Source organism: Treponema sp. OMZ 798, assembly GCF_024181385.1.
Classification (GTDB): domain Bacteria; phylum Spirochaetota; class Spirochaetia; order Treponematales; family Treponemataceae; genus Treponema_B.
Window position 1 is genome coordinate 1,095,761 of the sequence record NZ_CP051305.1, and the last position, 57,671, is coordinate 1,153,431.

General features: G+C 37.2%; 51 protein-coding genes, 1 tRNA gene and 3 pseudogenes (2 of these 55 running past the window's edge). 34 read left to right on the plus strand and 21 right to left on the minus strand.

The window, feature by feature from the left end:
* From dnaB to E4O07_RS05200, 6 genes and pseudogenes are all read right to left on the minus strand, one after another.
* Nucleotides 1-324 carry the 5' end (the start) of a replicative DNA helicase gene (dnaB, locus tag E4O07_RS05175; protein ID WP_253687736.1) on the minus strand. 1,014 nt of this gene lie to the left of the window's left edge, so only the first 324 of its 1,338 coding nucleotides appear in the window; it begins with the start codon at nucleotides 322-324; the stop codon falls past the left edge of the window.
* Nucleotides 325-388: 64 nt separating this feature from the next.
* Nucleotides 389-817, minus strand: a complete 429-nt coding sequence (locus E4O07_RS05180; protein ID WP_253687737.1) for a DUF2141 domain-containing protein — start codon at nucleotides 815-817, stop codon at nucleotides 389-391.
* 77 nt (nucleotides 818-894) lie between these two features.
* Nucleotides 895-1,281, minus strand: a pseudogene (locus E4O07_RS05185) (hypothetical protein); the annotation flags it as partial.
* A 310-nt stretch (nucleotides 1,282-1,591) separates the two neighbouring features.
* The gene (locus E4O07_RS05190) at nucleotides 1,592-1,999 is read right to left on the minus strand and encodes a DDE-type integrase/transposase/recombinase (protein WP_253687738.1); all 408 of its coding nucleotides are present in this window, start codon (nucleotides 1,997-1,999) and stop codon (nucleotides 1,592-1,594) included.
* A 213-nt stretch (nucleotides 2,000-2,212) separates the two neighbouring features.
* Nucleotides 2,213-2,497, minus strand: a complete 285-nt coding sequence (locus E4O07_RS05195; protein WP_253687739.1) for a transposase — start codon at nucleotides 2,495-2,497, stop codon at nucleotides 2,213-2,215.
* Nucleotides 2,498-2,557: 60 nt separating this feature from the next.
* Nucleotides 2,558-2,965: pseudogene (locus E4O07_RS05200) on the minus strand (Rpn family recombination-promoting nuclease/putative transposase); the annotation flags it as partial.
* Nucleotides 2,966-3,336: 371 nt separating this feature from the next.
* On the opposite strand from E4O07_RS05200, the gene E4O07_RS05205 reads away from it, so the two are divergent.
* From E4O07_RS05205 to E4O07_RS05220, 4 genes are all read left to right on the plus strand, one after another.
* Nucleotides 3,337-5,145, plus strand: a complete 1,809-nt coding sequence (locus E4O07_RS05205) for an alanine--tRNA ligase (RefSeq protein WP_253687740.1) — start codon at nucleotides 3,337-3,339, stop codon at nucleotides 5,143-5,145.
* Between the two features lie 92 nt (nucleotides 5,146-5,237).
* Nucleotides 5,238-6,317 carry an MOSP complex formation periplasmic protein, TDE1658 family gene (locus tag E4O07_RS05210; protein WP_253687741.1) on the plus strand — a complete coding sequence of 360 codons (1,080 nt, stop codon included), beginning with the start codon at nucleotides 5,238-5,240 and terminating at the stop codon, nucleotides 6,315-6,317.
* Between the two features lie 14 nt (nucleotides 6,318-6,331).
* Complete coding sequence (nusB, locus tag E4O07_RS05215; protein ID WP_253687742.1) at nucleotides 6,332-6,742, plus strand: transcription antitermination factor NusB; 411 nt, start codon at nucleotides 6,332-6,334, stop codon at nucleotides 6,740-6,742.
* Between the two features lie 9 nt (nucleotides 6,743-6,751).
* Nucleotides 6,752-8,416 carry a tetratricopeptide repeat protein gene (locus E4O07_RS05220; protein ID WP_253687743.1) on the plus strand — a complete coding sequence of 555 codons (1,665 nt, stop codon included), beginning with the start codon at nucleotides 6,752-6,754 and terminating at the stop codon, nucleotides 8,414-8,416.
* Here the strand turns inward: E4O07_RS05220 and E4O07_RS05225 are convergent.
* The 3 genes from E4O07_RS05225 to E4O07_RS05235 all read right to left on the minus strand — a co-directional run bounded on the left by E4O07_RS05225 (nucleotide 8,413) and on the right by E4O07_RS05235 (nucleotide 13,196).
* Nucleotides 8,413-8,940, minus strand: a complete 528-nt coding sequence (locus E4O07_RS05225) for a putative signal transducing protein (protein ID WP_253687744.1) — start codon at nucleotides 8,938-8,940, stop codon at nucleotides 8,413-8,415. The genes E4O07_RS05220 and E4O07_RS05225 overlap by 4 nt on opposite strands.
* Before the next feature lie 9 nt (nucleotides 8,941-8,949).
* On the minus strand, nucleotides 8,950-11,487 hold the full coding sequence (locus tag E4O07_RS05230; protein WP_253687745.1) for a helicase-related protein: 2,538 nt from the start codon (nucleotides 11,485-11,487) through the stop codon (nucleotides 8,950-8,952).
* Nucleotides 11,488-11,570: 83 nt separating this feature from the next.
* The gene (locus E4O07_RS05235) at nucleotides 11,571-13,196 is read right to left on the minus strand and encodes an ATP-binding protein (RefSeq protein ID WP_253687746.1); all 1,626 of its coding nucleotides are present in this window, start codon (nucleotides 13,194-13,196) and stop codon (nucleotides 11,571-11,573) included.
* A gap of 282 nt (nucleotides 13,197-13,478) precedes the next feature.
* Between E4O07_RS05235 and E4O07_RS05240 the strand changes: the two genes are divergently transcribed.
* The 11 genes from E4O07_RS05240 to E4O07_RS05290 all read left to right on the plus strand — a co-directional run bounded on the left by E4O07_RS05240 (nucleotide 13,479) and on the right by E4O07_RS05290 (nucleotide 22,902).
* A complete protein-coding gene (locus E4O07_RS05240; RefSeq protein WP_371921964.1) occupies nucleotides 13,479-15,185 on the plus strand; it encodes an ABC transporter ATP-binding protein in 1,707 nt (568 codons plus the stop codon).
* On the plus strand, nucleotides 15,172-16,839 hold the full coding sequence (locus E4O07_RS05245; RefSeq protein WP_253687748.1) for an ATP-binding cassette domain-containing protein: 1,668 nt from the start codon (nucleotides 15,172-15,174) through the stop codon (nucleotides 16,837-16,839). The genes E4O07_RS05240 and E4O07_RS05245 overlap by 14 nt, the downstream gene beginning before the upstream one ends.
* Nucleotides 16,840-16,964: 125 nt before the next feature.
* A complete protein-coding gene (locus tag E4O07_RS05250) occupies nucleotides 16,965-17,588 on the plus strand; it encodes a biotin transporter BioY (RefSeq protein WP_253687749.1) in 624 nt (207 codons plus the stop codon).
* Nucleotides 17,589-17,608: 20 nt separating this feature from the next.
* Nucleotides 17,609-18,349 carry an ABC transporter ATP-binding protein gene (locus E4O07_RS05255; RefSeq protein WP_253687750.1) on the plus strand — a complete coding sequence of 247 codons (741 nt, stop codon included), beginning with the start codon at nucleotides 17,609-17,611 and terminating at the stop codon, nucleotides 18,347-18,349.
* Nucleotides 18,340-18,933, plus strand: a complete 594-nt coding sequence (locus E4O07_RS05260; protein WP_253687751.1) for a CbiQ family ECF transporter T component — start codon at nucleotides 18,340-18,342, stop codon at nucleotides 18,931-18,933. The genes E4O07_RS05255 and E4O07_RS05260 overlap by 10 nt, the downstream gene beginning before the upstream one ends.
* A 51-nt stretch (nucleotides 18,934-18,984) precedes the next feature.
* Nucleotides 18,985-19,239: a type II toxin-antitoxin system RelE family toxin gene (locus E4O07_RS05265; RefSeq protein ID WP_253687752.1), complete on the plus strand. Its 255-nt coding sequence runs from the start codon at nucleotides 18,985-18,987 to the stop codon at nucleotides 19,237-19,239.
* Nucleotides 19,223-19,570, plus strand: a complete 348-nt coding sequence (locus tag E4O07_RS05270; protein WP_253687753.1) for a helix-turn-helix domain-containing protein — start codon at nucleotides 19,223-19,225, stop codon at nucleotides 19,568-19,570. Before E4O07_RS05265 ends, E4O07_RS05270 begins: the two co-directional genes overlap by 17 nt.
* Nucleotides 19,571-19,628: 58 nt before the next feature.
* On the plus strand, nucleotides 19,629-20,138 hold the full coding sequence (gene def / locus E4O07_RS05275; protein WP_253687754.1) for a peptide deformylase: 510 nt from the start codon (nucleotides 19,629-19,631) through the stop codon (nucleotides 20,136-20,138).
* Complete coding sequence (gene fmt, locus E4O07_RS05280; protein ID WP_253687755.1) at nucleotides 20,135-21,103, plus strand: methionyl-tRNA formyltransferase; 969 nt, start codon at nucleotides 20,135-20,137, stop codon at nucleotides 21,101-21,103. Before def ends, fmt begins: the two co-directional genes overlap by 4 nt.
* Nucleotides 21,104-21,130: 27 nt before the next feature.
* On the plus strand, nucleotides 21,131-22,123 hold the full coding sequence (locus E4O07_RS05285; RefSeq protein ID WP_253687756.1) for a PASTA domain-containing protein: 993 nt from the start codon (nucleotides 21,131-21,133) through the stop codon (nucleotides 22,121-22,123).
* A 74-nt stretch (nucleotides 22,124-22,197) separates the two neighbouring features.
* Entirely contained in the window at nucleotides 22,198-22,902 is a 705-nt protein-coding gene (locus E4O07_RS05290; RefSeq protein ID WP_253687757.1) for a hypothetical protein, read from the plus strand.
* 119 nt (nucleotides 22,903-23,021) lie between these two features.
* Here the strand turns inward: E4O07_RS05290 and rpiA are convergent, their stop codons facing one another.
* The 5 genes from rpiA to polA are packed head-to-tail and all read right to left on the minus strand — an operon-like array spanning nucleotide 23,022 to nucleotide 29,440.
* The gene (gene rpiA / locus E4O07_RS05295) at nucleotides 23,022-23,741 is read right to left on the minus strand and encodes a ribose-5-phosphate isomerase RpiA (RefSeq protein WP_253687758.1); all 720 of its coding nucleotides are present in this window, start codon (nucleotides 23,739-23,741) and stop codon (nucleotides 23,022-23,024) included.
* Nucleotides 23,741-25,222 (minus strand): type I 3-dehydroquinate dehydratase, encoded by a 1,482-nt coding sequence (locus E4O07_RS05300; RefSeq protein ID WP_253687759.1) that lies wholly within the window; start codon nucleotides 25,220-25,222, stop codon nucleotides 23,741-23,743. The genes rpiA and E4O07_RS05300 overlap by 1 nt, the downstream gene beginning before the upstream one ends.
* 1 nt (nucleotide 25,223) lies before the next feature.
* Nucleotides 25,224-26,054 (minus strand): SPOR domain-containing protein, encoded by an 831-nt coding sequence (locus E4O07_RS05305; protein ID WP_253687760.1) that lies wholly within the window; start codon nucleotides 26,052-26,054, stop codon nucleotides 25,224-25,226.
* Nucleotides 26,055-26,063: 9 nt separating this feature from the next.
* On the minus strand, nucleotides 26,064-26,693 hold the full coding sequence (gene coaE / locus E4O07_RS05310) for a dephospho-CoA kinase (RefSeq protein ID WP_253687761.1): 630 nt from the start codon (nucleotides 26,691-26,693) through the stop codon (nucleotides 26,064-26,066).
* A complete protein-coding gene (polA, locus tag E4O07_RS05315; RefSeq protein WP_253687762.1) occupies nucleotides 26,693-29,440 on the minus strand; it encodes a DNA polymerase I in 2,748 nt (915 codons plus the stop codon). The genes coaE and polA overlap by 1 nt, the downstream gene beginning before the upstream one ends.
* Before the next feature lie 136 nt (nucleotides 29,441-29,576).
* Here polA and citD point away from each other — a divergent pair, with 136 nt between their 5' ends.
* The 14 genes from citD to E4O07_RS05385 all read left to right on the plus strand — a co-directional run bounded on the left by citD (nucleotide 29,577) and on the right by E4O07_RS05385 (nucleotide 44,112).
* Nucleotides 29,577-29,840 (plus strand): citrate lyase acyl carrier protein, encoded by a 264-nt coding sequence (citD, locus tag E4O07_RS05320; RefSeq protein ID WP_002669237.1) that lies wholly within the window; start codon nucleotides 29,577-29,579, stop codon nucleotides 29,838-29,840.
* A complete protein-coding gene (locus tag E4O07_RS05325; protein WP_253687763.1) occupies nucleotides 29,830-30,699 on the plus strand; it encodes an HpcH/HpaI aldolase/citrate lyase family protein in 870 nt (289 codons plus the stop codon). The genes citD and E4O07_RS05325 overlap by 11 nt, the downstream gene beginning before the upstream one ends.
* Before the next feature lie 13 nt (nucleotides 30,700-30,712).
* The gene (citF, locus tag E4O07_RS05330) at nucleotides 30,713-32,209 is read left to right on the plus strand and encodes a citrate lyase subunit alpha (RefSeq protein ID WP_253687764.1); all 1,497 of its coding nucleotides are present in this window, start codon (nucleotides 30,713-30,715) and stop codon (nucleotides 32,207-32,209) included.
* Nucleotides 32,210-32,276: 67 nt separating this feature from the next.
* A tRNA-Thr gene (locus E4O07_RS05335) sits at nucleotides 32,277-32,349 on the plus strand.
* A 252-nt stretch (nucleotides 32,350-32,601) separates the two neighbouring features.
* Nucleotides 32,602-33,654, plus strand: a complete 1,053-nt coding sequence (locus E4O07_RS05340; RefSeq protein WP_253687765.1) for a hypothetical protein — start codon at nucleotides 32,602-32,604, stop codon at nucleotides 33,652-33,654.
* Nucleotides 33,655-33,781: 127 nt separating this feature from the next.
* Nucleotides 33,782-35,143 carry a dihydrolipoyl dehydrogenase gene (lpdA, locus tag E4O07_RS05345; protein ID WP_253687766.1) on the plus strand — a complete coding sequence of 454 codons (1,362 nt, stop codon included), beginning with the start codon at nucleotides 33,782-33,784 and terminating at the stop codon, nucleotides 35,141-35,143.
* A 198-nt stretch (nucleotides 35,144-35,341) separates the two neighbouring features.
* The gene (gcvT, locus tag E4O07_RS05350) at nucleotides 35,342-36,415 is read left to right on the plus strand and encodes a glycine cleavage system aminomethyltransferase GcvT (protein ID WP_253687767.1); all 1,074 of its coding nucleotides are present in this window, start codon (nucleotides 35,342-35,344) and stop codon (nucleotides 36,413-36,415) included.
* Nucleotides 36,416-36,473: 58 nt separating this feature from the next.
* Nucleotides 36,474-36,842 (plus strand): glycine cleavage system protein GcvH, encoded by a 369-nt coding sequence (gene gcvH / locus E4O07_RS05355; protein ID WP_253687768.1) that lies wholly within the window; start codon nucleotides 36,474-36,476, stop codon nucleotides 36,840-36,842.
* Nucleotides 36,843-36,930: 88 nt separating this feature from the next.
* Nucleotides 36,931-38,235, plus strand: a complete 1,305-nt coding sequence (gene gcvPA / locus E4O07_RS05360; RefSeq protein WP_253687769.1) for an aminomethyl-transferring glycine dehydrogenase subunit GcvPA — start codon at nucleotides 36,931-36,933, stop codon at nucleotides 38,233-38,235.
* Complete coding sequence (gene gcvPB, locus E4O07_RS05365; RefSeq protein WP_253687770.1) at nucleotides 38,235-39,686, plus strand: aminomethyl-transferring glycine dehydrogenase subunit GcvPB; 1,452 nt, start codon at nucleotides 38,235-38,237, stop codon at nucleotides 39,684-39,686. The genes gcvPA and gcvPB overlap by 1 nt, the downstream gene beginning before the upstream one ends.
* A 121-nt stretch (nucleotides 39,687-39,807) precedes the next feature.
* Entirely contained in the window at nucleotides 39,808-40,746 is a 939-nt protein-coding gene (locus E4O07_RS05370) for a COG2958 family protein (protein ID WP_253687771.1), read from the plus strand.
* 100 nt (nucleotides 40,747-40,846) lie between these two features.
* Nucleotides 40,847-41,380 (plus strand): transposase, encoded by a 534-nt coding sequence (locus tag E4O07_RS05375; protein WP_253687772.1) that lies wholly within the window; start codon nucleotides 40,847-40,849, stop codon nucleotides 41,378-41,380.
* Entirely contained in the window at nucleotides 41,325-41,864 is a 540-nt protein-coding gene (locus tag E4O07_RS05380) for an IS5 family transposase (protein ID WP_253687773.1), read from the plus strand. The genes E4O07_RS05375 and E4O07_RS05380 overlap by 56 nt, the downstream gene beginning before the upstream one ends.
* A gap of 571 nt (nucleotides 41,865-42,435) precedes the next feature.
* Nucleotides 42,436-44,112, plus strand: a complete 1,677-nt coding sequence (locus E4O07_RS05385) for an ATP-dependent nuclease (RefSeq protein WP_253687774.1) — start codon at nucleotides 42,436-42,438, stop codon at nucleotides 44,110-44,112.
* A 225-nt stretch (nucleotides 44,113-44,337) separates the two neighbouring features.
* Here E4O07_RS05385 and E4O07_RS05390 read toward each other — a convergent pair.
* Nucleotides 44,338-44,556 (minus strand): annotated as a pseudogene (locus E4O07_RS05390) (hypothetical protein); the annotation flags it as partial.
* A gap of 207 nt (nucleotides 44,557-44,763) precedes the next feature.
* Here E4O07_RS05390 and E4O07_RS05395 point away from each other — a divergent pair.
* The 3 genes from E4O07_RS05395 (at nucleotide 44,764) to E4O07_RS05405 (ending at nucleotide 47,151) form a co-directional block, all read left to right on the plus strand.
* On the plus strand, nucleotides 44,764-45,732 hold the full coding sequence (locus E4O07_RS05395) for a D-2-hydroxyacid dehydrogenase (protein ID WP_253687775.1): 969 nt from the start codon (nucleotides 44,764-44,766) through the stop codon (nucleotides 45,730-45,732).
* Between the two features lie 76 nt (nucleotides 45,733-45,808).
* Nucleotides 45,809-46,162, plus strand: a complete 354-nt coding sequence (locus E4O07_RS05400) for a hypothetical protein (RefSeq protein ID WP_253687776.1) — start codon at nucleotides 45,809-45,811, stop codon at nucleotides 46,160-46,162.
* Nucleotides 46,163-46,176: 14 nt separating this feature from the next.
* A complete protein-coding gene (locus E4O07_RS05405; protein ID WP_253687777.1) occupies nucleotides 46,177-47,151 on the plus strand; it encodes an SPOR domain-containing protein in 975 nt (324 codons plus the stop codon).
* Here E4O07_RS05405 and E4O07_RS05410 read toward each other — a convergent pair.
* The 6 genes from E4O07_RS05410 to E4O07_RS05435 all read right to left on the minus strand — a co-directional run bounded on the left by E4O07_RS05410 (nucleotide 47,124) and on the right by E4O07_RS05435 (nucleotide 54,291).
* A complete protein-coding gene (locus tag E4O07_RS05410; RefSeq protein WP_253687778.1) occupies nucleotides 47,124-47,762 on the minus strand; it encodes a tetratricopeptide repeat protein in 639 nt (212 codons plus the stop codon). The genes E4O07_RS05405 and E4O07_RS05410 overlap by 28 nt on opposite strands.
* Before the next feature lie 14 nt (nucleotides 47,763-47,776).
* Nucleotides 47,777-48,838 carry a uracil phosphoribosyltransferase gene (locus tag E4O07_RS05415; protein ID WP_253687779.1) on the minus strand — a complete coding sequence of 354 codons (1,062 nt, stop codon included), beginning with the start codon at nucleotides 48,836-48,838 and terminating at the stop codon, nucleotides 47,777-47,779.
* Nucleotides 48,839-49,140: 302 nt separating this feature from the next.
* Complete coding sequence (locus E4O07_RS05420) at nucleotides 49,141-49,812, minus strand: uracil-DNA glycosylase family protein (protein WP_253687780.1); 672 nt, start codon at nucleotides 49,810-49,812, stop codon at nucleotides 49,141-49,143.
* Nucleotides 49,813-50,013: 201 nt separating this feature from the next.
* Nucleotides 50,014-52,278: a DUF4959 domain-containing protein gene (locus E4O07_RS05425; RefSeq protein ID WP_253687781.1), complete on the minus strand. Its 2,265-nt coding sequence runs from the start codon at nucleotides 52,276-52,278 to the stop codon at nucleotides 50,014-50,016.
* 435 nt (nucleotides 52,279-52,713) lie between these two features.
* On the minus strand, nucleotides 52,714-53,535 hold the full coding sequence (locus tag E4O07_RS05430; protein WP_253687782.1) for a glycoside hydrolase family 191 protein: 822 nt from the start codon (nucleotides 53,533-53,535) through the stop codon (nucleotides 52,714-52,716).
* A gap of 36 nt (nucleotides 53,536-53,571) precedes the next feature.
* Nucleotides 53,572-54,291: a class I SAM-dependent methyltransferase gene (locus E4O07_RS05435; RefSeq protein WP_253687783.1), complete on the minus strand. Its 720-nt coding sequence runs from the start codon at nucleotides 54,289-54,291 to the stop codon at nucleotides 53,572-53,574.
* Nucleotides 54,292-54,458: 167 nt separating this feature from the next.
* On the opposite strand from E4O07_RS05435, the gene E4O07_RS05440 reads away from it, so the two are divergent.
* Together E4O07_RS05440 and E4O07_RS05445 are read left to right on the plus strand one after the other, a co-directional pair.
* On the plus strand, nucleotides 54,459-55,112 hold the full coding sequence (locus E4O07_RS05440; RefSeq protein WP_371921965.1) for a TetR/AcrR family transcriptional regulator: 654 nt from the start codon (nucleotides 54,459-54,461) through the stop codon (nucleotides 55,110-55,112).
* Nucleotides 55,113-55,250: 138 nt separating this feature from the next.
* A protein-coding gene (locus E4O07_RS05445; RefSeq protein ID WP_253687786.1) for a DEAD/DEAH box helicase crosses the window boundary here: on the plus strand, nucleotides 55,251-57,671 show its 5' portion. The gene runs 417 nt beyond the window's last position; 2,421 of the gene's 2,838 nt are visible here — the first part of the coding sequence; the start codon lies at nucleotides 55,251-55,253; the stop codon falls past the right edge of the window.

A 57,671-nucleotide genomic window follows, 5' to 3' on the forward strand; every position in this document is an offset into this window, starting at 1 on the left:
TGCATAAAATTCGTAGTTTGCAGAGCTGGGAACCTCATCCGTAAGAGATGCTATGTAACTTGCTCCTCCGACCGAGTCCAGCTCATTTGTAGAACGAAGATAGTCCGTCAATATTAAAATATCGGCTTTTTGGGAGCGGGTGTCTAATTCCGAAATAGCCTTATATATCTTTTGGTGTTGAGGAGAATAAAAAGCCCCTGCATCTAAGATAGGTCTTACAAAGGTAAAAACATCAGGATCTATTAAAACAGCTCCTAAAACAGCCTTTTCTGCCTCCATATTGTGGGGCGGAAGCTTGTTTTTTAAATTTTTTGTACTATCCATAAAAATTGCTCTCAAGACAGGTATTTTAACAGATAGTAAGATTAAAATCTAGCCTAAAAAACTATTAAATTTTAAAAACTTTAATATCTACGCTTTTATTTTCTTTGATTTCGACTTTTAACTTGTCAAATCCCTTTGGTTTTCCGCCATTATGGTTGCTGTATCCTACCGGTTCCTTAGGCATACCTAAAAAGTTTCTATCCAGCTTATCGTTTTCATTGAGATCTTGATAGACAAAAAAAACATATTCTCCTTCCGGAAGTTTTTCGGTTATTGTCATATCCTTACCTTCTACTTTAATGCTTACCGTCTTTAAAGGCTCTTTTTTCTTAAAAGACTTTGCATCTTGATAGATAGCCAAAAAAAGCTTTCCTTCGATAGTCTCAATATTCGTAATATTAAGAGTAACTTCAAACTCAGGTTTTGTTTCTTCTGCATTTAAGCTTGTAAAAACCGTAAAAAGAATTGCACAAATAAAAATCAATTTTTTCATCTTAAATTTTCTCCCTTATTTAGTTTTATTCGGCATTCGCCCGAAAAATATTTATCTAACTATGACAAACATATAAATTAAAGCTTTTCGATTTCTGCTTCGGTAAGGCCGGTCATTAGCAAAATTTCAGAAATTGGGTAATCTCGCTTTTTCATAAGTGTAGCTGTTTCTATTGATTTTTGCTTTAAACCTTCAGAAAAGCCTTTATACCTAGCATCCATCTCAAAGGTAGACATTAATCTATATTCTTGCCTTGCTTGTTCGTTTTCTTTTATTGCTTGTATCATTTCCTCAATTCTCCTTGTAAATTCGCTTTTTGTCTTGCCGGTTTTAAGATATTCTAAAAAATATTTTAAGTCTTTGTCTTTAGTGTCATTAAAGGCCTCTGCATTTATTATAACCTTTTTTGTTCCATCTTGTAAAAATATGCTTTTATCTTCAAGACAGATTGGAAAAGTCAATACGAGTACAGTCCCTAAAGCCCCTAAATTTATAATCAAGCAGCTTTTATTGAAGCTGCTTTTTGCCTATATACAGAAGGAGGATATCCTCCTTCATTAAAAGTATTGATTCTTAACCTGTTGTAGTAGACCATGATGTAACGCCATATAATCGTTTTTACTCATTTCAATCGTCAGCTTTTTCGTGTCTATTCGATAAAGTTTTTCCTTCTTCAATGTCGCAAAAAAACTTTCCATACGGGCATTATCATAACAGGTTCCAACTCCACCCATACTCTGCACACCGTGTAAAGATGCAATCGTGCGTTTGTATTCATGGCTCGTATATTGGCTGCCCGGATCGCTTGAGCACAATAAAGCCGGGTTCCGGCCATTCTTTCTCATGCGCTTGTTGAATAGCACGTATGCACAATTCTTTTTTCATATTATCATCCATTGCGAGTGAAATAACTTCTCCTGCAAAGCAATCTAATACCGGTGCTATATAAAGAATTCCGTCTTTGCAGGCAATTTGTGTAATGTCGGTAAGCCATTTTTCATTAGGTTTTGAAGCGCTAAAGTCTTGCTTAACTAAATCTTCACACTTTTGAGCCTTTTTATCGGCTTTTGTAAGACCGTCAGGGCTTTTTCTGCTCTTATGAAGCAGATTTCCTCTTCTCATTATCCTTAATACTGTGGAACGGGAACATTTAATTCCCTTTTGCTCAAGTGCTATTTTCATTCTTGTTACTCCATAGTTATCATTATCCTCATGTTCTTCAAGGATAGTATGCATTTCGGGTGAGAACAAGCTGCCATTTTTTCACTTTATGGCGATTTCGTTTCCACTTGTAATAGCCTGATTCCGTGACATGCAGAGCTTTACACAGGCTTACTGCCGACAGTTGTAGTGTCTGACAGCTATTACAAATATAGTTAAAAATCAGTTTCTTTGTTACTTGTTCTGACCTTTGACGAAAAAACGTAGAGCATCATGTAATATCCGTACCGTCTCTTTAAGTTCCCTATTCTCTTTTTCAAGAGCTCTTTTCTGTTCGCTTTCCAAAATATTGGCGGCTTTATGATTCTCTTTTTCCTGTTTTGGATAACGGTTTTTGCTTTTTCTCCAATCAGTAAGAGTTCCATACGAAATGCCTAAATCTTCAGACGCCTTTCTTACTCCGATTTCATCAGACAGTTGCAACGCCTGCTCTTTAAATTCTTTGCTATACTTATTCATATCTTCCCCCATTATAGCACATAGGGAACTTTTATACTGTACTTTTATTATAACTGTTCAGATGTTTTCAAAGGTATAAACAGGCATATTTTTACCTATGGCATCAAAAACGCAGATGAAAATTATAAAGCTGTCATTTAAATTATTATAGAAATTACCTTTATTCAAAAAAGAAATATCGATAGCAGTTTGGTAGAACCTCATTCGTTTTGGTATATTTCTTTCATTGCTGACCTGCATTTCTACATCGTAAAATTTACCTTGTTTTGTCTGTACCAGAACATCAAATCTTACCGATTTTGCCTGTTCATAGTTTCTAAGATTATGCTGTACCGAAATATATGCAATTTTACCTATTGTATCAAGTAATATCATTTCGATAAGTCTTTTGCAAAGATTCTGATCTTGCATGACCTTATAAAACATAAAATCATCCTGTAATGTTAAATCTTCAAATCTCTTTACCACGTGTTTTCTCCTATTATTTTTTTTAATATTTTCTTCCCATTATATTCCTATGATTTATTTGAAAAAAAGAGTAAATTTTCATCAAAATTGATATTTTTTGTAATATCTTTTACACTTTATGTAAGGATGTACATTAGCTATCGGTCATGGATGTCCGTGGTTTTATTCTTGCGAGTTTTTTGCGAAGCAAAAATACTATAAGATCAAAAATGTACAAGGATTTACATTCTTTAACCGGCACGGATGCCGGTTGTTTCATTCTTACGAGTTTTTTGCGAAGCAAAAATACTCGAAGATTAAAAATGTACACGGATGTACATTTTTAATCGACGTATTGACAATTTCTTTTTTATTCCTTAAAATATCTTCCTATGAATAAAAATATTACGGTTGATGAATTACGTTCAAAATATATAGAATTTTTTAAAACTAAAAATCATGTAGAGATATCGGGACGCTCTCTTATACCTGAAAATGACCCTACGGTCTTGTTTACGACAGCGGGAATGCATCCTCTTGTCCCTTACTTGATGGGCGAGCCTCATCCGGCAGGAAGCCGTCTAACGGACGTACAAAAATGTGTCCGTACAGGCGATATAGACGATGTAGGAGATGCTTCACACTTGACATTTTTTGAAATGTTAGGTAACTGGTCCTTGGGAGACTATTTTAAAAAAGAATCCATCGCCTATAGCTTTGAATTTTTAACCGATGAAAAATACTTAGGCATTCCTGTCGATAAACTCTCCTTTACGGTTTTTGAAGGAAATGAAGACGCTCCACGCGATGAAGAGTCTGCTTCTATTTGGGAAGGCTTGGGAGTTTCAAAAGATAAGATTTTCTTTTTACCTAAAGAAGATAACTGGTGGGGCCCTGCCGGAGAGACCGGCCCCTGCGGACCTGACACCGAAATTTTTATAGATACAGGAAAGAATGCTTGCAGTTCTAATTGCCGCCCCGGCTGTAGCTGCGGTAAATATGTAGAAATATGGAACAATGTTTTTATGCAATATCATAAAAACAAGGACGGCTCCTATTCCCCGCTGACAAGAAAATGTGTAGATACCGGGATGGGTGTTGAGCGTACCGTTGCTATGCTTCAAGGAAAGCCCTCAGTTTATAATACCGAGGCTTTTACATCGATTATTAAGTCCATCGAGGATTTGAGCGGCGTAAAATATGGTGATAACGAAAAGACCGATACCTCAATACGCATTATAGCAGACCATATCCGGACTGCCTGCTTTATCTTAGGCGATCCTAAAACTACGCTTCCTTCAAATATAGGGGCGGGCTATGTTTTAAGAAGAATTATAAGGCGTGCTGTAAGACACGGTAAAAAACTCGGCATAGACGGAAACTTTTTATCGGTTCCGGCTTCTGCCGTTATCGCTCAAAATTCAAAATTTTACACTGAGCTGAAAGACAACGAAACCTTAATTTTAACCGAGCTTAAAGCCGAAGAGGATAAATTCCTTGAAACCTTAAAAAAAGGCGAGGCCGAATTCGAAAAAATGCTCCCCAATCTTTTAAAAAATCCTAAAAAAATAATTCCGGGAAGGATGGCTTTTAAGCTTTATGATACCTACGGCTTTCCGATTGAATTAACCGAAGAACTAGCTTCAGAATCGGGCCTGACCGTAAACAGGGAAGAATTTGATGAAGCCTTTAAAAAACATCAGGAGCTTTCAAGGGCAGGAAGTGAACAGGTATTTAAGGGCGGTCTTGCCGACCATTCCGAACAGACGACAGCCTATCACACAGCTACCCATCTTTTGCACAAGGCCCTAAGAATGGTATTAGGCGATCATGTTCAGCAAAAAGGTTCAAATATAACGGCAGAAAGGCTTAGGTTTGACTTTTCTCATCCTGAACCAATGACAGAAGCCGAAAAGAAAGAAGTAGAAAAGCTTGTAAATGAGGCTATCAAGGCAGACTTGCCTGTGACTATGGAAGTCATGCCATTGGAGGAAGCAAAAAAAATAGGAGCAATGGCTCTTTTCGGAGAAAAATATGAGGATGTGGTTAAGGTTTACAAAATAGGAGATTTTTCTACCGAAGTTTGCGGAGGCCCACACGTCGAAAAAACAGGAAGTTTAGGTAAGTTTGTGATAAAAAAAGAACAGTCTTCTTCATCAGGAGTAAGGCGTATTAGGGCAGTTCTTGAACATTCGATGTAACTTATTTGCTCTACAATTTGTTAATAGGGCGAAGTTCGGCTTTGCCTTCTTTAAATATATCATCCCCATACGGGATAATGGATGAGGATAAAATGAAAAAGAAAGTTTTTATTGCAATTATGTTGGTTGGCTTTTTGGGTGTTTTAACGGCCCAAAATGATTTGCAGGTTATTGCACAGGTAAACCTGTCAAAAAAGGAACCTATCACTCTGGGTCAGCTTAAAAAGCTTGTTAAGTTTGCCGAGTCTCAAGGCGGAGTAAGTATAGCCGCGAATTCCGAGAAAAAGCTTGTTTTGGAAAGTTTGATGAGAACTAAGCTTTTAGTTCAAGCTGCTGAAAAAGAAAATATAAAGATTTCTAATTCCCAAGTAGATGCTGCTTTTAACGATGCTCTTTCAGCAATAGTAAATTCCCCTATAACAGAAAGCGAATTCGCTAAATTGATAAAACAAAAAGAAAATATATCGCTTGACGAGTTTATGAAAAAACAAACAGGTAATACTGTTGAAGAAATCAAAAAGATTATCAAAGATAACCTGATCATTCAAAGCTTTATAGCTTCAAAAAACCAAGCAGAAATTGTAAGAATGGCAACACCTACCGATGCTCAGATACGTTCATACTATGAAATAAAAAAAGGTGAGTTAGTTCGTCCCGATATGGTCAAGATGCTTTTTGTTGCCGTAAAAAAAGAAGGTAAAGACAAGGAAGAAATCGATAGAATTAATGAACTGCATAAAAAGGTTAAAAAGAATATAAAAGAGATTGCCAACATCAAGAAAAATGCAGAAGCCGGTAATTATGTTGCACAAGAAGGTTATATACCTAAAACGGCAGAAGGAGCTCAGTTGTTAAATACCACTCCTGAAGTTTTAATGGAAATTTTTTCCAAAGATGTAAATCACATATTCGATATTCAAGATAGGGTTGACAGCAGACAGTTTTTTGTTATAACCGAAAAACTTGATGCCAAAATTTTGACTTTAAGTGATATTCCTGATCCCTCATCAGCAATTACTCTTTATGATCAGATAAAAGCCCTTCTTTCTCAGGGACTTGCTGTAAATGCTGTTCAATCTATTATTCAAAATACATATGAAAGTTTACGCACCAATGATAATTGTAAAATATTAAAAACCGATGCGGAACTTGATAAACTTCTTACATGGTAATCGATAGATTTTAAATGAGTGTAGGCAGACGCAGAGGACGGATTCTCGCTTTCCAAGCCCTTGTTGCTTGGGATATGGGAGGAGCCGTCCTTGACGATTTATTGAATTTCTCTTGGCAAAATGAAGACTCGACAAATGATCCGAATAGGTATCTTTTCCCTAGGATGATGGTTTTAGGAACAATCGAAAATATAACCGAAATCGATAAAGCAATTCAGGCTAATCTGGATAATTGGGTTATCGAGCGTCTTAATTCCGTAGATAAGGCTATTTTAAGATTGAGCGTATATTCTCTTCTCTATCAAAAAGATACGCCTCCGCCCATTGTAATAGATGAGGCTATAAATTTGGCCAGGGATTTCGGCACCGATGATTCTTATAAATTTGTAAATGCGGTACTTGACAGTATTAAAAATAAGTCTTAGAATTTCAGAATGAAGCTTCAAAAGATAGTTTTAAAAATTGTTTTTTTAGTTTTTTTACTTTTTTCTTGTTCTTTCAAAAGCGATGAGCAAGCTTTTTTGGAAGAACTTTCTAATATTGATACACATATATCGGAAGGCCGTTCGTCTAAGGCTTTGAAGAGTTTAAAACGCCTTCAAAAAAAGGCCGTAAATTCTACAAATTATGTCAGCATTGTTAAAAGGCAGTTAAAACTGGGGGCAGAGCCTGATGCCTTAATCTGCCTGCAAAAAGGTATAAAAAATCATCCCGAGTCGGCAGAGCTTCCGGCCCTATTAACTTCTATCCTTATCGATTCCGGAAAATCAGAAGATGCCCTGCCTTATTGTGAAAGGTTAAAAGGTTCCCCATATGCTTCCTTGGGAGCTGAGGCTTCTATTTTGGCGGATATTGCCTTGAATTCTTTTAATTCCGATTTTAGTCTTTTAAAAGCAGCCTATGATAAAACCAAAAATCAAATTTTTTTGAAAAATGCTGCTCTTGTCTTGGCTTCACAAGGCCGTTTAAGAGAGGCTTCTCATTTACGATATGATATTCCGCAAGATACAGCTCCCGATCATCCTTTTTTTTGGAGCTGTATTGTTTATGATCTGGGTGTTTTTGACTCCATTTTCGGCGATTTATATTTTTCTCTTGTTTATGCAGATAAGGACGGCGGTGAAGGTAAGACAGCTGAAAATGCCCGTCTTCACCTTATGCTTGCAGCCGATGCGGCTTTCGGTCAGGGAGATAGTGAAAGGGCGAGGGCCTTTTGGCAGGCAGCTGCCGATAGAAGCCCCGAAGCATCTCCTATAGTGTTTTATGATTTAGCTTTGACCGCTCCTGATGAAAGAGAGCGCGTAGATCTTTTGATAGAATGTATAGATTTATATCCGGGCTTTTATCCGGTTATAGCCCGCTATGTTCGTGAAGATCTTTCCTTGCGTGAATTAAATACCCAAGATGAGCTTACTGCTTATCTCGAATCTAAGGGGTTTTATTCAATAAAAATGGAAGAAACTTATTTTACTTCTCCCAAGATGACCTATGCCTCTGAAGAGCTTTTAAAAAGAGCAATGGAAGCTCCCGATTTTGATCCAAGATTTATTTTGGAAGAATTTAGATACAAACAAATAAGGGATAAGACCTATGCTTCTAAGGTTAGGGTCAAGGCCGATATGTGGAAGATTCTTGAAAAATACGGAAAAGAACCTATTATCAGGGAATATGCAAAATGGTATTTTGCTCAATCCGGAGATTTTAATGCCTGTCTAAGTGTCGGTGAAATAGGAAAAAGATATGAAGATTCTTTTTATGCAGGGATAAATTCGGCTTTGAGCGGAGATTTTGAAAATGCTGTTTCTTCTTTTGCAGCATCAGCTCAAGTTCCTGCCTATGCTTATGCAGCTACAGTAAATTCCGCTTATATGTATTATATGTCGGGAAAAACCTCGGAGGCTGTGGATACTTATAGCCTTGCAGCAACTATGACAAAGGATAAACAAAGACAGAGTATGCTGCACTATGAGATTGCCCTAATTTTTTATGAAAGAAAGGCTTATGACAGGGCTAGGAGTGTTTTAGGTTATGCCTTGGAGTTAAATCCTAAAAACTATCAGGCGGCATCCCTTTTAAAAAAATTAAAAGAGCTTAATTAATCGTTTTCAAGTTTAAATATGACGATACCCGATGTTTCCGTTTTTTTAGGGATAAAATTCGCTGCAGATATAAAGTCGATGAATTTTGTCATACAGCCGGTTGAGTCCTTATCAGAAGTTTCAAGTTGCTTATTTTCGGCATATTCTTTTACTATTTTTAAGGCATCCTCATAGTCTTCTCTTAAAATATAAAAGGCAGTATAATTTGTTCCGGCTACTCCTGAACCTACCAGTATTGAAGAAAGGTGCTCGTTTTCCATGCGGTATGGAATGCCTTCGCTTTGAAAAAGAGATTTTATTATCATTATATCTTCTTGATAAAAAAGATACATGAATTTGATTGATTTTTTTCCTGTGCGTACAGCTTCAAAAAAAGCGTCTTCCATTTCGACTATGTTCTCTAAGGCTTCATCTTCTGCAGCAGTGCCGTCATTTAATCTGACTCCTTGAGAATTTTCTTTCCAAGATTTTTTTAAAAATAAAAACAAAAAAATACCGGCTAAAACGGCAACTAACCACCACATAAGTACTCCTTAGATCATCTTATTCATTTTTCCGTAGATATTGCGGACAATTGTTTTTTGATCCTCGCTAAAATTTTCTCCTGCAAGGTCAATCAGGTTTTGAAGGGAAACAAGGCATTCGTGCAAGGCTGTATGAAAGCCTCTTGATGTTTTAAACCAAAAGTGCCCTGTACCGTCGCAAAAGAGGGTTATAAAGCCAAGCTGCTTTGTAGTTTTCTTTGCGATTGTAGTTCTAAATAAGAGGCTTAAAGAATTTATAAGCTCTTCTAAGTCCTCTTCGATAAAATAATTTTTAGTTTTATCAAAGCGTTTTTCGTCTTCTGTTTTTTTGATAGGCTCGATATTAAAATTATTTACCGCATTTAAAATCAAATCCATCTTTTCACCCGATAAAAGCTCGCTTTTACCGATTTCTATTTTTCCCCTCAAACCTTTTAACTGCTCCAAGGCTCCGTTTTGGTTTTCCTCGGTATATTTTTGTCTTATAGCCTCGGCAGTGAGTTTAAATTCCTTCCAAGGCAGGATGAGATGCTTTTTGCCCTTTATCTTTTTGATGAGATAGCGAGTTCCTTCGATGAGAACGCTTTCTTCTTCGCTCTTTTTCTTTTCTTCCTTTGTCTCGGCCCTATGTTCGTCTTTTTCTTTTTTTGACCTCTTATCCTTTTTTTCCAAAAGGGCAGGGGCTACCTCTTCAATTATCTTTTTTGAAAGAGGGGAGACAGACATGGCGTACATGCGTGAGGTTCTCACTATTTCGCCTGCAACTATAAACTGTTCTTTTTCCTTGTACATGCAGGAGCCGGGGTGAATAAAAATCTTTTCGGTGGTGAGGGAGCGGTAAGAATCCCTTCCTTGAGCCGAGCATACAAACTGAATCATTCCCTTGGCTACAGCCGTAAGGTAGTGCTCCATTTTTCCGCCCGAAAGAATCGGCACTCCCATATCGGAAACGATGAGTTCGAGTTGCTCTTTTATGTTGGCTATTTCGGCCATTACTCTGTCATCAAGATAATGAATCTTGCAAAACCTCTCCTTATCGAGGGCTTGAGAGTACATCCTAAAAACCTTTAAGAATGAAGCAAAGTCTCCCAAGGGCTCATCGAAGAGGGCATGAGCTTTTCGGGCTTCAATTTCTTCACCCTCGGGGAAGATGACCGGGCTTCTTGCCGATAAAAAGGCTGCGGCGATTAAAACCTCTTCTACAAGGTCGGGGTATCTTGTGATAGCTTCGACTATAATTCTTGACTGCCTTGGAGCCAAGGGGAAAAGACACATCATCTTTCCTATGCTGCTTAAAGAGCGGTCGCTTTCGAGGGCATCGAGCATGTTAAGGGTGTCTATGGCCCCTATTATGCCTTTTTTACCGGGAGGCGAAATAAAGTCGAAATTTTCAAAGTCGAGGATGCCGAGTTCTGCCATGCGCATAACAACCTCTGATAGGTCTGTACGGTAGATTTCTTCGAGGGTATAAAGCTGCCTCGTTTCAAAGTCCTTACGGGTATAAAGGCGGTAGCATACGCCTTCCTGAGTTCTTCCGGCTCGTCCTCGTCTTTGGTTACAAGAGGCCTTAGATATGAGGGTTTCATCCAAGCTTGAAGTAAAGGTAAAGGGATTATAAAAGTTAAGCTTTGCAAGCCCTGAATCTATAACGGCTGCAATGTCGTTTATGGTAATTGAAGTTTCTGCTATGTTTGTCGAGATAACAATCTTTTTTTTGCCGAAGGGGGGAGACTTAAAAACTCTCTCTTGTTCTTCCTTGCTTAAGCGGCCGTAAAGGGGAAGGATAAAAAGTTTTCTGTACCACGGTTCTTTTGAAAGCCTTTCGATGCAGTCCTTGATTGCCCTTTCCCCGGGAAGAAAAACAAGGATGGCTCCGCTCCGCCCCTCGCTTAAGATGCGCCCTACAATCGAGGCTATCTTGTCCATAAGGGCCGTTTCCGCCTCCTGCGTTTCGGTAGAGGCCTTGATCGCCGGAGGGTCAAAGATAAGGGTAACGGGGTAGGTGATGGCATCTATTTTGATTACCGGGCATCCGTCAAAATACATCGAAAATAGATCGGTGTTTATGGTAGCCGACGAAATAATTACCTTAAAGTCCTTGCGTTCAGCTATTATCCGCTTTAAAAGCCCCAAGATAAAGTCTATGTTTAAACTGCGTTCATGGGCCTCATCGACCAAGATTACGGAATACTTACTGAGCCAAGGATCGAGCTTCAGTTCCTGTAAAAGAATGCCGTCGGTCATTATTTTTATCTTAGTATCGCTTGAGGTCTTGTCCTCAAACCTCATCTTATATCCTACAAAGCCGGGCATGGGTTCTTTAAGCTGTTTTGAAATAAATTCGCTTACCGAAAGGGCCGCAATACGGCGCGGCTGAGTAACTCCTATCATACCTGAACGGCTGTAACCTGCTTCATGTAAAATAACCGGTAGCTGTGTAGTCTTGCCTGAGCCTGTAGGGCTTTCTACAACGATTACCTGATTGTGCTCAAGCATTTCCAATATTCTGTCTTTTTGTTCGTATACCGGTAGATTTTTATATTTCATATAGTGAGCATTATAGCCTATTTTTGAGGAGGCTTCAAGTACGGGGATTTTAGGGCAAATTAGTCAAATTCCTGCATTGAGGTTTACGATAAATCGCAAGATTCCCAAGTATCGGCTGTTTCCTCGTTGATGCCATCGGCAAAAACAGCACCGATGAGAACTATCTTTTTTCCGCTCATCTTGTAGGGCTCTGCATAGCCCTTTTCTTTTATCTGCCGGATGGCTTCTTTAGGTGTGCCGGATCCCATCAGCTTAAACTCAAAGATGTAGATAGTATCATCGGTGTGAACCACGCAATCGGCTCTTCCTTTTGAGCTTACCACCTCGGTTTCAACAAACTGCCCCATAAGTGTAAAAATAATATAAAAGGCTATTTGGTAATCCCTTTCCCTCATCTTTACATTTTCCTTTGAAGCAAGGCTGTAAGGAAGGCCTGCACAGGAAGTGTACATTCTTTTCATAAAGGATTCGGTGTTTCCTTTTTCGATATCCCTGATAAAATTACCGATAAATAAACCGCTTGCATCCTTTGCAATTGAAGTGTAAGAGGGAATAAGGTTATCCAAAAAACCGTACTTTACCTCGTCGTTCGGAAAGCCTAGTTTATATAAGCCAAGCCTTTCATCATAATCTTTTATGGTTAAGTAACCTGATTGGAAGAGGATAGGAACAGGATTATTTATATCGGGCCTGTAGTCCTGCAATGAGTTTTCATCCATTTCCGCATTTTCTAAAATATCGCGGATGCAAATTTCTTTTTGATTTTGCAAGGTTCTGACCAAAAAGGTAGGGGTTCCTGTTGCAAACCAATAAGAGCCGATTTCTTTTTTTGTAAAGGCATTGAGCAAACTAAACGGATTATAAACACTTTCTCCTTGAGGATGAAAAAGGTAGCCGTCATAACGCTTTTTTAACAAAGCAAGGGTTTCTTCATAGTTTAGTTTACGCTCTTCTGCCAAGGCTTCAATTTCGGGCTTAAACACTTCCTTCAATTCTTTTGCAGTAATACCGCAGATTCCCGAATAATTTTTTTCGAGAGAGATGTCCCTCAAATTGTTTAAATCGCTGAATATACTGACCTTGCTGAATTTGGTAACTCCGGTTAAAAAAGCAAAACGGATATACTCATCGCAAGACTTAATTACCCCGTAAAAACCTTTTAAGATACGCCTATATTCTTCGTTTAAGGGCTCATTTATAATCATGGTTTCAAGGAGGGGCTTATCGTATTCATCGACAAGGATGACCGTCTGCTTGCCTGTTGTTTCGTAAATCTGCTTTATAAGATTTCTAAAGCGTCCGTCAGGAGCATCTTCCGTTTTTTCTATTTTAAACTCTTCTTCCCATTCGCGTAAATGGGCATTAAGGATATCATTCAAGGCCTTAACATCGGCATAGTTTTTTGCTGTAAAATCCAAGTGGAGAACGGGATAATTGACCCAAGCGTCGCGGTTTTCAACCTTTGCCCGTTTTTGTTCGGCAGCTTCGATATAGAGCCCTTTAAAAAGCTCTTTTTTACCTAAAAAGTAAGCCTTTAAGGTAGAAAGAAAAAGACTTTTTCCAAACCTGCGCGGCCTGCTTAAAAAAAACACCTTATTGGCCGAAACCAATTTACTCACATATTCGGTCTTATCTATGTAAATAAAATTTTTTAACTTTAAATCTGCAAAACTTTGAAGGCCTATAGGCAGCTTGCGGATATCTGACATTTTCTACCCCCTGTAAATTAATTCTTAATTAAGAATTATGAATTAATTATAGCATATTTTTTTAACTTTTATAATGGGTAGAGGAGGAATATCATGGAAGTTATAAATTGTAAGAGGTATTGCCCCAAAAATACCATTTTTTATGAAATCATCAACGAAAAGCTCTCCATTAATTCCTAATTAATTGTAGTATCCGTATTTACCAATTAAAAATCTAACCGCAGCAATGCTTAAACTTGACAATATATTTTTAATGCGGTAGACTGCTTACGGAGGAATTGTATAATTATGACACCACATAAATCGTTTATTTTGTATTTTAAAAAATTTTTATTTAATAATAAAATACTTTTTGCGAGTTTATGCTTATTCTTTTTTTCTCATATTGGGCTTACTTTGTACATACCTCAGCTTTTTCAAAAGTTTATAGACGGAGTTTCAGGCGGACTTGGGACAAAAAGCATTTTAGTAATTGCTCTTTTTTACTTGGCATTTGTTTTTTTTGTAGAGGTATTAAATACTTTCCGCAATTTTTTTATGCAAAAGCTTTCTTGGAGTTTAACTAAAGCGCTGCGTTCCGATATGCTAAAAAATCTTTTGCAATTGGATATGGGGTTTTATCATAATAATCCTATCGGCGAATTAGTAGAATGTGTTGAAGGCGATATATTAATTCTTTCAAATAATATTTCTACTTTTGTGCTTGATGTAATTTCGAATATTATTATTCTTTTGGGAATTTTAATAATTGTTTTTTTAAATTCCGTTCTATTAGGATGTATTTTTGTTATTTGTTCCGTTATCAGTATTATTATGATGTTGCGTCAATCTAAAAAAGATACTAGTTCTCTTGAAACTGTGCGGAAAAACATGGCAGAAGTTAATGCCCTTGTTACGGAAAGTATTACAGGACGAGAAGAGCTTCACAGCTTAAACGCAAAAGATAAAATCCTTGCAAACTCAGACGGCTTACACGATACATCTTTCAAAAATGAAAAAAAGTTTTATAGACTTTTTACTCTTACGATGATGTTAAGCCAAGCTATAACATTTATTGAAAAATCCTGTTTGGTTGTGCTCTTGTTTTATTTACTAAAAGATGCGAAGCTAAGCCTCGGTCAAACTTTTATGTTATATAATTATTTTGTGCTTTTAGAATGGCCGCTTGAAATGCTCGCTCAAAATGCAACTACATTTCAAGGGCTTGGTGCAAGGATAAATAGAGTCTTTAAATTATACATTGAAAAGCCCCATATTTCTTTCGGGAATAAAACTCTCGATGATAAAACATACAGTGTCGAGTTTAAAAATGTTTCCTTTGCTTATGATGAGCGGGATTTGATTTTAGATAATTTAAGTTTTAAAATAAATGCAGGAGATCATTGTGCTTTACAGGGAAGAACGGGAAGCGGAAAATCAACTCTTGTAAAGCTTTTGTTAAAGCTTTACGAACCTCAGTCCGGAGAAATTTTATTAAACGGTGTTCCGGTAAATGAGTTCAGTCAAAAATCGCTTGCTGAAAATATCGGATATGTTAGTCAGAGTATTGTTCTTTTTTATGCAAGTATTCGGGATAATATCCGCATGTTTGACGAAAGCATTTCCGATGAGCAAATAAAAGAAGCTTTAAAGAAAAGCGGAATGTATGAAAAGATTATGGCTCTGCCGGGAGGCTTAGATTATATTTGTGAAGACGGAGCGGCAAATTTTTCCGGTGGAGAAACTCAGCTTTTAGCTTGTGCGAGATTATTCTTAAAACAAAGTAAAATTATTATTTTGGATGAGTCCACTGCAAAACTTGATAACACTGAACAGGAAAAAATTCAGCTTGCATTTAATGAGCTTATAGAAAACAAAACGGCAATTATAATTGCCCACAGAACTGAAACTTTAGAAAAAACAAATGTAAAATTTTTATTGGAGAATGGAAAATTATCTCAAGGAGAAAAAGCCGAACTCTCCGAAGGAGGAGCAAATGAAACAAATTAAACCGGAATCCTTATTATCGGTTAACTTAAAAGTTATAAAGAGGCATCCGTTTTTTTTCTTGGCGGCAATGGTCTCGGCTTTTTTGCTTCAGTTTACTGCCGGATTGTTTCCTGCATTTATCGAAAAGCAAATGTTTTCTTTTTTTGAAAATAAAATTGATTTGCCATTGGGTGTTTGGTTTATTATTATTTTGATGGCGACCGGATTTTTGTTTACAGCTTTTGCATATATAACTATGAATATAGGCTGGCTTTTTAGAACAAAAATAAAAAAACTTTTTGTAAGTAAAATGCTTCGGGCAATTATATTACAGCCGAAAGAGTTTGATACTTCGGAAGCAATCGGAGAAACCGCTTATAAATTCCGTGAAGATATAGATCAACTTTCTTCTTTACTCACAGGAACTTTTCCGCATTTTTCTACATCTCTGGTTATTGCTATCGTAACGGTTGTGTTAATGTTTTCCGTTAATGTAACTTTTACATTTATTGCTCTCTTTTTAATTGCTTTGAATATTGGGATTATTACCTTGCTGCTTCCAAAGGTAGAACGCCGGCGTGAAAACAGCCTCAAAGCTGCCGCGGCAACTTCAGGTTTTTTAACGGCCGCATTACAATCCACCCAAGAAATAAAAACCGATTATAAAAATCAAAACTTTATAGATGCTTATTTTAATATAAATCAAAAAGCTGCGAAAGCCGCTCTTCAGGAAAATATCGGCAGCTCTTTAATTAAATCACTTTTTAGATTGGGGCATCAGCTGATTACTTCGGCAATGTTGATTTTTATTGCTTTAAACATCGAAACTATTAGTTTTTCTGTGGGCGATCTTGCGTTTTTTATCAGCTTATCTGTTTCACTTTCAAACTTTGCATCTTCTGTTTCGGATTTTTTTGTCAGCGTAAAACAAACAAAAATTTCTCTGGAGCGTGTTCAAGATATTTATACAAAAGCTGAAAACGAGGACGAGCAGCTTGATATGAAAAATCCGCAAGAATATAATATCGAGTCTATTGTTGTCAAAAATCTTTGTATAGAGTATCCCGAAAGCAATTTTAAAATAGAAAAATCGTTCGAATTTCACGGCGGGGAGTATTATTTTATCTTTGGTGCTGTTGCTTCGGGAAAAAGTTCTGTGATAAAGTCCATGCTGGGAATTACTAAAAAAGCCGGCGGTGAGATAATCTTAAATGGAAAAATAATAGAAAATCCCGAGTCGATTTTTGTTTCGCCCCTTGCCGTTTATGTTCCGCCGACCCCGCAAATTTTTAACGCAAGTCTGCGTGAAAATATTTTACTCGGTGTCAGCTCTGAAATTGAAGTAAACATTACCGAAGCAGAAATCCAAAAAGTTTTAAAAATTACCCGCTTAGACAAAGATCTGGAAACTATGCCCAAAGGCTTGGAGACAAAAATCGGTAACTTAACAGGAGGCGTTTCCGGCGGACAAACCCAACGTATTGGAATTGCAAGGGCTCTTTTATGTAAGAGTAAACTTGTAGTTTTAGACGATTGCTTTACTGCTGTTGATTCCGGTCTCGCAGGCGAAATTCGCAAAGACATCGCCGCTCTCGATGATTTAACGGTAATCGAAATAAGCAACCGCAAACCAAATCTTGAAATGATTCCGCAGATAAAACAGCTTGAGTTTTAGATTGACAAAATATTTTGAGGCGAATCGGTTGGATTTAACTTGAAGCAATGCGAGGCCTTGACATAAGGCACTTAAATTGTTACCCTGTTACAGTTTTATGGTTATCAATTTAGTTTGGAGAAAATATGAGTGCAAATTTTCAGCCCTCGATCGTGACTGTCTTTGTTCCGCTTTTTGCGGCCCTTATTGCCGTAAGCGGTTTTATTGCCTTTCCTCTTCCCGGAACTCCGGTTCCCATAGTGCTTCAAAACATGATGCCTGTTTTGGCATCGGGGCTTTTGGGAGGCCTTTACGGAACGGCTTCAACTGCAATTTTTTTGGCGGCAGGCTTGCTCGGCCTTCCCGTCTTTTCGGGAGGAAGAGGCGGTTTAGCCCATCTTTTAGGGCCGACGGGAGGTTTTTTAATAGGCTACCTTGCAGCAGCCGCTTTTTTAATTCTTTTTTTTCGAAAGCCGGGTGCCAAGGACTTAGGTTTTTCAGGTAAGAATACCGGTAAAAATACCGGCACTTTTATCGATTTTAAGTTTATAAACTACTTAAAAATACTTGCAGCTTCTTTTTCGGGCTTTGCCCTTATCTATGTTTTTGGGATAGCAAGATTTATGCAGCTTACCCGGAGGGGGCTTTTTGAGGCTTTGAGTCTTGCCTGTCTTCCTTATTTACCGGGGGATTTTATCAAGATGATCTTGGTTTCCTTTTTGATTTACAAGCTAAGACCAGTTTCTGCAAGGTATTTTTCAAACACCTAATCTTAAACTTAGATAAAATTATGAGTGAAGAAATTATAAGCTTAAAGAATATAACAAAGACCTTTATTCAAAATTCCTTTGACGGGGTGTTTAATTTTAAGGCCTTGGACGATGTTTCTTTAAGCGTTTTTAAGGGGGAACTCCTTCTTATTTCGGGTGCAAACGGTTCGGGAAAGACCCTCCTCATGTCGATTATTGCAGGATTTGTAAGACCTTCATCGGGTCTTGTCGAGGTAAAAGAAAGATGCGGCATAGTTTTTCAAGATTCCGATTTGCAGATTCTTGGCGAAACCCCTGAAGAGGATATTCTATTCGGGTTAAAAAATATAACACTTCCGGCAGAGGAAAGAAATAAAAGGCTGGAGGAGGCTTTAAAAAAAACAGGCCTAACAGATAAGAGGTATTATTCTTCCCGCTCCTTGTCGGGAGGAGAAAAAAGGCGGCTTTGCGTTGCAGGAATTTTGGCGATGAAGTTTCCCGTTATAATCTTTGATGAGCCCTATGCGAATTTGGATTATGAGGGGGTAGTGCAGGTCAATGCTCTTATTAAAGAATTAAGGGCTGAAAATTATACGATTCTTCTTTTAAGCCATGAGCTTGAAAAATGCTATGCCCTTGCAGACAGGTTTTTGGTTCTTCATCGGGGGAGAAAAGTTTTTGACGGAACACCTGATGGGGGCTTAAATCAAAACTTAAAAGAGTGGAGCATAAGACCTCCTCTTTTTTCATACACAAAGAGGGAGGATTTGGTTTGGATATAAGACCCCTATTTTCTTATAGGAGGGGAACAAGTTTTTTACATAGGATGCCGCCCCTTTTAAAATTGCTTTTTCTTTTCGGGTTTACAGCCCTCATTTTTTTCTTTCCTAATTATGTGCATTTTTATTCGGTCTTTTTTATTTTACTTGCCCGTTTTATAGGTTTTTCGTTTTTGGATCAATTAAGGGATTTAAAACCCATCCTTCCTTATTGTCTGCTTCTTTTAAGCCTTCATATTTTTTCTTTTTTTATAAAAACGGAAAGCAATATAAAAGACTTGCTCTTGCTTGTTTTAAAACTCGTCGGTCTTATGCAGATAAGCTCTCTTTTTTTTAATACCACAAGCTCCCTCCAATTAAAAGAAACACCGGAAAAAATTCTACCCTTTAAGGCTGCTGCTTTGTTTTCTCTTTTTTTGTTTTTTATTCCTCTTTTGTTTTCTGTTTGGACAAAGCTGGATTATGCATGGAAGGCAAGGGGGGGAAAAAAAGGCTTTTTTAAATTTTTTAAACTCCTCCCGATTTTTATCTCCGAAGCCATGTACAAAGGAAAAAAGTTGATGTATGGATTGAAAAATAGAACATAATCGAATACAAAAATGATTGACAGAAACTTATAATTATCTTATAATAAAACAATGATACCGATTAGATGGAGCCGTAAAGCTTCAAAACAACTTGATAAAATACAAAAAGCCGATAAGAAACAGATTCTTGAAGCTGTTGATACTTTATCCGGTTTTCCTTATGTTTTAAATGTAAAAGCATTAAGTAATCACAAATATGATTATCGGTTGCGTGTCGGTAGATATAGGATTCTTTTTAATCATATTGAGAAAATACATATATTATCAATCGAGGAGGTAAAAAAAAGAGATGACAACACCTATTGACGTTCAATTTATAGCGGGAAAAGACGGAAAACCGGAGTATGCGGTTATCCCTTTTAAGGCTTTTCAAGCATTATGTAATCATAAGGTAAGAGAATTTAACGAAAAAGAAACAATCCCGCATGAAGTAATAAAAAAAATACATTTGGAAGATATGAGTTCTATTCAGGCATGGCGTGAATACTTAAACTTTACACAAACTGAAATTGCCGAAAAAATGGGAATAAGCCAGGCTGCATATAGTCAAATGGAAACCTCCAAAAAGAATCGAAAAGCAACACTGGAAAAAATAGCAAAAGCGATGAATATTGACTATTTGCAATTACAAATATGATTTTCATATTTTCCCCTGTAGTTGACGGCTTAGAGCTTATTTTGTATAATTATATTCTATGAAAGTATTGCATTTAGGCGAGGAGACTTTGAGGAAGGTTTCTAAGCAGGTTGAAAAAATAGATGAAAATATTAGAAGCTTAATCGATGAAATGTTTGTTACCGTCAAAAAAGAAAACGGTATAGGCTTGGCCGCTCCGCAGGTAGGAGAAAACATAAGGCTTTTTATAGTATTTATAGATGATCAAAAATATGTTTTTATAAATCCCGAAATTATCGAAACTTCTCAGGAAATGTGTGTGATGGAAGAGGGCTGTTTGAGTATACCAAAGGTCTATGATGATGTTATGCGCCCGTCTTCGGTAAAGGTTCAATTTTTAAACATTGACGGCAAAATAAAAACCATAGAGGCCTCAGGCCTTCTTGCAAGAGTAATTCAGCATGAAAACGACCACTTAAACGGGGTTCTTTTTATTGACCGTCTAAGCGAAGAAAAAAAAGCCGAAGCTATCGAAAGATTTGAGCACAAAAAAGCTCTTTTTTCAAAAAAGAGGATCCGCCTGAGATGAGAATCCTTTTTGCAGGAACTCCATCCTGTGCCGTGCCGGCCTTAAATCTGATAGCTCGCGAATTTGACCTTTGCGGGGTCTTGACTAATCCTCCGGCCCCGGCAGGGCGGAATAAAAAGATGCAGGATTCCGATGCTGCTCTTGCAGTAAAAGAGCTTATAAAAGAGGGTGTTCTGCCTGAAGATTTTCCTGTTTTGATGCCTCAAAAACTTGATGATAATTTTAGAAGAGAACTCGCAGCTCTAAAACCGGATCTTTTAGTGTGTTTTGCATATGGTAAAATATTCGGACCTAAGACAATGGCTCTTTTTCCTCTGGGCGGAATAAATATTCATCCCTCTCTTTTACCCCGATGGAGGGGCTGTGCTCCCGTTCCTGCCGCCATATTGGCAGGGGATAGACTTACGGGAATTACAATTCAAACGATTTCGCCTCAGACTGACTGCGGTAATATTCTTGCACAGATTGAAGTTCCTTTAAATAATTCTGAAACTACGGAAAGCCTTTTAGCCGATTGTTCCGATAGGTGCTGTCCTCTTTTGAAGGAAGTCCTTTCGGATTTTGAAAATAAATTAAAAGAGGCGGCACCTCAAGATGATTCAAAGGCTAGTTACTGTTCCATGCTTAAAAAAGATGACGGTCTTATAGATTGGTCAAAGCCGGCTGAGGAAATAGAAAGAAAAATAAGGGCCTTTACCCCATGGCCGGGCTGTTTTACTTTTAAAAATAGCGAAAAAATAAATATAATTGAAGCTCATTTATATGATAATGAGTCAAATGAAATGACAAAAGATAAAAAATTTGGTACAATACCGGGTATCGATAAAAAACATGGTATTTTAGTTCAAACAGGAAGGGGAATCCTTGCTGTTTCGGTATTGCAAAAACAAGCTAAAAAAAAGCTTGAATGGAAAGATTTTTTAAACGGCTCTCCCGATTTTTTGGAAGGCAGTTTTGAAACATAAATTTTTAAAATATGGATGGTGTAATCAATGGGTCTTGGTGATATTGCAGACAGTATAGAAAGTAACGGAAAAGTAATAGTTATTACTTCTTTAGTGATGCTCATTTTTTTTGTTCTTATTTCTACAATCGTGTTTTTTGTATCGGTGAAAACGGCCGATCAGGTTTTAGTTCCTAACATTGAAGGCGAAAAATTTGAAGATGCCGTTCTTAAGCTTCAAGTCAAAGAACTCTATCCCCGTCTTCAGTTAAGGTTTTCGGATAACCCCGAAGATGCCGGAAAGGTTTTAGAGCAAAGTCCTCCTGCAGGAACTATCGTTAAAGCCGGAAAAAGGATAAATTTAATTGTAAGTTCAGGGCCTGTTTTAGACAGGGTAGAAAACTATGTGGGAAAAACTTTGTCTGATGTACAGCAGCACTTTGCTGCCTTGTTTACGGCAGGCCGTAAACAGTTGATTTCTATAAAAGAACCTGTTATGTATAAATCAAGTTCAATTCCTGCAGGTACAATTTTGGAGCAAAATCCTGCTCCGGATACAAAGATATCCGAAGGCATTTTTATTGAATTCATTGTAAGCAAGGGCCCTGAAAATGAAAAAGTTTCCGTTCCAAACATGGAAGGATTTAAACTTAATGATATATATTCTGTAATATCCCGGAATAAACTTTCTTTTAAAATAAAACACGAGGTTAATTCTTCTTTGGATAATCCGGCTGTTGTAAGTCAAAGTGAGCCGGCTGATTCGTCTGTAGATGCTTATTCTCAAATGGAATTGGGCATTCAATTCCCGGAATCCACAGAAAAAATGATTTACGGAGTGTATTCTCCTTCTTTACCTAAATATCCTTATCCGGTAAAAGTTGTAGTGGATGCCGTATATCCCGACGGAAAAAGAACAGAGCTTGTAAGCTTTAACCATCAAGGAGGAAAATGCGACATTCCTTATGGCCTTCCCCAGGGAACGGTTATTGTCCTTACAGTATTAAACAAGCAGGTTCAAATGTTTGAAGTAAAACAATAGGTATTGTAACTAAGATAGAATTTATATTGTTTAATCTGAGTATTCTATATAAATATAGTTAAGGAGATTATAGAATGAATAGAAAAGTTTTATTTATTTTAAGTGCAATTATGCTTTTAGCTTTTTTGGGTTCATGTAAAACGGTTCCCAAAACTGATCCGAATTTTTTAGGAGATTTTTCCCCTGTAGAGCTGGGAACCCTTATAGGCGGATCCGTTAAACGGACAAAAGAGGAGATTAAACCTACCGAATTTAAATTTACTTTTTTCCCGCGCACAAATATCGTATCCATTGAGCATAAATTTATGATTGATAAGGTTGAAATACTTTTGGATCAAGGAGATAGAGAAGTATTAATTAAGGCAATGGAAACTTATCTTTCTTCTTATAACGATAAAAATTTAAGTGCTGCTAATGCAAAAAAACAAGCTTTTTTCGGTAAGACTAAAATATTTATGTCTTGGGGCCTTTTTGGAGGAGGAGCTCATGATGCAGAACCGATACTAAGGGCTGAGTATCAATTATTATCGGGAAATAAACCTTATTTTATATTAGGTAATGCAACGTCAAAGGCTATAGGTGAAAACGATGATGCCAACTGTCCTGCTTTAAGATTAGCTTTTTCTCCTGCTCAATGCGAGGATTTTATTGAGCTTTTAAAACAAGATAATCTTCTTAAAATTGTAGATGAAATGAAAAAAGATTTTGAACGATTTGAGCCTTCAAAAACTGAAAGTGAAAATTCGGAAAAAGATAAGGTAAACTACGACGGTTTTTAAATAATACTTATTTTTAAACGCAAAACCCACAAGAAACGCAAAGGATTTTTTATCAGAATTTTTCTTTATGTTTCTTGTGGTTTAATTTTATACTGTAACTGGTATAAGACTTAAATATTTTATAAGTCTTCTATATTTCCATCTTTGTCTACAACAAATACTCTAGGTGTGTTTTTTGTAAAAAAGCCGTTTTCTACAATGCCTGTAATTTTATTTAGATCTTCCTCTAAGGCTTTAGGATCTACAAAAGCATTATCAGGCCATCTTACATCAATTATAAAGTTTCCGTTATCGGTAACAACCGGTCCCATTTTTTTTACACCCTCACGCAATACAACCGTTATACCTTTTGCTTCAAGAGTCTTTGAAATGCTTAAGCGGGCCTCAGGGATTATTTCAATCGGAAGAGCAAAACCTTTTCCCATCGATTTAACTTTTTTTCTGTTATCGGCAATGACAACAAATTCTTTTGAATTGTATGCTATAATTTTTTCTTTAAGCAGAGCCGCTCCTCCTCCCTTGATTAAATTTTTTTCCGGGTCAATTTCGTCTGCTCCGTCTATGGCAAGGTCTAAAGTTCCTCCTATTTTTTGTGAACTTAAAGAATAGATGGGAATACCTAATTTTTCACATTCGATTGAGGTTTGAAAACTTGTAGGCACGGCATATATGTTTTTTAATTTGCCTGAAGATAAAAGTTTGGCCAATCGGCGTACTGCCGGCATGGCTGTCGAGCCTGTGCCGAGTCCTATTTTCATTCCGTCAAAAATTTTTCCTTCCGAAAAAAGAGTGTCTATTGCGTAATAAGCAACTCTTTCTTTTAACTGTGATGTATCCATTACAAATACTCCTTTCCTGCAAAGGCTTTAAATTGGTGGTAGGCTTGATATTCCAGCATCTTATAGCCGTTACAAACCTGACATCCTGCAGCCCTCGCTCTTTTTAATAGTTTAGTAGTTTCGGGTCTATAGATTAGCTCAAATACTTTTTCTTTTCCGCTAAAGGTGTAAAAGCTAAGAGGATCTATATCTATGTTAGGTTCCATTCCTGCATTAGTTGTTTGAATAATTAGGCCGGAAAAAACAGATAGCTGTTTTATATTTATGGGATCCAAAAGAGCCCATTTAAATTTATATTTTTCTGCAATGTTTTGTGCATTTTCGGCTGTCCGGTTAAAGATACAGGCCTTACCGTGAAGAGATTTAACTACCTCGGCAACAGCACGGGCTGCACCTCCGGCTCCTATAATGGCAACCTTATATCGGCGTAAATCTTTTTCGTTTAAAAATTCTATTAAAGCTTGTTCAAAGCCGTCAACATCGGTATTGCAGCCGAACCATTTTTTGTTTTCGTTTACAAGAGTATTTACGGCTCCGATGAATTTTGAAGCTTCCGATATAGAATTTATTTGAGGTATGATCTCGCTTTTAAAAGGAGCAGTAACCGAAAGTCCTTTTATGTTAAGAAGATTGGCAAAATCCAAAGCTTCTTTTGATGACAATGCAGATATGGGAATGTATATCGAATTAAGGTTTTTGTGTTTAAAACCCTGATTATGAATTTTAGGACTCAGGCTGGTGTTTACGTCTCCACCTATTACACCGTATACTGCCGTTTCACTGTCAATTTTAGAAAACCGATATAGGCCTTCTAAAGTTTCGGGATCTATCAGTTCTTTTTCGAGTTTATTTTTCTTTATATATTCGGGGGTAAAGGTGTATACGATTTGTGAGTTTAATTTTTTTGATAGTATACGTGAGCATAAACCATAGGGGCCCATTGCCGATAAAATATACTCTTGATTTTGTATCAGCTTTGATGCTTTAAAAAGTTCCGAAACATCGTTTAAACAATTTGCTCTGAAGGCAAATTTCGGAATATCGGTTTCAAAACGGCATAAGCCTTCCAAAGTTTTAACTATATTTTTTACAGGAAGTTTACTGTGGAGGCTTCTTATTATTTTAATATCAAAGGCCCTTGCAGCTTCTTCGATTCCGGATGAATCAAAATCGCTTTCCAAATCTATATAAGAAAAATTTTTTATCGGGTCTGAGTTTGCAAAGGCAAGGCCGCGTGCAAAAATAGTCATCCTTGCACCCTCACCGCCGGTAAAATTGCCTCCATCTGATTTTCTTCTAACGGTTAAGATACAAGGTATTCCTGCCCGCTCGGGAAAATTTCTTAAATAAAGTATTTCACTTTGGTTTAGATAATCTACCCTCAATTCTGCAATATCGATAAATTTTTTATATTTTTCCAAGACGGAAAGATTTTTTTCGATAGTTTTTTCGGTTAAAACAAGACAGACCTTTGTAGACATATCAGCTTTTTTTTCGGTCTTGGGTTACATAACTTCCTTCAAAACCTTTAATTTCTTTTATTTTTTTAAGCCAATACTCGGCCTCGGTTTTGTTTTTAAAAGGTCCTACTCTGACGCGGTGTGTAATACCTGTTGCCGTTTCCTTGGTAAAAATTTCTGCCTTCATGTGTTTTGCCGTCAGTTTATCCCTTGCGGCTTCGGCATTTAATCGGCTTGTCAAAGAAGCTGTTTGAACCCAGTATAGGGTGGAAACGGTTTTTTGAGCGGGGCTTTTTTTGACAGCCGGTTTTTCGGGTTTTGGAGGAGTCTTCTTTTCGGTTTTAGGTTTTTCAACAGGATTTGATGAGAGCCCCTTTACGGAAGTTCCTCCGCTATTTTGTTTCTTTGACTCTGAAGAAGAATTTTGCTTTTCGGTTTCAGAAGGCTTTGTTTCGGCTTCCTGATTAGTGTTTAAATTTGCTGCAAGGTTCTCAGGCAAATTTGCGGTTTTTTCGTCTTTTTGAGTATTGGTTAAATCGCTCACATTTATTGAAGTTTCCGTTGTTCCTTTTTGACCTTCACCGTTTACAACGGTTATATTGTTTGCAATATTTACCAGTGTCGGAGACTCAGGTTCAAGAGGAGGAATTGAGTCCGGATTTCGTGTCCATTGAAGAGGATCAACACTTGTATCCGGCTTATCGGCTTCTATTCTGCCTAAATCGGATATCTCTGCCGCTGTCATGGTGCTTTTATTTCGGAATGGGGCATACAGGTATAAACCGACTCCAAAGATAATTAGAGCAAACAACGAAATAAACAATACTATCCATAAAATTTTTTTCTGTTCCATAAATCAACCTCAAAAGCCTCTTTTTTTGACTTCCTGTAAGAGCTTATATTTTAACTTTGCAGGAGATCCCGAGTTCTTTACTACTACAGTATCGGCATTTAAAAATAAGTATTGAGAAAAGAATTCCTTTTGTTTTGAAAATCTTAGCCGAATATTTTTTAAAGGAAGCCTGTCCCTTTTTTTTGCCCTTATAAGACGCAAAATAATGGGAGCATCTATATAAAGGATAAAAGAACACTTTTTTATGAGGCTTGTCTTGTGAAGGGTAGGGGCGTTTAAAAGAATGGGCCTCTCAGGCCTTTCTGCAAAGGCTTTTTTAATCTCCTCCCATATTTTTTCTTCAATTATAGGAAGAATAAAATCTTCGTGTTTTTTTAATAGAGCTTCATCCGAAAAGACCAAGAGGGCAAAGGCTTTTTTATCGATTCCCTTTTCCGTTTTTAAATTTATCCCGCGTTTTTCTGCTTCGGATTTAAAGAGATTAAAAATTTCGTTTTCATACTCTATAAAGACTCTTCTTGAAACGGCATCAGCATCTATGCAATAAAAACCGTACTCCTCTAAGATGGAGCTTGCCTTGTTTTTCCCTGAGCAGGAGGGGCCTGAAAGCCCTATCAAAATCGGTTGAGAATTGTCCATTAGTGGAATTCTCCCCAGCTCATTCCCGATTCTATGCTTACCCTTAGGGGTACTGAAAGTTTGATTACGCCCTCCATTTTTTCTTTTACGAGGGCCATGACTTTTTCTCTTTCACTTTCGGCGGCTTCTATTATAAGCTCATCGTGAACTTGTAAGAGTATGACCGCATCAAATTTTTGCTTTTTTAAGGCCTTATCGACTTCAAGCATGGCAAGTTTTACTATGTCGGCGGCAGAGCCTTGAAGGGGGGTGTTTACCGCAATGCGTTCAGCCCCTGCCTTTTCTATCTTGTTCTTGCTGTTTATAGCCGGAAGATAACGCCTCCTTCCCATAATTGTTTCGACATAGCCTCTTTTTTCAGCCTCTTGGCAAACTTGGGCCATAAAGCCTGACACTCCCGAATAGGTTGCAAAATATGCCTTTATAAACTCATCAGCCCTTTTGCGGGGAATTCTCAAAGAGGATGCTAGGCGGAAGGCACTCATGCCGTACATTACCCCGAAGTTTATGGTCTTTGCTATACGCCTCATATCCTGCGTTACATCCTTTATGTCTACTGCAAAGATTAAACTTGCAGTTTTCGCATGAACATCTATGCCCTTATTAAAGGCTTCCACAAGGTTATGATCCTTTGAAAGATGGGCAAGGATTACAAGCTCAATCTGAGAGTAGTCGGCAGAGATAAGAACCCGCCCCTTTTCAGCCTGAAAGGCCTCCCTTATCCTGCGCCCCTCGTTCCCGCGTATGGGAATGTTTTGTAAGTTTGGGTCACGGCTTGAAAGGCGGCCTGTGGCGGTTCCTGTTTGAATAAAACTTGTGTGAATCCTTCCGTTTTTATCGGTCATTTTTGGGAGGGTGTCGGTGTATGTGGATTTCAGCTTTGCAAGAGCCCTGTAATCCAATATTTTTGCAGGCACCGGGTCTTCGGAGGCAAGGTTTTCAAGCACCGAGGTATCTGTAGAGTAGCCCGTCTTAGTTTTTTTGCCGGGAGTGAGCTTTCTTTCTTCAAATAATACTTCTTGAAGCTGTTTGGGAGATGCTATATTGAACTCATGACCTACGAGTTTATAAATATCCTTTTCGCATTCTTCAAGTTCTTTTCCTAATTCTTTTGAATAAGCATCAAGTTCTTCTCCCTTTAAAAAGATGCCCTTTATTTCCATCTCGGTTAAAAGTTTTGTAATGGGCATTTCAAGGTCAAAAAAGAGCTTTTCCAAATTATTCTTTTTTAAGAGGGGGAAAAATTTATTATAAAATTTAAGTGTTATGTCCGCATCCTCTGCAGCATAGGGGCAGGCTTCATTTAGCGGAACATCCGAAAAGTTTTGCCCGGCCTTTACAAGCTCCTTAAACCTTATTGTTCTTAAACCCAAAACACTTTCTGCAAGCTTATCCATTCCGTAAGAAGAGCGGGCAGGATCCAAAAGCCATGCGGCTATCATTGTGTCAAAAAGATTTGCCGAAATACCTTTTACAAGGTTTGAGCAAAGCGCCGCCTGAATGTCGAATTTTCCGTTATGCATTATGAGGGTTATCTTTGAATCAAAGAGCTTTGATACGGCCTTTTGGGCATCCTTAAAGGCTATGAGCTTGGGAGCCTCCTCTCCAAGTTCAGGGAGAGGTGCTTTTAAGGGAAAGTAATAGGCTTCTCCTTCTTTTATAGCAAGGGAGAAGCCGCAGATTTCCGCATTTAGAGGATCTTCGCTTGTGGTTTCACAGTCATAGGCCGCAAGACCTTGTTTTACGGCCTCGTCTATGATTTTAAAAAGCTCTTCTGCCTCGTCCACAAGTTTGTAATCACCCTTGTTTTGAGGAAGGGAGATTTCTTCACCTGCACCTAATTCTTGCGGAAGCATCTCGAGAGGTGCTTTTTCGGTAATAATTTTTTCGGAATAGAGCTTTGCAATATTGGGAAGCTCTTCGTTTATAAAAAGACGGGCGGCTGCTTCATAGTCCATTTGGGAAGTAGAGTAGGCGTTTAAATCTTTTTCGATAGGTACATCGAAGCGGAGTTTTATGAGATCTTTAGAAAAATAAGCCGCTTCCTTTCCTGTTTCTATCTTTGTTTTTAAGGCTCCTTTTAAGTTTTCTGTATTTGCATAAATGCCGTCGAGGGTTTTGTACTCTTCGAGGAGCTTTACGGCCGTTTTCGGACCTACCCCCTTTACTCCGGGAACATTGTCGGCCGTGTCGCCTATGAGGGAGAGTAGATCCAACATTCCGCCGGGATAAACTCCCCATTCTTCTTTTACGTTTTCGGCTCCGAAGCCTTCCCAAGCCTTAATCTTCCCCGGCTTTAACATGGTTGTGGTTTTTGAAACCAGCTGCATTAAGTCCTTATCGCCCGAAATAATCACACATTCACGCCCTTCCTTTTCTGCGAGGGCTGATATTGAAGCGATTACGTCATCTGCCTCAAAGCCGTTACAGCGGACTGCGGGAATTTTAAAGATTTTTAAAATTTCTTCTATTTTGTCGATTTGAGCATGGAGGTCATCGGGCGTTTTATCCCTTGTGGCCTTGTATTCTTTGTACATCTCGTGCCTAAATGTGGGCGTAAGGGAATCTAGGGCCGTAACAAAGAGCTTAGGATTGTATTCGGTAAATATGGAATGAAGGCTTTTAAAAAAGCCGAATATAGCCGAAACGTTTTCGCCCTTACCGTTTGTAAGAGGTCTTGAAATAAAGGCAAAATAAGAGCGGTAAATAAGAGCATAGGCATCCAAAACATAGATTGTATCTTTCATAAATTAAGACCTCCGTTAGAGGGGAATTATACTATGTAAGAGCCATTAAATGCAAGCTGTATTGTTTTTCCCAAGATTGACTTATTCTTTTGATATTGCTATAATACTCATCATATAAAATTTTTAAGGGGTATCTATGCAAATAAAACGAGAAGCGGTTTGCGGAACACTCCAATCAAATGATTGCCTTGTCCGTATTGTTCCTTCCGAAAAACTTGAACTTGACTTAAAAAGCTCTGTTTTAAACGAATTCGGTGCACAGATAAAAAAAACGGTGCAGGAAGTATTGGATGAGTTTGAAGTAAAAAATGCCAAGCTCTTTATCGAAGACAAGGGTGCCTTAGATTGTACAATCAAGGCCCGTGTAGAAACAGCATTGAGGCGCGCAAATGAAAAATAGAAGAAGTATGCTTTTTATGCCCGGCAATAATCCGGGAATGTTGGTATCAGCCGATATTTTGGGAGCGGATTCCATCATTTACGATTTGGAAGATGCCGTCTCCCTTGATGAAAAAGACTCGGCCCGTACTCTGGTGCGGAATGCTCTTTCCTTTTTAAAGTTTACCCATTCCGAAATCACTGTAAGAATAAACCCCATCGACTCCCCTTATTGGGAAAAGGACTTGGAGGCAATTATTCCCGTTCTTCCGGACGGAATCGTAATTCCTAAGGCCTCTGTCGATGCAGTTCATTCGGTAGAACAAAAAATAAACGAGATAAAACGTGAGCATAAGATAACAAAAGATTTCAGCTTTCTTATGCTTGTAGAATCTGCCCGCGGAATTATGGATGTAAATTCTATAGCCAAGGCTTCACCGCTAATTCAAGGCCTTCTTTTAGGCGGAGAAGACTACTCCGTAGATATGGGAATTCAGAGAACCCGTCTTTCAAAAGAACTGGAATACGCCCGCTTTAGTTTGACGACTGCCGCCCATGCCTACGGCTTGGACTCTCTCGACACCCCCTTTACCGATGTAGAAGACTTCGAAGGCCTAAGGCTCGATACAGCCTTTAGTAAGAGCATAGGCTTTTCAGGCCGCTTGGTTATAAATCCCCGTCAGGTTGAAGAGATTCATAAAATATTTTCTCCTTCCGCTGCCGAAATTGAAAGAGCCCAAGCTATTTTACAGGCAGCAGAAGAGGCTAAGCAAAAGGGCTTAGGCGTATTCAGCTTTAAGGGAAAGATGGTTGACCTACCCGTTATCAAGAGGGCTCAGGCTCTTTATGATTCGGCTAAGAACTGGGGCTTAATAAAATAAGGAGGAAAAGGATATGAATAACATACTTGGAAGAGAAGGCTTAGACAATCCTTTTAAGGGAGCCTTTGTAAATAAAAAAAATGCAAAATACGAGCTTACAAAGAATGTGAAGCCCGTATTTGGGAAGACCTTATCCTCCGCCCTTGATGAGCTTAAACTCCATGACGGAATGGTTATAAGTTTTCATCATCACCTTAGAAACGGCGACTATGTTCTTGACATGGTAATGAGGGAAATCCAAAAAAGAGGAATCAAAGATTTAACCGTAATGGCTTCTTCAATTTTCCCCTGCCATGAAATTTTGGTTGAACTTATGGAAGACGGAACGGTTACGCAGCTTATGACCTCTTATATGTCGGGCCCCGTTGCCAAGGCTGTAAGTTACGGTAAGTGTAAAAAGCCCGTGATTATGACCACCCATGGCGGTAGACCCAGAATGATTCTGGAAAAAGAGGTTACCATAGATGCAGCCTTTTTGGCATCTCCTTGTGTAGACGATCAAGGAAATATTTCGGGCTCTGAAGGAAAGTCGTTTTGCGGCTCCCTAGGTTATGCCGCAGCCGATGCTCAGATGGCAAAAAAGACTATAGCCGTTACCGATACAAGGGTTTCAAAGGTTAAAAGACCTGACATTGAAGGCCGCTTTGTAGACATGGTTGTTGAGGTAGACAGGATAGGAGACCCTGCAGGTATTGTAAGCGGAACAACTCAGATTACAAAGGATCCTATCGGCTTGAAAATAGCCCGCGACTGCCGCACCTTGATTGAACATTCAGGTCTTTTTAAAAACGGCTTCAGTATGCAGACAGGGGCAGGCGGTATTTCTCTTGCAGTTGCAGATGAAATGCACCGTGCAATGAAAGAAAAAAATATAAAGGGAAGTTTCGGCTGCGGCGGAATTACAGGCTATTTTGTAAAGATGCTTGAAGAAGGGCTTTTTGAAAACCTTTACGATGTTCAGTGCTTCGATCTTTCAGCCGTAGATTCTACCGAAAAAAATGCAAATCATCACAAGATTTCGGCCGACCTTTATGCAAATCCCAATAATCCCGATCATGTTGCAGGAAAGCTTGATGTCGTTATCCTCGGTGCGAGCGAAATAGACTTGGACTATAACGTAAACGTAACTACAGGTTCTGACGGTATAATATTGGGAGGTTCGGGCGGACATGCCGATACGGCAGCCGGAGCAAAACTTTCGATAATAGTTTCAAAGCTATTTAATGCCCGCATTTCTTGCCTTGTAGACAAGGTACGCACGGTAACCACTCCCGGAGAAACAATCGATGTTTTTGTTACGGATAGAGGTATTGCAATTAATCCGCGCCATGCAGATTTAATCAAAAAACTAAAATCCGAAACAAACCTTGAAATTAAAACTATCGAAGAATTAAAGGAAATTGCAGAATCCTTTACAGGCAAGCCTCAAGTTAAGCCCCGCTCTGCTGAGGTAGTGGGAATAAGCACCTACCGCGACGGCACTGTTTTGGACGTAATAAACAAGGCTTAAGCTAAAAATTCTTCCTATTGACTTTTTTGTTGATTTTTGGTAAAGTTTCTTTATCAAAAATCAACATGCCAACTTAGCTCACCCGGCAGAGCAGCACCCTCGTAACGTGCAGGTACTCGGTTCAAGTCCGAGAGTTGGCTTTTTTTTCTTTTAAAATAGTTTTTTCTTCTATAATACGTACTCTTCATTAGCTTGAATCATTGGGAATTTTTAAAGAAACCGCAAGGGGCGCGAAGAGCGCAAAGGGTGAGATTAGATTTACACTTCTAATTCAATATACTTGATCATATACTCTTATAAAGTTATATTATATTTATAAGCTTTATTCATTAATGGAATATAAAATTGATAGGTTTGAAAAAATCAGCTTAAAAAAATAAGGAGAGATAAATATGAGTTCTAATTTTTCCATATACCCACGCAATAACATAAATATTTCATTTGGTGATTTATTGGAAGAGTTTGAAAAAAATATAAAAGATTTTTTCTTAAAAAATGATATACATATCGACTTTAATGTGTATGCGGGTATTTATAATAACAAAACAGAACATGAAGAAATAGTTACCGATATCACGCCTTTTAGAGCTCCGGGAGAAAATGAAACAATGTGGATCGGTTACGAATTTATGGTTTGCGATCAAAAAATTACAGATTTTACCCATGTTGATTTTTATCCATTCGATGATTATGATGATTATGATATATGCCTGACCTCCGGCTATCTTTTTGATGATAAACAGGCTATGATTCCCGATATTGAAGAACGTATGCCGTATATTATAAATACCGGCGGTTACTGGAGTTTTAGCGGGCGTGCTTGGCCTGCTTACGGTTTTGCGGCAGCTTCATTTGCAAAGCTGACGGACGGCATTATTTTTTCGGATACGGGTGCATGGGATTATTCAAAATTTCCATGCTTGGCAGAGGATTTTTTAAAATTTTATTATAACATTAATGATCTTTCAAATGCAGATTCTTATATTATTAATGTAAGACGTTATTTAAAAGAAATAAAAACATACGATTATGTTATCAATGGAAGAATAAAAACATATCAGAATGTAAAATATGATCTCGATAACTTGTATGTAGCAAGGCTGTTTTTAGATTTTCACTATGATATAAAACCCTGTCTATATGATTCATACTCATATACTAAATATATGGAAATTAATGGAGATAAAGCATTATTATATTTTTTAAATGGAGATACGCCTATAAAAATAGACAGTACAATCGACAGCGTGAATAAAAATAAAAACACTCGGATCCTTTGCTTTGTTGACAATAGATCGCTTTTTTTTAATGAAGTACATGATGAAAAATATGCAAAACGTATAAAACTTAAATTATACTCACTATCCAAGGGGGCAAAAAAAAATAAACGAAATTTACAAACAGTTTATTTTGTTTCAGGAGACGAAATCTTGGTTTTTAAGTAATATTAAACCTAAAAATCCTTTTTAACAATACTTTTTTCTCCCCTTGCCTTTATTCATTCCATCGTGTATACTTTACAAGATAATAACTATAATGCTTAAAAATTTTAAGCTGCTTTAGGAGATTAGTATGTATGATTTAATTGTTTTGGGCGGAGGCCCGGGCGGCTATGTTGCTGCCATAAAAGCAGGGAGGGCAGGGTTAAAAACCGCTCTTATCGAAAAAAACAGGCTGGGAGGAACCTGTCTAAATAAGGGCTGTATTCCTACAAAATACCTTCTTCATACAGCCGAAGTATTCGGAAGCTTTGCCGAAAACGATCTAGGTCTTTCAGGTGAAAACTTAAAATACGATATAAATTCCATCTACGAGAAAAAAAATGCCGTTATCGATAAACTTGTAGGCGGAATCGAAAAAATAATCGAAAATGCCGGGGTCGATTTTTTTAACGGCGAAGGCAAAATCACTTCAAAATCTTCTGTAAACGTAGACGGAAAAGAACTTGAGTTTAAAAACCTGATAATCGCAACAGGCTCTTCCGTATTCGCTCCTCCCATAGCCGGAATCGAAACGGCTTTAACCTCAGACGATATTTTGGGAAAAGAACCTGTCGATTTTAAGAGTGTCATCATAATCGGAGGCGGCGTTATCGGTGTAGAATTCGCTACAATGTACGCTAATTTAGGAAAAGAAGTAACCATCGTCGAACTTGAAAAAACAATCCTTCCTCCCTTTGACAGGGATATTGCAATGCAGCAAGCCCTTGTTCTAAAAAAGAAGGGTGTAAAGATAATAAACGGTGCCATGGTAACAAAAATCGAGAAAACCGGCTGTACCTTTACACTTAAAGAAAAAGAAGAACATATCACAGCCGATGCCGTAATCGTATGTATCGGCCGAATTGCAGAAATAAAAGACATCGGCCTTGAGGCTGCCGGAATTGAGCATGATAAGAGAGGTATAATTACAGATGCCTGTATGAAGACAAATGTCGACGGCATTTATGCTATTGGAGATGCAGTAAAAGGAAACGTAATGCTTGCCCACAATGCCGAAAATCAGGGGCATCTTGTTGTCGAAAATATTGTAAACAATACCAAACATGAAAAAACCGATGTTATTCCTTCCTGTGTATACTCAACACCTGAGATTGCAGGTGTCGGTCTTTCGGAAAAAGAGGCAGAAGCTAAGGGTATAACCGTAAAAATCGGTAAGGTTCCTATGGGTTCAAACGGAAAATCGGTGCTTTCAGGTTTGGATGTAGGCTTTATCAAAGTTCTCTTTAATGAAGAAGACAGACTTGTAGGCTGCCAGATGATGTGCGATTCGGCTACAGATATGATAGGAGCTATCGGAACTCTTGTCACAAATAAGGCAAAGAGGGAAAATATCTTAAAATCCATGTATCCTCATCCGACGGTAGTAGAAGCATTCTATGAAGCAGTAGAAGATGTCGAAAAGTCGGCTACCCACATGATTTATAAAAAATAATCATAGTAGATTTTTAGAAATAACCTGACGGCAAGGCTTATTTTGGCTTTGCCGTTTTTAATCAAAACAATATTTTTTTATATATTTCCTATTGCTTTTATTGAATATCTGGTATACAATATAATCGGTAATTCGTAATGGTTGTTAATTATCAATTACAAATTACCAATTACAAATTAATAAAATTGGAGGAATAAGATGAAAAGAACACCTTATTATGAAACTTTGCTCGCCAAAGGCGGCAAGTTTGTTGAGTTCGGCGGATATGAAATGCCTATTCAATTCGCCGGTATCTTAAAGGAGCATCTTGCTGTACGCAACAATGTAGGACTATTCGATGTTTCGCACATGGGAGAGTTCTATATTGAAGGAGATAATGCCGAAGCTGCCGTAAATGCTCTTATTACGAACGACATTAGGGGAATGGCTGACGGAGACGTCCGCTATACTCTTATGTGCAACGAAAAGGGCGGAATTGTCGATGACTTCCTTGTTTACCGCTATAATCAAAAGAAATTCCTCTTGGTTGTAAATGCAGGAAACCACGACAAGGACTATGACTGGGTAAAAAAATATTTGGATAAGAGCGTTACCTTTACAGACCGCTCGCCTGAAATTGCCCAGCTTGCAATTCAGGGCCCCAATGCTCCTGCCTTGGTAAAAAAGTTTATTGATGCTTCAGCAATGCCCTCCGCTTATTACACATTTAAAACCTTCCAATGCCCCAAGGGAGAAGTAATCGTTTCTCAGACCGGTTATACCGGTGAAGAAGGCTACGAAATCTACTGCCCCAAAGAATGGGCTTTAGAGCTTTTTGATCAGGTTATGAAGGCCGGAGAAGAATTCGGAATTGAGCTTTGCGGTTTAGGCTGCCGGGACACCTTGCGCCTTGAGGCCGGAATGCCCTTGTACGGCCATGAAATGACTGAAGAAACCTTGGCCACCGAAGTAACCTTAAAACCTTTTATCAAACTTGAAAAAGAAAATTTTATCGGTAAAAAAGCTCTTGAAGCCAACGAAGCTAAAAAAATCCGAAAGGGCTTTAAGATGATTGACAGGGGTATTGCCCGAGATCACGACAAGGTCTTCTTAGGAGACAAGGAAATCGGTTATGTTACCACAGGAACTTCTTCGCCCTCATTAAAGGTCGGTATCGGACACATGAGAATCGACCGAGGCGTTAAAGATGAAGAAGTATTTATCGAAGTACGCGGTAAAAAGCTCAAGGCTAAAATTGTACCTACAAGTTTCTTAAAGGAAATTAAGGGCTAGTTAAAAAGGTTTTATAAGTTTTTAGTAAAAACTTAAAATATAAAAATAGGAGTTATATATGGAAATTAAAGAAGATGTAAAGTATTTGGAATCACACGAATGGTTCAAGAAAGAAGGAAACATCGGTCTTATCGGTATCAGTGATTATGCTCAAAGCGAAATGGGAGATGTTGTATTCATCGAACTTCCTGAGGTTGGAGATGAGGTAACAGCCGACAAGGCCTGTGCTACAGTAGAATCTGTAAAGGCTGTTTTCGAAATCATCAGCCCCATGACAGGAAAGGTCGTTGAAATAAACGAAGCTCTCTTGGACGCTCCCGAAAAAATCAATGAAGATGCCTTCGGTTCTTGGTTCTTTAAGGTAGAACTCACAGGAGAATCTTCAAAATTGATGGATGCAGGTGCATACAAAGGTCTTTGCAAGTAATTAAAAATAGGCTTTATAAACAGTTGGGCAGAAATTCTGCCTTCCTGTTTATTTTGAGTATTGACTTAAATTTTAATTAGGAGGGTTTATGTCAAATTATATTCCTCACTCAGCTGAGGAAACAAAAGAGATGCTTGATCTCATCGGTGTCAAATCTATTGATGACTTATACGGTTTTGAATGTAAGGACTGTAAAACGGTTGATGTAGGCGAGGGCAGAACTCAAGCAGAAGTTGAAAAGTTTTTTCAAAATTTAAGCAGTGAGAACACTGTTTTTAAATCGATATTAAGAGGAGCCGGTGCTTACAACCATTATGCTCCCGCAGCCGTAAGACACTTGGCTTCAAGGGAAGAGTTCTTAACGGCATACACACCTTATCAGCCTGAAATGAATCAGGGCGAGCTTCAAGCAGGTTTTGAATATCAGTCAATGATCTGCGAGCTTACCGGAATGGATGTTTCCAATGCCAGCGTTTATGACGGAGGCACGGCAGTCGCAGATGCTATAGTTATGTCCTTAGGACGAAAACAAAACAAGGTTTTAATTTCCGAATGTGTTGAACCCAGCTCAATCGAAATTGCTAAGACCTATTTAAAACACAGCGGTGTCGAATTTGTAATGATTCCGAAAGACGGTTATAAAACCGATGTTTCAAAGATTAAGGATCTTTTGGATGAAAGCGTTGGAGCCGTTATTATGCAGCAGCCCAATCGCTTCGGTACACTCGAAGATTGTGAAGCTGTAGGAAAAATGGTAGAAGGCACCAAAACCCAGTTTGTAATGAGCTGTAACCCCGTTTCTTTGGCAATCTTAAAAACACCGAAAGAATGCGGTGCTTCAATTGCTTTGGGCGAAGGACAAGCCTTAGGTCTTCCTCTTGGAGCAGGCGGCCCCTATCTAGGCTTCCTTTCTACAATCGAAGCCAATATGCGAAAAATCCCCGGAAGAATCATCGGACAGTCAACCGACCATGACGGCAGAAGAGCCTTTGTTCTAACTCTTCAAGCCAGAGAACAGCATATCAGACGCGAAAAAGCAAGCTCAAGTATCTGTTCTAACCAAGCTCTTTGTGCTTTGAGGGCTTCTATGTTTATGACCGCCTACGGAAAAGAAGGATTAAAAACCGTTGCAAATGTTTCTTTAAGCAATGCGCACTATTTTGCCGATGAGCTTAAAAAAATCGGTTTAACCGTAAAAAATAACGGCGAGTTCTTCCATGAGTTCGTAACGGACGGAAAGGGAAAGGCCGATGCAATTCTTTCAAATCTTGAAAAAAACGGCGTTTTAGGCGGTTTAAAGATTTGCGATGATGCCATTCTTTGGTGTACAACAGATGTTCTTTCAAAATGCGAACTTGACAAGGCCGTAAAAATCATTAAGGAGGTATTGTAATGAGCGAATTGATTTTTGAAAAATCCGTAAAGGGTCATAAATTTGCCGAAGCAAAATTAACCGTACCCGAATACAAACTTGATTCAAAATATTTAAGAGCATGCGATGCAAAACTTCCTGAAGTTTCGGAACTTGAATTTGTCCGCCACTACATGGAATTAAGCAAGAGAACTCACGGCGTAGATAACGGCTTTTATCCCCTAGGTTCTTGTACAATGAAGTACAATCCTAAGCTCAATGAAGAAGTTGCCGCTCTTCCGAACTTTACCAATATTCATCCCTTGCAGCCTGAACACACAATGAAGGGCTGTGTTGAAGTTATGGGTGATTTAGGTAAAAAGTTAGGTGAAATTACCGGTATGGATGCCTTCTCCCTCCAGCCCTCAGCAGGTGCTCACGGAGAATTCACAGCCCTCTTGGTAATCCGAGCCTATCACGAAAAACGCGGCGATCATGCCCGAAACAAGATCTTGGTTCCCGATTCGGCACACGGTACAAACCCTGCCAGTGCTGCAATGGTCGGATGCGAAATAGTAAACATTCCTTCAGATAAAGACGGAAACGTCGATATCGAAGAATTAAAAAAGACTGTAGGAAACGATACGGCAGCCCTCATGCTTACAAACCCGAACACCCTCGGTCTCTTTGAAACCCATATCAAAGAAATTGCCGAAATCGTTCACAAGGCAGGCGGCTTATTGTACTATGACGGTGCTAACCTTAACGCCATCATGGGAAGAGTAAGACCCGGAGACATGGGTTACGACATAGTTCACTTGAACTTGCATAAAACATTCTCAACTCCCCACGGAGGCGGCGGTCCGGGAAGCGGCCCTATAGGTTGTAAAAAGTTCCTTGAAGAATTCTTACCCGTTCCTGTAATTACAGGTTCTGACGGAAGCTACAAGTTAGACTATAACCGCCCGTATTCAATCGGAAGGGTTAGAAACTTCTATGGAAACTTCCTCGTATTCTTGCGTGCCTATGCCTATATCTTAACTCTCGGAAGCGAGGGCATAAGGGAAAGTTCAGGCTATGCAGTCTTAAATGCAAACTATCTAAAGAAAAAGCTTGAAAAAGAATATGAAGTTGCCTTTGACAGAACCTGTATGCACGAGTTCGTTCTCACCCTTGACAAGATCAAGGAAGAGACAGGTGTAAGTGCCCTTGACATAGCTAAGGGCTTAATCGACGACGGTATCCATCCGCCGACGATGTACTTCCCGCTCATCGTACACGAAGCCTTGATGTTTGAGCCTACGGAAACGGAAAGCAAGTCCACATTGGACTTCACCGCTGACGTTATGATCAAACTCAAAAAAGAAGCTTATTCAAATCCCGAAAAGCTTCACGGCTATCCCTACACACGCCCCATCGGCCGCGTAGACGAAACAAAGGCAGCCCGAGAACCTGTTTTAAGGTACAAGGCTTGCTGCTGTGACTGTAAATAAACAGTATTGAAGCTTTATCCCCCTCTAAAACTGATGTTTTTAGAGGGGGATTTTGTATGCTATTAGATTTATTTGATTATGGAAAAGGAATAAGATGGAGAAACAATATACTTTTTTTGATTTGATTATAGAAGTTTTTGAAAAAGTAAAAAAACCAATGACGCCGGAAGAAGTTTGGGAAAAGGCAGTTGAGTTTTCTTTCGATAAAAAATTAAAAAGCTCCGGTAAAACTCCGGCTGCTACATTAGGCGCAAGATTATATGTAGATGCCAAAGAAAAGGGCGAAAAAAGTACTTTTGTTCAAGTTTCAAAGCGTCCTTCAAGATTTATTTTAAGAAGCTTAAATATAAGCGGAACCGAAATAAAAAAAGAAATCGAGAAAAAAGAAAATTTAGAATTAAAACAAAATAATGAAAGTAGTTTTAATGAGAGAGATTTACATCCTCTTTTAGTTAAATATGTTTATTCAAATCCGCATTTTAATTGTTATACAAAAACTATTTATCAGGAAAATTCGATAAAAAGAGTAAAAGGAGCTAATGAATGGCTTCATCCTGATTTAGTAGGTGTTTATTTTCCGTTTAAAGATTACTCAAAAGAAACAATGAAACTTCAAACATCATTGAATGTAAATTCTATAAAATTATTTTCTTTTGAAATGAAAAAGCATGTAGATTATTCTAACTTAAGACAGTATTTTTTTCAGGCTGTTTCAAATTCAAGTTGGGCTAATGAAGGGTATTTAGTTTGTTTGAAAATAGATGAAGATCCCAATTTTAAAAATGAACTTCAAAGATTATCTAATGCTTTTGGAATTGGAGTGATAAAGCTTAATACAGAAAGCATAAGTGAATCCGAAATAATTTGTAATGCTAGATATAATGAAAATATAGATTGGGATACTTTGGAAAGGCTTTCAGAAGATAATCCTGATTTTAATAAATTTATATCTGATTTAACTGAAGATATTGCTTTAGGAAAAGTAAAAAGTTCCTATGATAAAGTAATACCTGATGACAAATTGGAAAACTATTTGAAAGAAAAAAATATTATTTACTAAATTACCAAAATCGGTAAAGAACTGTCATAATTTTTTATGAATAAATGGGCACCTCTAAAAACCCCCTTTAAAAAAGATTAAAAAGATGATAAAATGAGGTATGAAACAAAAAGGATTATTTGATGAAGAAGATCGTTTAAGAGTATTAAGCAAGTTAGGAGATAGTCTTGAAAAATTAAACGAAAAAATAAATTGGGAAATATTCAAACCCCTATTAAAAAAAGCATTAACCAAAGAGTCAAAAGGTTTAGGCGGAAGACCTGCATACGATTATGTACTGATGTTTAAAATAATAATCTTACAAAAATTATACAACATAAGTGATGATCAAACGGAATATCAAATAAACGATCGGCTATCCTTTATGAGATTTTTAGGATTGGAATTAAAAGATAAAGTACCCGATTCAAAAACAATATGGCTTTTTAAAGAAAAACTCATTGAAGCGAGAGTATCAAAAAAGTTATTTGAAAAGTTTGGAAAAGAATTAGCTAGAAATAACTTAATAGGAAAAGAGGGAACGATAATAGATGCGACAATAGTAGAAGCTCCGATACAGCATAACAGCAAAGATGAAAATGAACAAATCAAAAATGGAAAAGTCCCTGAACAATGGCAAGAAGCAAAAAAATAAGGCAAAATTATCGCAAAAAGACTGTGATGCGAGGTGGACAAAGAAGCACAAACGTAGCTATTACGGTTATAAAGATCATATAAAAATAGATAAAAAAAGTAAGCTTATATTGAAAGCGACGGTAACAGCAGCCAATGTTCATGATAGTAGAGAGTTAAAAAATTTGGTTGAAAAAGAAGATGAAAGATTATACGCAGATAGTGCCTATATAGGAGAAGAAATAGACAGGATTTTAAAAGCGAAAGGAATAGAAGGGCAAATTTGTGAAAGAGGAGCAAGAGGGAAACCTCTTAGTAAAAAACAAAAAATCGGTAACAGAAAAAAATCAAAAATACGGGCGAGAGTCGAACATGTATTTGGCTTTATGACAAACTCAATGAAAGGTATATATGTAAGAACGATAGGATTAGCTCGTGCAACATTTTCGATAATAATGATGAACTTAACATACAACTTATGCCGATATTGCTATCTAAAGAAATAAAATGAGGGAGCATATAGGTAATAAAATGAAAAGTAAGGGAACTAAGATAAAGAATCCAAGTTTTACACTAGACAATTTATAAAAAAGCTACTAAAATAATAAATAGGTACACTAAAAAATAGGTTTTTAGAGGTGCCCAAATGATTAAGAAACTTTTGTAGACAAACTCTACCGCAAAACCGCCTTTCCCGACGATGCCGCCCGCACCGCTTTTTTGTTCGAGCTCTACTTAAAGAAAACGGAAGGGCTGCTTGCAGGGAAGAAGCGGGGACGGGGGTAGAAAGGATGGAAATCGGTTTTAATAAAAAGCCTATCCTAATGCTCCGTATGAGATCAAGGTATCGTTATGTATAATTTACTTCCGTAATAGGGCATATATTACGGCTACAATATGTGACCTATTACAGCTACAATAGGACACCTATTACGGCCGTAATCGATGACCTGTTTCAGCACTAAACGAGATGGTCTCGTGAAAATACTATAAAATTGATTTTCGTGGAACAGATAGTAGAAATATAGCTGATGTTTTTGTATAATATGCTTATAAATTTTTATAAGGAGTTAAAGGATGAAAATAAAACGTATTACTATTAAAAATTTCAGAGGATTAAATGGCGGAGAAAATTGTATTGATTTTAATGAATCAGATATTATATTTTTGATTGGTAAAAATAATGCCGGAAAATCAAGTTATCTGGCTGCTTATAAATTTTTTGTTGATCCAAAAAAAGTTGCCCGACTTGAGGATTTTTACAATCATGATGAACATAATAATATTGAAATAGAAGCTATATATACAGTTACGCCTAATGTTGATTCTAAAGATACCGGACTTAATAAAGCTGATCCTGATTGGATTAAAAAATGGGTAACAAGTGAAAGTGAAATTCGTATTAGAAAGATATGGCGAGCAAGTGGTAGTGAGGGGCAAAAACAAACTTACGATCCCTTAGCAAAAGAATATAAAGATGGTGGTTTTGGAGGCTTTGATACACTGTTAAAAAAATATTCACCTGAAGCTATAGATATTATGGCAGTCTTAACCATTGAAGAGCTAGAAAAAAATATAAATGATATAATTAGTAAAAATCATATTAAAAAATTACAGACAGATTATTCTGATGTGTATGACGAACTTATGAAAAAAATTCAACAACTAAAAAATGATATATCAAATGCAGATGATATAACAGAGTTAAATGACAAGATGAATATTTTCTTTTCTGAAGTATTTTCTAAATTTAAACTTTCTGTATATCCTATACCCGAGGAAGGAACTGATTTATCAAAAATGTTGAAATCTACACATGGCTTAAAAGTTCAGGAAGATGAAAAAACAAATTTAAATATTGATCTAAAAATGAATGGACATGGATTAATACGCCAAGCTTTTTTCAGTTTTTTATCGACATATCAAACTAAGATTGAAGCAATATCGGGAAAAGAGAAACAATATTTAATTCTCTTTGAAGAACCGGAATTATATATGCACCCGGAAGCTATATTGTCCTTACGAAAACAGTTATATGCTCTTGCAAAAAATAGTCCATATCAACTTTTGTGTGCAACGCATTCGCCTATGATGATAGATTTAAATGAGCATCATGCCTCTCTTGTACGTCTGGTAAAAGATGATAACACAGGAAAAACAAAAACATATCAAGTCCATTTTAATGCATTTTCTGATGATGACAAAGAGAAATTACAAATGGTAAATAGATTTAATCCCCATATTTGTGAATCTTTTTTTACTGATAGCGTAATACTGGTTGAAGGTGATACAGAAGCTGTTATTTATAGAGAGTTAATAAATAAGTATTATACGCCAAATAAGTATTTCGTTTTAAATACTGGCTCAAAAGCTAATATCCCCTTTTATCAAAAAATACTGACTCACTTTGGAATTAATCATGTAATTGTTCATGATTGTGACAAAAAAACAACTAAGACAGGAAATACCAATCCTATGTTTACTTTGAATAATACAATATGGGAACAGATAGAGGAGTCAAACAGAAAATATCCGAATATTGCTCGGCGATTTGTTCATTATTTAAATTTCGAGGAAGCACATAATTATAAGCATGATGATGCAAAAGGAAAGCCTTTATCAGCTTTTCAATTTGCAACTTCCATTACTAAAGATGAAAAATATCCGTGTATTAAATTCTTAAATGATTTATTTACTGCTAATAGTATTAATATTTCCCAAAGCGAATTATTAAATCTGTATAACGAGAGTTAATAAATGAAGTCAATGCATCTTTTTAAATAATTATAGGGGAGATATTTATTAGTGTACACTTTCTCCAACACATAGACTTATCTACTTTTTTACGATATAATATTCGGTGTAATGAGGAGTTTATTTTATGATAATAAAAGGCATCTTACCCATAGTTGAACAAGAATTACGCGATGAATGTGGCTTTAAATTTACCATATCCCCGCATTTATAAGAAATTTGATTTTATAATGCTTCTATTTCTTTTAAGCTTAAGCCTGTTCCTTCAGCTATTTTAGAAATATCAAAACCAAGCCGTTTAAATGCTGCTGCCGTTTCCAGAGCTTTTTTGTATGAGCCTTGTTCAATTCCTTCAGCAAAGGCGATTTCTCGTTCTTCGGCACGCTGTACGGCTATATCGGTTTCATAATCATATTCGGCTAGTAACATATTTAATACCTCCTTCTTTCAATTTGTAATGGGTAATTTAATTACGCATTACGCATTCTTCATTACAAATTAAATTAACGGTAAACTCAAGATTATTATCCGCCTCTCCTAACTGTTTGTATTATAGCATATATTATAATTTTTTGTAAGCTGTCTTATGCCAAAACTAGCTCTTGACGAATTCGGAAAAATATGGAATTATAAATATACTGAGGTGCTTTTATGAGTGAAAAATTAAATTTGGTTATTCTTGACGGGTTTACTTCCAATCCCGGAGACCTTTCTTGGGACGCGTTAAAAGCTGTTTCAAATCTTACAATATACGATAAAACAAGTGCGGATGAGCTTATTGAAAGGTGTAAGGAGGCCGATGCCGTTCTTACAAATAAGGTTGCTTTTTCTAAAGAAACAATGGACGCCTTGCCTCGTCTTAAATATATAGGGGTCTTGGCTACAGGCTACAATGTTGTAGATATCGAAGCTGCTAGGGCTAAAAATATCTGTGTAACAAATATTCCATCGTACAGCACGGACAGTGTGGCCCAACTCGTTTTTGCTCTTATTTTTCATTTTTATTGGCGTGTAAAAGAGCACAGTGATGAGGTTATGGCCGGAAAATGGACTTCTTCTCCTCATTTTTGCTATCACAGTTTCGATATAAGGGAGCTTTCCGATAAAACCCTAGGAATTGTCGGCTTCGGCAACATAGGTCAAGCTGTCGCAAAAATTGCCCTTGCCATGAACATGAAGGTAATCTACTTTAACCGCTCGGCAAAAACCCTCAAGGGCTTGGAAGAAGCAAAACAGGTTTCAATCGATGAGCTTTTTTCTTCTTCCGATATAATAAGCTTAAACTGCCCTTTAACTGAAGAAACAAAAGAAATCGTAAATGCAGATTCTTTAAAAAAAATAAAAAAAACTTGTATTATAATCAATACCGGAAGGGGCCCTCTTATAAACGAAAAAGATGCAGCTGAGGCTTTAAAAGAAAAGAGGCTTGCAGGACTTGCCTGCGATGTTTTGAGCTCAGAACCTCCGGCTAAGGATAATCCCTTGTTTAGAGCTCCTAACTGCATTATAACGCCCCACATAGCCTGGCAAACCTTTGAGGCAAGGGAAAGACTGATAAAAACAGCTGCCGATAACGTAAAAGCCTTTATTTCCGGTAAAGAAATAAACAGAGTAAATTAGATTTTATTCCCCTGTTGTCTTTATTGAAAATTTATGTTACTGTTCTTTTGAGCGAAGCTCTTATAAGGATTTTTATATGAACTGGAAACTTATTTATTTTTTATTGATAGTATTGTTTTTAGGCTTATTTGCAGGCTTTAATATGAAGAATTCTTGCGATGTTTCTTTGATTTTTTATACATTTGAAAATATACCTGTTTATGTAAGCAATATTTTTTCGTTTTTAATAGGGCTTATATTAACCATTCCTTTTTTCTTCGGAAGCAAAAAGAAAAAAAATAAGCAGCCTAAAGAAATAAAGGAAACCCTTACTGCAAGTGACGGTACCGGAATAAATACCGTAGATTTAAAAAAGCCTAAAAAATCATGGTTTAAGCGCAAAAAAGAATCTAAACCTTCAATGAGCGATACTAATTCTGAAATTAAATGAGGTAAAAAGGGCTTATGAAATTTAATGTAAAAAAAATATTGTTCTTTTTATGCTCTCTCTTTTTTTTACATAGCCTTATAGGTCAAGACTCCTTACCTCAGAACATTCAAAAGATTATCAAAAACGGTTTTACAAAAAAAAATCCTATTGAAGTTTCTTCATTTATTGAAGCCGAAATAAAAAAGATTTCTTCAAACGATGAAAAAATTATAGCTCTATCTGTTTTGGCCGACTATGAGGAAAGGTTCGATTTATTTTCACGAGCCGGCAAACACTATCTTGAAGCAGCTGAGCTTTCTCCTTCAAGCGGAAAAAAAACTATTTTAACAAAGGCTCTAGGAGCCTTTCTTTTAGCAGATAATATCACCGAGGCCTCAGAACTTTGCCGTAACCGCTTATTACCGGCGGTTAAAGAACCTTTTTCAAAAGAAGATATAAAAATCCTCACTTTTTTTGAATGGTTAAAGCTAAAATCTGATGAAGAAGCCTCTCTTACAAACATCAGGAAATATGTTGTCGATTCACGATTTAAAGAATTTCATCCGGCTCTTCTTTTAAGCCTTTGGTGGGTAGACGGAGATAAGAAGGCTGAAAATACCCTCTTAAAAAAATTTCCTAACAGCATTGAAGCCGGTGTTGTAAGAGGCGAAACTATTTTAAGTCCAAAAACTTTTTGGTATCTAATGCCCAAAAATATTTCTTTTAAAGAAACGGATGCTGAAAATGAAGAGGTATCTTTAGGCCAAGAACAGTCACAAGGTACAGGAAATTTTTCCGCAAAATTTTATCAAACCGGTTTTTTTAAAACCGAGAATTTTGCGAAGGGGCTTTCCGATGAACTAAAAAAGAAAGGGTTTACTGTAATAATAAAAAAAGAAGAGCGCGGGGATGAAACTTTTTTTTCGGTTCTAGTTAAGGATGACGGCAAGGGAGATATGGTTATACGCTTAAAAAGCGATGGTTATGAGGCCGTTCCTGTTTTTGATTGATCTGCTTTATCTTTTTCGGCACTTGATTTATTTTCTTCTTTTTTAAGTTCAGGCGGATTTAAAAGTTTTTCAATTTCTTTTTCAAGTGAATTTATAGTTTTTTTATCGTCTTCTTGTGTAAACTTTTCTTTTGATCCGTCCAATAGTTCTTTTGCTTTTTCATACTTTTTTACTATAATTAAAAGCCTCACATAGTTAAAAAAATATTCAGGAGTTTCCTTATCTTCCAAATAAATTTTTTCATAAATTAAAAGAGCCTTTTCATCTTTTCCCGATGAGGCCAGAGCATAGGCATAGGCTGTAGATAGTTTTATGTTTTCAGGAGCTTTTTGGTAAAGAGGTTCAATATATTTTAGGCAAGAATCCCAATCTTTTTGAAGGGCATAAACTTGAGCCAAATTATATTGGACCGCATTTTTATATATTTCCGATTTTTCGGCTTTAAGGTAATAATCTACTGCCTTAGAATAGTTTTTTAGCTCTGCATAGCCTTGGGCTATCGAAAAATACTCTCCCGCGAGATCTTCTTCGACAGCCCCCTTTGCAAAAGCTTTTGAAAATGAAAGAAAAAACAAGACTCCTAAAAAAAGTATAAAAATATTTTTCTTCATTTTTTTTGAATCCCTTAATTTTCTAAGACCGTTTTTTCTATCTGTCTTAGTTGAGAGCGGTATAGCCCCGAAATATTTGAGCCGTAGTCTGCAAGGAGCTGGATGATGTTTCGAGGTGTTTCATCAGTGTCGCTTCCGTTTATTCTGTCTCCTGCATCGCCCAAGCCCGGCATTATATAGGCTGAAGCATTTAGGGCCGGGTCCATCCACAGGGTATAAAGAGTACAGTTATCCAAGGCCCGTACAATTCTCAAGGCTCCCTTTAAGGCAGAAATTACATGGAAGCAGCTTATGGATTTCGGTTTGATACCCAATTTTTTTAGGTGCTTTACAACAGTTACAAGGCTTCCTCCGGTTGCATTCATAGGATCTGCAAAAATAAGGTCCTTGCCGTCCAAGTCTTTTAAGTTAAAATAGGACTTATCCAAATCAAGGATGTACTGCATATCGTCTTCTTTGCGAGAATCATCCCTTTTTATCTTAAAGAGGGCAAAGGGGGTTACATAACCGTGAGAAGAATATTCTTCGATTTCTTTTGAAAGAATCATTGAAGGGAGGAGTGCCCCTCTTAGCATGACGCACATAACTGTGTTTTCGATTTTATGGTCGATATCCGTTATCTTGTGAACGGCATAGTTTTGAACCGGATCGGTAACAGGGGTTTTTACTACAAGATAGTTTTTTTTGTCTTTTTGGTGTCCCTTATAAGCCAATTTAAAAAGCATTTCAAAGGAACGCTGGGTATAATACAAGAATTCGCTGTGGTCTGTTTTTATAGAGCGGAGCTTTGCAATAACTCTTGAAGCCTCTGCATGACTTTCGTGTTCCGTATCAAAGGAAAAGATTTTAAGCTGGGGTATTTCCTTGCAGATATTCTGCATAAGATGCCCCATCTCGGTATAGAGCCTTATAACCTCCTCCTTTGCCTTTTTCTTATTTTCGCCGCCATCCTTTTCCAAAATCGTAAAATTGTCAATAGCTTCCTGATAAAGAGCATTCATCTCATTAAGATGCCTTATATCGTCCTCAGTTAAATATCCGTCAAGAGCTTCAGCTCCCATAATTACCTTACCCATATCTACTCCCAGAAAAACTTTTTGCAGGAAGCCTCAGCTTCCGAAAAAAGTTTTTTCACGCAGTTTGTTTACAAACTGCATACAATATCGATAAACAGTGAGGCTGAATTTCTGCCGAACTGTTTATCAAATCTCCTAATTTAAAATCAGGGAAGTATAAAAGAAAATCGGTAAAAATTCAAGTAGTTCGCTGAAAATCGGACTTCCGTGTCCGATTTTCAGCTTAGAGTTTGCGGCAAGCGCAAACTCTTGAAGTTGGGAACCACCGGCATCCGTGTCCGATTTTAAGTTTAGAGTTTTGCCTAACGGCAAAATATCTTATTTTTTAATATATATTTATATAGTGCTTTTTTTATATCTATTGATATATTTGCTACATTTTTTCTTGCGGGAGTATGCAATGGGACAACACGGATTGGCCTTCCTTTAAAAGTATAATAATAGATATTTATTTTTTTACCTTGTTCTTCATAAGTTTCCGGTTCCTTGTTTTTGTCTTGTTTTAAAATGGCATCGTCAGTTTTTACATAATATTTTTTAAAAAATTTTGAGTACATGTCTTTGGAAGTAAGTACAATTGTATCAATGTCCTTGTATTTATCAAGAAGGGAGTTAAGATCGTTAGTTTCCATAACTTCAAGATTTTCATCTGAGTTATTATCCTCTTTTCGCTTTGCTTTTTTGACAATGTCTGTTATACCTATATTGTGTTTTTTCAATACTTCTTTTTTTTCTTTTATTTTTTTTAATGAATTTTCTTTACAGTCTAAAGCATATTCTATTAATTCCCAAAATTCGTTACATTTATTGCCGTAATACCAATCTTCTTTGTCATTTTCTTTATTAGGATCCGTAAAATCTTTTCCCGGAAAGGTACCCAATATTAAAGTCTTTGTGTTTTTAGAGACGAAGGGCTCAAACGGATGTACATGTTCTGTGCTGCTATTTAAAGCAGAATTGTTTTTGTTGTTCATAAAATTTTCCTTAAAATATAATTTTCCGCTTTTTGCGATTGCCCCTATAAATTGCGGAAAGTTTTATAAGGGCAGTTTAATTATTTACCAAAGGACAGAATGTCCGAGGTTCCATATTTGGTGAGTTTTCGCCAGAAAACTCGAAGCTCAAGAATGTACAAGAATGTACAAGAATGTACAAGGATGTACATTCTTGAGCGGTTAAAAGACTGTAAGACAACAAACTCCAAAACCATCGAACTTATTTTGGAAGTACACATTGCCATTGTCGAAATATACTCGCCAAGCGAGTTCGTAGGGGTAGGAAACTTGAGACGATGACCAAAAGGCAAAAGTGCCGAGACTTGAATCGGCATAGGAGCTTCCGAGACCGTATATCTTTGCAAGGCTCGCATTGATTGCCTCGCGGTTTCTATACACCCCGCATAGCTCCGCAAGGCTGGGCATATACCATACAAAGTTTATACCGCCGAGCTGTGCAGCATATATTGTATTATACCGGTTTACCCAGTTAAAGGCAGGATAGTTTTCTGAAACAACAGCGTCCTTTGTCCCTTCAGGGTCTATACTGCATATATAATCCCAGTTATCGCTTCCGTCAAGGTCTCCGGTAAATGTTGCTGTGGAAGCAGCTCCGTTTCCTGCAACAGAGGGTTCACAGATTATACCTTCAAACCCCGTATTATAACCGGTACTGTCTATCTTTGCCCATCTTAAATCTGCTATATGAAGGGCTATACCTATTGCTCTTCCATAGCCGTTTAGCCCTGCAATAATTGCAACAGGAGGATTGCTCTCGTCTATTGCCGTATAATCATCTTTAGAAACAAGGTTCTCATCTTTTAAGACTATCTTTCCTAGGGTGTAGCCGCTATAGTCTTTTACTATAATCTTTCCCGTTCCTTGTGCGGGACTACCCCCTTCAGGCGTGCAGGTTACGGTAAGGTTTGTTTCCCCTGCCGTATAAGGACAGTACACATTTGCCTTTACCAAGGTATCGTTTACTATTTGTACATCACTTAAAGCAGGAATTCCGGTAAAACTTGTTGCGCTTATACCGGGTGCGGTAAAGTTTTTCCCCGTAATAGTTACAGGCAGCTTATTTCCTCCGTAACTTGTTCCCGCTTTGGGTATCGTCATGCTCATAATTTGAGGTGCACCGTAAAGCTTTAAAGTACTTGTTACTGCCTCTTTTACCTCATCAAAGTACACGGCTGCCGTGTATACTCCGCTTTCAGGCGGTAAGGGAAGCTCGGCAGTAAAACTTGCCGCATCTCCCACATCGGCAGGAATCGTTACCGTACTTCCGGCAACCTCAGCTCCGCTTGAATCCAAGAGCTTTATCTTTGTAAGGCCTCGGATATCAAAGTTTTTTCCCGTTACTTTTACACTTACCTTCTCTGCACTGCCAAAGGGAAGCTGATTAGGCGTAAGCGTTATCTTTGTTACTCTTGCAGGACTTGAAACTATAAAAGAAGCCGTAGCTTCGGCAGGAAAGGCACTGTTGACGATTGCCTTTACGGTGTATAAAGTTCCTTCATCTGTCGACCATGAAAGAACAGGAGCTTGGACGGTTGCAGCAGCCTTATTGTTCATTGTATCGATTGCTGCCGTTACCGGCGGATAATTTGTCAAGCCGTCGGTAATCTGAACCAAAAGGCTAGTCAGCTTATCAAAATTGCTTCCGCTTACCGTTACTTCGATATTCCTGTTCGTCATCTTGGTGTCCAAGTGGGTGCGGTTAAGACTTATACCTGTAACCTCCGCATCCTCTGACGGCGTGATGTTTACGGAAGCCGCCGTACTTTCATTGCCTGCCATGTCTACAGCCTTTAAACTAAAGGCATAAAGTGCGGGCGGGCTTTGCACTTGTACATTTGTAAGCTCAAAAGTTTGTACTCCTTTCGCTATCGTTTCGATAGTTTCGTTTGCTCCGTTTACATTGTATGTAAGGCGCAGCTCTTTTAAGCCTGAGTCGGCAGGGTCAGTCCACTTGAGAATAATCTTCTTTGTGCTTAACCTATATTCCGCAGTCAAATTAGCAGGAGCAGGGGGCGGCTCTTTGTCTATATTGCTAATCTCAATAATTTCAACTTCCCTTCGGCCCTCATTGTCCTGAACCCCCACGGAATACTTAGCGTTTTCGCTTACCTCAAAACTATTGCCGGTAATTGCCGTTCCGCTTGCCAAAACATCCTTTGCGCTGTGTACGCCTTTTTTCCATTTTGCAGTCTTTACAGAGGTGCTTGAAGTAAAGCTGATGGTAACCTTGTTCTTTGTCAAAACCGTCTTTTCAGGACTTTGGTTAAGAGTAAGAGTCATAGGCTCTCCGGTCTTTGTTTCCTGTTTTACCTCAGGTTTTTGCGGACAGCCGATAAATAAGAAGCCCGCAACCGACAACAATACAGTAAAAAATACTGCCCGATTTAAGAATTTCTTCTTAATTTTTAAATTAGTTTTTTCCATAACTAATTTTCTCCTTTTAAAGAAATTAATTTATATAAAAGGGAACCTCTAAAAACTTCAGTTTTTTAGAGGTTTTCCTTAAATTTAACTTGCGATGTTTTTCATAAGTCATTAATACATAAAGGCTTATGAAAAACTCGACGGGCATATCTAAAAACCTAACAAAGTTTTTAGATTGAGAAAAAATTTTATTCGAAAAATCAAAACTTATATGAGAAAAACAAAATAATCGGTTAGAGATATTAGAACTAATAGAGAAAATGGGGGGGGGGTAAACTAGGCTAACATTTTTGTTTCTTTACAAAGCCTAAAAAGGGAAAGCAAAGAAACTAATGTTAAACACAAAAAATACTTAACCATATAAAGACAATACTCTAAAAACTGCAAGATGTCAAGACTGTTATAAAAATGACATAAAAATATCGAAGTATAAAATTAAAAAAGTTTATCGAGCTGCAATGAATGGGATATATCGTAGATAAATCCATTGCTTTGACAATAAGCCTCTATGTCTTTTTCAATTTTTTTGCTTGGGCCGTATTCCAGTAAATAGACGGTAAATCCATAGGTTTTACATTGAGCCAGATAGGCAAGAAAATACTCTCTGTCTTCTATGGGTTTTACTCCAAAGGTGTTATCCTTAAAATTGATTTCGGTAAATACACTTTCCTGATTAATTCCGTTTACGATTCCTTTAAGAGCATTTTCCTTCATTGCCTGACTTATAAAAGTATCTCCGCCGTTGATTATAATAGGTTTATTTTCTTTATGTATTTCCTGTAAAAGAGTCATAAGTCCCCGATATATTTCGGGTGTTTGATAATGATAATAGATGTCGGCATTATCAAGAAAAAAACCGTCTATGCCTTTTTGAGATAAGAGCCGTGCTTTGTCCTTAATTCTTTTTTGCCATCTTTTGTCCGCAACATTTATCCATTTTTCTTCATCCCAATTTTCATAGTCGCCTAAAGCTAGATATTTAAATGCTTCATAATCATCGCGGAATGTTTCGATAGAGCCGATGTTTAAATAAGAAAATATATTAACATTCCCGTTTTTGTGAAGCTGTTCTATATCTTTTTTAGAAAAAAATTCAGCATCAATTACCAGCGTTTTTATTCCTTTAAGATTTACAGCTTTGTCGGGGGCCATACCTATCAGTACTTTATACTCTTTGTTGTTTTCTGCCGCCATGCCTTTTATTAAAATAATCGTAAAAAAAATCAAAACCATGTAAAGATATTTTATGTTTTTCATAAACTGCTCCTTATCAAAATGAGAATATTATATCTCTTATTTATTTGCTGTGTATACTACGGCATAATCTTCTGCACGGCTTTCCGTAAAGCTGTAATCAGAATATGCTGAAACGGATTTGAATCCTGCCTGCTTAAATAAGGCTAAAAGCATTTGCCTCTTAAGTGGATGTAATACCGTAAAATCCGAACCGACGGTACTGCGCTGCTTATCGGTAAATTCTATAGTAAATCTGATATCCCCGTCAGGTAAAAAATCATAGTGCCGCTTAAAAATAAAATCTTTTGTTTCTTTATCTTTAAAGTCCATTTTTTTATCAGCAAGGATGCGGTCATAATTGAGAACTTCAACAATAAAGATGCCGTGTTCCTCTAATGACCGATACACGGAACTAAAAAGACGGCGGATGACCTCTTCATCACGCAAATGTGGAAGCGTATTACCGAAACACAGTACTCCCTTAAATTTACCGAACTGCATAATATCGGCGATATCTGCATGATAGAACATAAGCTCACCTGTTTTGCGGATACACGAAGCTTTCTTTTCTGCAATTCCAATCATCTTTGCATTTAAGTCGAGTCCGCATATATTATATCCTTTTTGATATAAACCCATTGCAAGCTCACCGGTTGCACAGCCTGCATCGCACAATCTGCCCGGCAACGGACAAAGGTGTTGTATAAATTCAAGTTTTTCCGTTTCAAGCGGAAAAAGGTCGTTGTAATGTTCTGCAATTAAATCGTATACATTCATAGTTTTTCCTTATAAAAGTAATCAGCATTGGTAATAGTTTTTTAGTAAAATATATAGGCTTAGTATACGGTTAAGTGCTATGGTTATCAAGCGGTAAAAATTTTTCCTATTGACAATTTTTTTCTTTTAAATATACTGATAACATGGTTACCAAAGAGGCAAAAAAAATGAGTACGGGAACTTATGCACAAACACACGAAACGATTCTCAAAAACGGTAAAGAACTTTTTTTAAAAGAAGGCTTTGAGCGTGCCAACTTGCGTGAAATATGCAGGCTTTCAGGCGTTACCACAGGCGGATTTTACCGGCACTTTAAGGATAAGGCCTACCTTTTTTCCGCATTGGTGGAACCTGCAATTCAGGGATTACAAGAACAGTATTCCGCCTCCGAAAAACTGTGTTTTACCATGCTTGAAAACAGCGGTATCGATGAAATATGGAAGGTTTCGGCTGAAGCCCTTGAAGATTTTGTCTCTTATATTTTCGATCACTTGGAATCCTTTAAACTGGTTCTCTGCTGTGCATCCGGTACCAAATATGCCGATTTTACCGATTGGATGGTAAAGCGGGAAATCAAGGATATGTATAAAACCTACGAACTGCTTGAAAAAAAAGGCATTGCCGTCCGCCGGCTTCCCGAAAAAGAATTGCACATGCTGACCCACGCGTATTTTTCCTGTATATTTGAAACCGTGCTGCATAATTTCAAAAAAAAAGACGCTTTGAACTCAATGAAAACCCTTGCCGAATTTTTTTCCGCCGGCTGGAGGAAAGTTTTTGGGCCGGAGGATGAAGAGAAAAAGGGGGAAGCGGAATTTTAATTTACTCTTTTACCTGTTTTTAGACTGTGACGATTGTTTATTAAGTCGGTTTGCTAAAACTAGAATTTTTTTGTGATATAATAAAAATGATCTAAGGAGGGAGTTCTTATTAGCTATTTTAGTGATTTATATGATGAAGTGAGATTTCCAATTACAAACGCAGATAAACCCGGGCTTCGAAATGCTCAAATAGGGGCAATATATGCTGTTGCTTCTTATGCAACACTAAATTCAAAAGATGCAGCAGTTATTGTTATGCCAACAGGATCAGGTAAAACAACTGTTGTTATGATGGCACCATACCTTTTGAAAAAAAATAAAGTTTTGATTGTGACTCCTAGTGCTATGGTAAGGAATCAAATTGCAAATGACTATGCATATTTAAGAACATTAAAATATGTGGGTGTGTTTTCAAAACAGACTAATGCTCCAATCATATATGAAGCTAAGCACCTATATAGTACAGACTATAATGAGAATATTTTAAGAGCAGATGTAGTAATAGCTACTCATCAGGTTGCCTTATCAATTTCTGAATCACAAATTAGACAAAATTTTGATTATATTATTATTGATGAAGCACATCATGTTCCTGCACCGACATGGCAACGAATAATAAAAAATATGATAGACATACCATCTTTACTTGTTACTGCAACTCCATTTAGATTAGATAAAAAAGAAATAAAAGGAAAGACTGTTTATAACTATCCATTATCTAGAGCATATAAAGACGGAATTTTTGGGGAGATCATGTTTAATCCCATAGAAGAAGGTCCTGAAAAGGACAAACGCATTGCTTTAGAGGCAGAAAGAATCCTGTTTAATGATAGAGAAAGTGGATATGATCATTTTTTGATGATTAGAACTGATACAAAAGATAAAGCAAAGAAATTAGAAGAATTATACAAAGATGTTACAAAACTAAAATTGGAACGAATTGATAGCACTATGTCGACAAAAACTGTTGAAAAAACTATTAAGTTACTCAAAGAAAAAAAACTTGATGGTATTATTTGTGTAGATATGTTGGGTGAGGGCTTTGATTTTCCTAATTTAAAAATTGCTGCAATACATGAACCGCATAAATCGCTTGCTAGTACTCTTCAATTTATTGGGCGCTTTGCAAGAACTAATGCTGAAAAAATAGGTACTGCAAAGTTTATTGCTATGAATGATGATAATCTAAAAATTGAAAATAATAAATTATATTCTAGTGATGCTGCATGGCAGGATATGATAATTAGTATGTCAGAAGAAAAAATAGAGGGAGACTTAGAAGTTAACGAAATTCTAAGCCAGTTCACCAAGCCTGAAAATAAAGATGAGTTGATATCATTAAACAATATCAGACCAAATTGTCATGCAAAAGTTTATAAAGTTTCGAATTTTAACATATACGGGGATTTCCCAGAAGAGTTAAAAGTTGGAGAAAATATATATAGAAGTAAAGAAATGAATTCCATTTTAGGAATTTCACAGATAAGTAGTACACCATTATGGTTAGATGGAGATAGTGTATTAAATAATGAGTTCGGGTTATATATTGTTCATTACCAACCAAATACAAAGCTAATGTTTATATATTCACAAAATAAGACAGAAGCAGTATATGAATTAATAGCAGAATCTTTTGCAGAACATTATGATAAAATTCCACGCGATGAGATGAACAGAGTGCTGGCAGAGTTTTCTGATTACGAGTTTTTTAACACTGGAATGCAGAATAGATATTCAGAAAGCGGAGAATCATATAGGATTTATGCAGGTTCAAATACTGCTTCATCAATTGATGAGACAACAGGGAAAATGCTGTCTGCGGGACATGCATTTTGTAAGGTTAAAAAAGATGGTTCAACATCTACTATTGGTTATAGTAGTGGATCAAAATTTTGGAGCAGCTCATACTTAAATATTCCTGAATATATTAAATGGTGTGATTTATTTGGAGAAAAAATTTCTAATAATAAATTAAAAGTAAAAACAAATACAAACTATGATAAATTGCCAATACCTGTTAGGATTTTAGAATATGAAACAGATATACTATTTTGCTTTTTAGATAGAAAGGCCTTTATATCTCCTTGTACTATAGTGTATAGAGAAAATTTAGATGCGAAAGCATTAATTACAGATATTACGCTTAAAGTTATAGAGGTAAATAAAAATAAGATTAAATTTGGAGTTCAGTTATTTGATGTAACTGAAGTTTTAACTTGTGATGTAACGGGAAAATATAATTCAGAAAAAGAAGAATTTATTTGCAAAAATGGAAAAGAAGAATATTCATTGGCTGAATATTTTTCTAATAATCCCCTTTCGTTCAAGACGACTGATGATACAGTTTATTATGGGCAAGAAGTATTAAAAGGTAATTTAGAATTGGAAAAATACGATCAAAACCGTATTTGCTCATTTAACTGGGATGATATGAATGTGGATACAAGCTTAGAGTGCGGAATTGGAATTAATGGAATGATTTCCATTCAAGATGGACTTAGAAACTACTTAAAACAAGAATTAAAATTTTCACATATTATATTTGACCATGGAACTGGT

Excerpts from the sequence above, each read along its gene's own strand:
- E4O07_RS05180 (WP_253687737.1), bottom strand. The coding sequence starts at position 817 with ATGAAAAAATTGATTTTTATTTGTGCAATTCTTTTTACGGTTTTTACA.
- E4O07_RS05190 (WP_253687738.1), bottom strand. The coding sequence starts at position 1,999 with ATGAAAATAGCACTTGAGCAAAAGGGAATTAAATGTTCCCGTTCCACA.
- E4O07_RS05195 (WP_253687739.1), bottom strand. The coding sequence starts at position 2,497 with ATGAATAAGTATAGCAAAGAATTTAAAGAGCAGGCGTTGCAACTGTCT.
- E4O07_RS05205 (WP_253687740.1), top strand. The coding sequence starts at position 3,337 with ATGAATAAAAATATTACGGTTGATGAATTACGTTCAAAATATATAGAA.
- E4O07_RS05210 (WP_253687741.1), top strand. The coding sequence starts at position 5,238 with ATGAAAAAGAAAGTTTTTATTGCAATTATGTTGGTTGGCTTTTTGGGT.
- nusB (WP_253687742.1), top strand. The coding sequence starts at position 6,332 with ATGAGTGTAGGCAGACGCAGAGGACGGATTCTCGCTTTCCAAGCCCTT.
- E4O07_RS05220 (WP_253687743.1), top strand. The coding sequence starts at position 6,752 with ATGAAGCTTCAAAAGATAGTTTTAAAAATTGTTTTTTTAGTTTTTTTA.
- E4O07_RS05225 (WP_253687744.1), bottom strand. The coding sequence starts at position 8,940 with ATGTGGTGGTTAGTTGCCGTTTTAGCCGGTATTTTTTTGTTTTTATTT.
- E4O07_RS05230 (WP_253687745.1), bottom strand. The coding sequence starts at position 11,487 with ATGAAATATAAAAATCTACCGGTATACGAACAAAAAGACAGAATATTG.
- E4O07_RS05235 (WP_253687746.1), bottom strand. The coding sequence starts at position 13,196 with ATGTCAGATATCCGCAAGCTGCCTATAGGCCTTCAAAGTTTTGCAGAT.
- E4O07_RS05245 (WP_253687748.1), top strand. The coding sequence starts at position 15,172 with ATGAAACAAATTAAACCGGAATCCTTATTATCGGTTAACTTAAAAGTT.
- E4O07_RS05250 (WP_253687749.1), top strand. The coding sequence starts at position 16,965 with ATGAGTGCAAATTTTCAGCCCTCGATCGTGACTGTCTTTGTTCCGCTT.
- E4O07_RS05255 (WP_253687750.1), top strand. The coding sequence starts at position 17,609 with ATGAGTGAAGAAATTATAAGCTTAAAGAATATAACAAAGACCTTTATT.
- E4O07_RS05265 (WP_253687752.1), top strand. The coding sequence starts at position 18,985 with ATGATACCGATTAGATGGAGCCGTAAAGCTTCAAAACAACTTGATAAA.
- E4O07_RS05270 (WP_253687753.1), top strand. The coding sequence starts at position 19,223 with ATGACAACACCTATTGACGTTCAATTTATAGCGGGAAAAGACGGAAAA.
- def (WP_253687754.1), top strand. The coding sequence starts at position 19,629 with ATGAAAGTATTGCATTTAGGCGAGGAGACTTTGAGGAAGGTTTCTAAG.
- fmt (WP_253687755.1), top strand. The coding sequence starts at position 20,135 with ATGAGAATCCTTTTTGCAGGAACTCCATCCTGTGCCGTGCCGGCCTTA.
- E4O07_RS05285 (WP_253687756.1), top strand. The coding sequence starts at position 21,131 with ATGGGTCTTGGTGATATTGCAGACAGTATAGAAAGTAACGGAAAAGTA.
- E4O07_RS05290 (WP_253687757.1), top strand. The coding sequence starts at position 22,198 with ATGAATAGAAAAGTTTTATTTATTTTAAGTGCAATTATGCTTTTAGCT.
- rpiA (WP_253687758.1), bottom strand. The coding sequence starts at position 23,741 with ATGGATACATCACAGTTAAAAGAAAGAGTTGCTTATTACGCAATAGAC.
- E4O07_RS05300 (WP_253687759.1), bottom strand. The coding sequence starts at position 25,222 with ATGTCTACAAAGGTCTGTCTTGTTTTAACCGAAAAAACTATCGAAAAA.
- E4O07_RS05305 (WP_253687760.1), bottom strand. The coding sequence starts at position 26,054 with ATGGAACAGAAAAAAATTTTATGGATAGTATTGTTTATTTCGTTGTTT.
- coaE (WP_253687761.1), bottom strand. The coding sequence starts at position 26,693 with ATGGACAATTCTCAACCGATTTTGATAGGGCTTTCAGGCCCCTCCTGC.
- polA (WP_253687762.1), bottom strand. The coding sequence starts at position 29,440 with ATGAAAGATACAATCTATGTTTTGGATGCCTATGCTCTTATTTACCGC.
- citD (WP_002669237.1), top strand. The coding sequence starts at position 29,577 with ATGCAAATAAAACGAGAAGCGGTTTGCGGAACACTCCAATCAAATGAT.
- E4O07_RS05325 (WP_253687763.1), top strand. The coding sequence starts at position 29,830 with ATGAAAAATAGAAGAAGTATGCTTTTTATGCCCGGCAATAATCCGGGA.
- citF (WP_253687764.1), top strand. The coding sequence starts at position 30,713 with ATGAATAACATACTTGGAAGAGAAGGCTTAGACAATCCTTTTAAGGGA.
- E4O07_RS05340 (WP_253687765.1), top strand. The coding sequence starts at position 32,602 with ATGAGTTCTAATTTTTCCATATACCCACGCAATAACATAAATATTTCA.
- lpdA (WP_253687766.1), top strand. The coding sequence starts at position 33,782 with ATGTATGATTTAATTGTTTTGGGCGGAGGCCCGGGCGGCTATGTTGCT.
- gcvT (WP_253687767.1), top strand. The coding sequence starts at position 35,342 with ATGAAAAGAACACCTTATTATGAAACTTTGCTCGCCAAAGGCGGCAAG.
- gcvH (WP_253687768.1), top strand. The coding sequence starts at position 36,474 with ATGGAAATTAAAGAAGATGTAAAGTATTTGGAATCACACGAATGGTTC.
- gcvPA (WP_253687769.1), top strand. The coding sequence starts at position 36,931 with ATGTCAAATTATATTCCTCACTCAGCTGAGGAAACAAAAGAGATGCTT.
- gcvPB (WP_253687770.1), top strand. The coding sequence starts at position 38,235 with ATGAGCGAATTGATTTTTGAAAAATCCGTAAAGGGTCATAAATTTGCC.
- E4O07_RS05375 (WP_253687772.1), top strand. The coding sequence starts at position 40,847 with ATGAAACAAAAAGGATTATTTGATGAAGAAGATCGTTTAAGAGTATTA.
- E4O07_RS05380 (WP_253687773.1), top strand. The coding sequence starts at position 41,325 with ATGAACAAATCAAAAATGGAAAAGTCCCTGAACAATGGCAAGAAGCAA.
- E4O07_RS05385 (WP_253687774.1), top strand. The coding sequence starts at position 42,436 with ATGAAAATAAAACGTATTACTATTAAAAATTTCAGAGGATTAAATGGC.
- E4O07_RS05395 (WP_253687775.1), top strand. The coding sequence starts at position 44,764 with ATGAGTGAAAAATTAAATTTGGTTATTCTTGACGGGTTTACTTCCAAT.
- E4O07_RS05400 (WP_253687776.1), top strand. The coding sequence starts at position 45,809 with ATGAACTGGAAACTTATTTATTTTTTATTGATAGTATTGTTTTTAGGC.
- E4O07_RS05405 (WP_253687777.1), top strand. The coding sequence starts at position 46,177 with ATGAAATTTAATGTAAAAAAAATATTGTTCTTTTTATGCTCTCTCTTT.
- E4O07_RS05410 (WP_253687778.1), bottom strand. The coding sequence starts at position 47,762 with ATGAAGAAAAATATTTTTATACTTTTTTTAGGAGTCTTGTTTTTTCTT.
- E4O07_RS05415 (WP_253687779.1), bottom strand. The coding sequence starts at position 48,838 with ATGGGTAAGGTAATTATGGGAGCTGAAGCTCTTGACGGATATTTAACT.
- E4O07_RS05420 (WP_253687780.1), bottom strand. The coding sequence starts at position 49,812 with ATGAACAACAAAAACAATTCTGCTTTAAATAGCAGCACAGAACATGTA.
- E4O07_RS05425 (WP_253687781.1), bottom strand. The coding sequence starts at position 52,278 with ATGGAAAAAACTAATTTAAAAATTAAGAAGAAATTCTTAAATCGGGCA.
- E4O07_RS05430 (WP_253687782.1), bottom strand. The coding sequence starts at position 53,535 with ATGAAAAACATAAAATATCTTTACATGGTTTTGATTTTTTTTACGATT.
- E4O07_RS05435 (WP_253687783.1), bottom strand. The coding sequence starts at position 54,291 with ATGAATGTATACGATTTAATTGCAGAACATTACAACGACCTTTTTCCG.
- E4O07_RS05440 (WP_371921965.1), top strand. The coding sequence starts at position 54,459 with ATGAGTACGGGAACTTATGCACAAACACACGAAACGATTCTCAAAAAC.